At 70.4% G+C, this 56,349-nt stretch carries 55 protein-coding genes and 1 pseudogene (1 of these 56 only partly in view); 34 read left to right on the top strand and 22 right to left on the bottom strand.

Going from position 1 to position 56,349, the window contains the following annotated elements; genetic code table 11:
- The 4 genes from B0I32_RS50070 to B0I32_RS50055 all read left to right on the top strand — a co-directional run.
- Positions 1-377: the 3' portion of a DinB family protein gene (locus tag B0I32_RS50070; RefSeq protein ID WP_106251866.1), read on the top strand. The gene continues 112 nt to the left of window position 1, outside the view; only the last 377 of its 489 coding nucleotides appear in the window; its start codon lies off the left edge, out of view; it ends in the stop codon at positions 375-377.
- A gap of 329 nt (positions 378-706) precedes the next feature.
- Positions 707-1,546: an alpha/beta fold hydrolase gene (locus B0I32_RS50065; RefSeq protein WP_181308673.1), complete on the top strand. Its 840-nt coding sequence runs from the start codon at positions 707-709 to the stop codon at positions 1,544-1,546.
- Between the two features lie 89 nt (positions 1,547-1,635).
- Entirely contained in the window at positions 1,636-2,283 is a 648-nt protein-coding gene (locus B0I32_RS50060; RefSeq protein WP_106251863.1) for a PadR family transcriptional regulator, read from the top strand.
- Between the two features lie 140 nt (positions 2,284-2,423).
- Positions 2,424-3,284: an alpha/beta fold hydrolase gene (locus tag B0I32_RS50055; RefSeq protein WP_181308672.1), complete on the top strand. Its 861-nt coding sequence runs from the start codon at positions 2,424-2,426 to the stop codon at positions 3,282-3,284.
- 4 nt (positions 3,285-3,288) lie between these two features.
- On the opposite strand, the gene B0I32_RS50050 is transcribed toward B0I32_RS50055, so the two are convergent.
- The 5 genes from B0I32_RS50050 to B0I32_RS50025 all read right to left on the bottom strand — a co-directional run bounded on the left by B0I32_RS50050 (position 3,289) and on the right by B0I32_RS50025 (position 8,932).
- Positions 3,289-4,890: a penicillin-binding transpeptidase domain-containing protein gene (locus B0I32_RS50050; protein WP_106251859.1), complete on the bottom strand. Its 1,602-nt coding sequence runs from the start codon at positions 4,888-4,890 to the stop codon at positions 3,289-3,291.
- 49 nt (positions 4,891-4,939) lie between these two features.
- Positions 4,940-5,599, bottom strand: coding sequence for a lysophospholipid acyltransferase family protein (locus tag B0I32_RS50045; protein ID WP_245956645.1), 660 nt, complete (start codon positions 5,597-5,599; stop codon positions 4,940-4,942).
- 277 nt (positions 5,600-5,876) lie between these two features.
- Entirely contained in the window at positions 5,877-6,473 is a 597-nt protein-coding gene (locus tag B0I32_RS50040; protein ID WP_106251857.1) for an NUDIX hydrolase, read from the bottom strand.
- 50 nt (positions 6,474-6,523) lie between these two features.
- Positions 6,524-6,856, bottom strand: a complete 333-nt coding sequence (locus B0I32_RS59265; protein ID WP_219912430.1) for a hypothetical protein — start codon at positions 6,854-6,856, stop codon at positions 6,524-6,526.
- 84 nt (positions 6,857-6,940) lie between these two features.
- The gene (locus B0I32_RS50025; RefSeq protein ID WP_106251853.1) at positions 6,941-8,932 is read right to left on the bottom strand and encodes a HelD family protein; all 1,992 of its coding nucleotides are present in this window, start codon (positions 8,930-8,932) and stop codon (positions 6,941-6,943) included.
- A gap of 66 nt (positions 8,933-8,998) precedes the next feature.
- On the opposite strand from B0I32_RS50025, the gene B0I32_RS61220 reads away from it, so the two are divergent.
- Together B0I32_RS61220 and B0I32_RS50015 are read left to right on the top strand one after the other, a co-directional pair.
- The gene (locus tag B0I32_RS61220; RefSeq protein WP_106251852.1) at positions 8,999-9,601 is read left to right on the top strand and encodes a TetR family transcriptional regulator; all 603 of its coding nucleotides are present in this window, start codon (positions 8,999-9,001) and stop codon (positions 9,599-9,601) included.
- Positions 9,602-9,892: 291 nt separating this feature from the next.
- A complete protein-coding gene (locus tag B0I32_RS50015) occupies positions 9,893-11,515 on the top strand; it encodes a SulP family inorganic anion transporter (RefSeq protein ID WP_106251947.1) in 1,623 nt (540 codons plus the stop codon).
- Positions 11,516-11,602: 87 nt separating this feature from the next.
- Here B0I32_RS50015 and B0I32_RS50010 read toward each other — a convergent pair whose 3' ends face one another.
- Positions 11,603-13,258: an acetolactate synthase large subunit gene (locus B0I32_RS50010; protein WP_106251850.1), complete on the bottom strand. Its 1,656-nt coding sequence runs from the start codon at positions 13,256-13,258 to the stop codon at positions 11,603-11,605.
- 709 nt (positions 13,259-13,967) lie between these two features.
- On the opposite strand from B0I32_RS50010, the gene B0I32_RS61890 reads away from it, so the two are divergent.
- The 3 genes from B0I32_RS61890 (at position 13,968) to B0I32_RS50000 (ending at position 15,526) form a co-directional block, all read left to right on the top strand.
- The gene (locus B0I32_RS61890; protein WP_425438153.1) at positions 13,968-14,621 is read left to right on the top strand and encodes an IS110 family transposase; all 654 of its coding nucleotides are present in this window, start codon (positions 13,968-13,970) and stop codon (positions 14,619-14,621) included.
- Between the two features lie 14 nt (positions 14,622-14,635).
- Positions 14,636-14,926 (top strand): transposase, encoded by a 291-nt coding sequence (locus tag B0I32_RS61885; RefSeq protein WP_425438152.1) that lies wholly within the window; start codon positions 14,636-14,638, stop codon positions 14,924-14,926.
- A gap of 144 nt (positions 14,927-15,070) precedes the next feature.
- Entirely contained in the window at positions 15,071-15,526 is a 456-nt protein-coding gene (locus tag B0I32_RS50000; RefSeq protein ID WP_106251849.1) for a DUF4383 domain-containing protein, read from the top strand.
- Here B0I32_RS50000 and B0I32_RS49995 read toward each other — a convergent pair.
- Positions 15,523-15,837 carry a transposase gene (locus B0I32_RS49995; protein WP_245956643.1) on the bottom strand — a complete coding sequence of 105 codons (315 nt, stop codon included), beginning with the start codon at positions 15,835-15,837 and terminating at the stop codon, positions 15,523-15,525. The two genes, B0I32_RS50000 and B0I32_RS49995, sit on opposite strands and share 4 nt — an antisense overlap.
- Here B0I32_RS49995 and B0I32_RS49990 point away from each other — a divergent pair.
- Positions 15,827-16,216, top strand: coding sequence for a glycoside hydrolase family 15 protein (locus B0I32_RS49990; protein ID WP_219912429.1), 390 nt, complete (start codon positions 15,827-15,829; stop codon positions 16,214-16,216). The two genes, B0I32_RS49995 and B0I32_RS49990, sit on opposite strands and share 11 nt — an antisense overlap.
- On the top strand, positions 16,213-16,899 hold the full coding sequence (locus tag B0I32_RS49985; RefSeq protein WP_106251847.1) for a hypothetical protein: 687 nt from the start codon (positions 16,213-16,215) through the stop codon (positions 16,897-16,899). The genes B0I32_RS49990 and B0I32_RS49985 overlap by 4 nt, the downstream gene beginning before the upstream one ends.
- Before the next feature lie 54 nt (positions 16,900-16,953).
- On the opposite strand, the gene B0I32_RS49980 is transcribed toward B0I32_RS49985, so the two are convergent.
- Complete coding sequence (locus tag B0I32_RS49980; RefSeq protein WP_245956642.1) at positions 16,954-17,631, bottom strand: GbsR/MarR family transcriptional regulator; 678 nt, start codon at positions 17,629-17,631, stop codon at positions 16,954-16,956.
- 146 nt (positions 17,632-17,777) lie between these two features.
- Here B0I32_RS49980 and B0I32_RS49975 point away from each other — a divergent pair, with 146 nt between their 5' ends.
- The 4 genes from B0I32_RS49975 to B0I32_RS49960 are packed head-to-tail and all read left to right on the top strand — an operon-like array spanning position 17,778 to position 21,671.
- Entirely contained in the window at positions 17,778-18,986 is a 1,209-nt protein-coding gene (locus tag B0I32_RS49975) for a cytochrome P450 (RefSeq protein WP_106251843.1), read from the top strand.
- A 5-nt stretch (positions 18,987-18,991) separates the two neighbouring features.
- Positions 18,992-19,918, top strand: a complete 927-nt coding sequence (locus tag B0I32_RS49970; RefSeq protein ID WP_106251946.1) for an ATP-binding cassette domain-containing protein — start codon at positions 18,992-18,994, stop codon at positions 19,916-19,918.
- Complete coding sequence (locus B0I32_RS49965) at positions 19,915-20,673, top strand: ABC transporter permease (RefSeq protein ID WP_106251841.1); 759 nt, start codon at positions 19,915-19,917, stop codon at positions 20,671-20,673. The genes B0I32_RS49970 and B0I32_RS49965 overlap by 4 nt, the downstream gene beginning before the upstream one ends.
- An 8-nt stretch (positions 20,674-20,681) precedes the next feature.
- On the top strand, positions 20,682-21,671 hold the full coding sequence (locus B0I32_RS49960) for a hypothetical protein (protein WP_106251839.1): 990 nt from the start codon (positions 20,682-20,684) through the stop codon (positions 21,669-21,671).
- Between the two features lie 102 nt (positions 21,672-21,773).
- Here B0I32_RS49960 and B0I32_RS49955 read toward each other — a convergent pair whose 3' ends face one another.
- The 3 genes from B0I32_RS49955 to B0I32_RS49945 form a co-directional block, all read right to left on the bottom strand.
- Positions 21,774-22,352: a recombinase family protein gene (locus B0I32_RS49955; RefSeq protein ID WP_281262672.1), complete on the bottom strand. Its 579-nt coding sequence runs from the start codon at positions 22,350-22,352 to the stop codon at positions 21,774-21,776.
- A gap of 234 nt (positions 22,353-22,586) precedes the next feature.
- Complete coding sequence (locus B0I32_RS49950; protein ID WP_106251837.1) at positions 22,587-23,087, bottom strand: phosphatase domain-containing protein; 501 nt, start codon at positions 23,085-23,087, stop codon at positions 22,587-22,589.
- 42 nt (positions 23,088-23,129) lie between these two features.
- Positions 23,130-23,711, bottom strand: a complete 582-nt coding sequence (locus tag B0I32_RS49945; protein ID WP_106251835.1) for a CGNR zinc finger domain-containing protein — start codon at positions 23,709-23,711, stop codon at positions 23,130-23,132.
- A 167-nt stretch (positions 23,712-23,878) separates the two neighbouring features.
- Here B0I32_RS49945 and B0I32_RS49940 point away from each other — a divergent pair, with 167 nt between their 5' ends.
- Both B0I32_RS49940 and B0I32_RS49935 read left to right on the top strand, forming a co-directional pair.
- Positions 23,879-26,287, top strand: a complete 2,409-nt coding sequence (locus tag B0I32_RS49940) for a M28 family peptidase (protein WP_106251833.1) — start codon at positions 23,879-23,881, stop codon at positions 26,285-26,287.
- 142 nt (positions 26,288-26,429) lie between these two features.
- Positions 26,430-27,011 carry an HD domain-containing protein gene (locus tag B0I32_RS49935; protein ID WP_106251832.1) on the top strand — a complete coding sequence of 194 codons (582 nt, stop codon included), beginning with the start codon at positions 26,430-26,432 and terminating at the stop codon, positions 27,009-27,011.
- Between the two features lie 18 nt (positions 27,012-27,029).
- Here B0I32_RS49935 and B0I32_RS49930 read toward each other — a convergent pair whose 3' ends face one another.
- The gene (locus tag B0I32_RS49930; RefSeq protein ID WP_106251830.1) at positions 27,030-27,947 is read right to left on the bottom strand and encodes an NADP-dependent oxidoreductase; all 918 of its coding nucleotides are present in this window, start codon (positions 27,945-27,947) and stop codon (positions 27,030-27,032) included.
- Positions 27,948-27,986: 39 nt separating this feature from the next.
- Positions 27,987-28,349, bottom strand: coding sequence for a DUF1622 domain-containing protein (locus B0I32_RS49925; RefSeq protein WP_106251829.1), 363 nt, complete (start codon positions 28,347-28,349; stop codon positions 27,987-27,989).
- A 205-nt stretch (positions 28,350-28,554) separates the two neighbouring features.
- Between B0I32_RS49925 and B0I32_RS49920 the strand changes: the two genes are divergently transcribed.
- The 6 genes from B0I32_RS49920 (at position 28,555) to B0I32_RS61215 (ending at position 39,139) form a co-directional block, all read left to right on the top strand.
- Complete coding sequence (locus tag B0I32_RS49920; RefSeq protein WP_106251827.1) at positions 28,555-31,482, top strand: ATP-binding protein; 2,928 nt, start codon at positions 28,555-28,557, stop codon at positions 31,480-31,482.
- Positions 31,483-31,553: 71 nt separating this feature from the next.
- Positions 31,554-31,733 carry a hypothetical protein gene (locus B0I32_RS49915; protein WP_146178612.1) on the top strand — a complete coding sequence of 60 codons (180 nt, stop codon included), beginning with the start codon at positions 31,554-31,556 and terminating at the stop codon, positions 31,731-31,733.
- Between the two features lie 52 nt (positions 31,734-31,785).
- The gene (locus B0I32_RS49910) at positions 31,786-34,176 is read left to right on the top strand and encodes a hypothetical protein (RefSeq protein WP_106251824.1); all 2,391 of its coding nucleotides are present in this window, start codon (positions 31,786-31,788) and stop codon (positions 34,174-34,176) included.
- A 14-nt stretch (positions 34,177-34,190) separates the two neighbouring features.
- A complete protein-coding gene (locus B0I32_RS49905) occupies positions 34,191-35,393 on the top strand; it encodes a S8/S53 family peptidase (protein ID WP_106251822.1) in 1,203 nt (400 codons plus the stop codon).
- Between the two features lie 40 nt (positions 35,394-35,433).
- Entirely contained in the window at positions 35,434-36,633 is a 1,200-nt protein-coding gene (locus tag B0I32_RS49900; protein ID WP_146178611.1) for a beta propeller repeat protein, read from the top strand.
- 1 nt (position 36,634) lies between these two features.
- Positions 36,635-39,139 carry a S8 family serine peptidase gene (locus B0I32_RS61215; RefSeq protein WP_106251819.1) on the top strand — a complete coding sequence of 835 codons (2,505 nt, stop codon included), beginning with the start codon at positions 36,635-36,637 and terminating at the stop codon, positions 39,137-39,139.
- A gap of 63 nt (positions 39,140-39,202) precedes the next feature.
- On the opposite strand, the gene B0I32_RS49890 is transcribed toward B0I32_RS61215, so the two are convergent.
- Together B0I32_RS49890 and B0I32_RS49885 are read right to left on the bottom strand one after the other, a co-directional pair.
- Entirely contained in the window at positions 39,203-39,640 is a 438-nt protein-coding gene (locus tag B0I32_RS49890; RefSeq protein WP_106251817.1) for a hypothetical protein, read from the bottom strand.
- An 82-nt stretch (positions 39,641-39,722) separates the two neighbouring features.
- The gene (locus B0I32_RS49885) at positions 39,723-40,268 is read right to left on the bottom strand and encodes a dihydrofolate reductase family protein (RefSeq protein ID WP_106251815.1); all 546 of its coding nucleotides are present in this window, start codon (positions 40,266-40,268) and stop codon (positions 39,723-39,725) included.
- A 397-nt stretch (positions 40,269-40,665) separates the two neighbouring features.
- Between B0I32_RS49885 and B0I32_RS57025 the strand changes: the two genes are divergently transcribed.
- The 3 genes from B0I32_RS57025 (at position 40,666) to B0I32_RS49875 (ending at position 43,334) form a co-directional block, all read left to right on the top strand.
- Positions 40,666-40,959, top strand: coding sequence for a hypothetical protein (locus tag B0I32_RS57025; protein WP_146178610.1), 294 nt, complete (start codon positions 40,666-40,668; stop codon positions 40,957-40,959).
- A gap of 80 nt (positions 40,960-41,039) precedes the next feature.
- Positions 41,040-41,453 carry a hypothetical protein gene (locus B0I32_RS49880; protein WP_146178609.1) on the top strand — a complete coding sequence of 138 codons (414 nt, stop codon included), beginning with the start codon at positions 41,040-41,042 and terminating at the stop codon, positions 41,451-41,453.
- A 237-nt stretch (positions 41,454-41,690) separates the two neighbouring features.
- A complete protein-coding gene (locus B0I32_RS49875) occupies positions 41,691-43,334 on the top strand; it encodes an aminotransferase class V-fold PLP-dependent enzyme (protein WP_219912428.1) in 1,644 nt (547 codons plus the stop codon).
- A 225-nt stretch (positions 43,335-43,559) separates the two neighbouring features.
- Here B0I32_RS49875 and B0I32_RS49870 read toward each other — a convergent pair whose 3' ends face one another.
- Both B0I32_RS49870 and B0I32_RS49865 read right to left on the bottom strand, forming a co-directional pair.
- Positions 43,560-43,943: a hypothetical protein gene (locus B0I32_RS49870; RefSeq protein ID WP_146178608.1), complete on the bottom strand. Its 384-nt coding sequence runs from the start codon at positions 43,941-43,943 to the stop codon at positions 43,560-43,562.
- A 538-nt stretch (positions 43,944-44,481) separates the two neighbouring features.
- On the bottom strand, positions 44,482-45,054 hold the full coding sequence (locus B0I32_RS49865; protein ID WP_342751847.1) for a flavodoxin family protein: 573 nt from the start codon (positions 45,052-45,054) through the stop codon (positions 44,482-44,484).
- A 417-nt stretch (positions 45,055-45,471) separates the two neighbouring features.
- Here B0I32_RS49865 and B0I32_RS49860 point away from each other — a divergent pair, with 417 nt between their 5' ends.
- The 4 genes from B0I32_RS49860 (at position 45,472) to B0I32_RS49845 (ending at position 49,091) form a co-directional block, all read left to right on the top strand.
- Positions 45,472-46,047: a hypothetical protein gene (locus tag B0I32_RS49860; protein WP_106251808.1), complete on the top strand. Its 576-nt coding sequence runs from the start codon at positions 45,472-45,474 to the stop codon at positions 46,045-46,047.
- An 11-nt stretch (positions 46,048-46,058) separates the two neighbouring features.
- Positions 46,059-46,781 (top strand): vWA domain-containing protein, encoded by a 723-nt coding sequence (locus B0I32_RS49855; protein WP_106251807.1) that lies wholly within the window; start codon positions 46,059-46,061, stop codon positions 46,779-46,781.
- 184 nt (positions 46,782-46,965) lie between these two features.
- Positions 46,966-47,910 carry a protein phosphatase 2C domain-containing protein gene (locus B0I32_RS49850; RefSeq protein WP_181308670.1) on the top strand — a complete coding sequence of 315 codons (945 nt, stop codon included), beginning with the start codon at positions 46,966-46,968 and terminating at the stop codon, positions 47,908-47,910.
- Entirely contained in the window at positions 47,910-49,091 is a 1,182-nt protein-coding gene (locus tag B0I32_RS49845) for a hypothetical protein (RefSeq protein ID WP_106251804.1), read from the top strand. Before B0I32_RS49850 ends, B0I32_RS49845 begins: the two co-directional genes overlap by 1 nt.
- Here B0I32_RS49845 and B0I32_RS49840 read toward each other — a convergent pair.
- From B0I32_RS49840 to B0I32_RS49825, 4 genes are all read right to left on the bottom strand, one after another.
- Entirely contained in the window at positions 49,063-49,620 is a 558-nt protein-coding gene (locus tag B0I32_RS49840; RefSeq protein WP_106251802.1) for a hypothetical protein, read from the bottom strand. The genes B0I32_RS49845 and B0I32_RS49840 overlap by 29 nt on opposite strands.
- A gap of 75 nt (positions 49,621-49,695) precedes the next feature.
- Entirely contained in the window at positions 49,696-50,058 is a 363-nt protein-coding gene (locus B0I32_RS49835; RefSeq protein ID WP_106251801.1) for a hypothetical protein, read from the bottom strand.
- Complete coding sequence (locus tag B0I32_RS49830; RefSeq protein ID WP_181308668.1) at positions 50,055-51,041, bottom strand: PP2C family serine/threonine-protein phosphatase; 987 nt, start codon at positions 51,039-51,041, stop codon at positions 50,055-50,057. The genes B0I32_RS49835 and B0I32_RS49830 overlap by 4 nt, the downstream gene beginning before the upstream one ends.
- Before the next feature lie 22 nt (positions 51,042-51,063).
- Positions 51,064-51,765: a vWA domain-containing protein gene (locus B0I32_RS49825; RefSeq protein WP_106251797.1), complete on the bottom strand. Its 702-nt coding sequence runs from the start codon at positions 51,763-51,765 to the stop codon at positions 51,064-51,066.
- Positions 51,766-51,946: 181 nt separating this feature from the next.
- Here B0I32_RS49825 and B0I32_RS49820 point away from each other — a divergent pair, with 181 nt between their 5' ends.
- The 4 genes and pseudogenes from B0I32_RS49820 to B0I32_RS57015 all read left to right on the top strand — a co-directional run bounded on the left by B0I32_RS49820 (position 51,947) and on the right by B0I32_RS57015 (position 54,687).
- On the top strand, positions 51,947-53,263 hold the full coding sequence (locus B0I32_RS49820) for a protein kinase domain-containing protein (protein ID WP_219912427.1): 1,317 nt from the start codon (positions 51,947-51,949) through the stop codon (positions 53,261-53,263).
- 23 nt (positions 53,264-53,286) lie between these two features.
- The gene (locus B0I32_RS57020; RefSeq protein WP_146178607.1) at positions 53,287-53,541 is read left to right on the top strand and encodes a hypothetical protein; all 255 of its coding nucleotides are present in this window, start codon (positions 53,287-53,289) and stop codon (positions 53,539-53,541) included.
- A gap of 21 nt (positions 53,542-53,562) precedes the next feature.
- Positions 53,563-54,423, top strand: a pseudogene (locus tag B0I32_RS49815) (IS5 family transposase).
- A 15-nt stretch (positions 54,424-54,438) separates the two neighbouring features.
- On the top strand, positions 54,439-54,687 hold the full coding sequence (locus tag B0I32_RS57015; RefSeq protein ID WP_146178606.1) for a hypothetical protein: 249 nt from the start codon (positions 54,439-54,441) through the stop codon (positions 54,685-54,687).
- Between the two features lie 33 nt (positions 54,688-54,720).
- Here B0I32_RS57015 and B0I32_RS49810 read toward each other — a convergent pair whose 3' ends face one another.
- Positions 54,721-56,049, bottom strand: coding sequence for an IS256 family transposase (locus B0I32_RS49810; protein WP_106251793.1), 1,329 nt, complete (start codon positions 56,047-56,049; stop codon positions 54,721-54,723).
- Positions 56,050-56,349 lie beyond the last annotated feature (300 nt).

The following is a 56,349-nucleotide window of genomic DNA, read 5'->3' as shown; positions in this document are numbered from 1 at the left end:
AGGTCGACGGTGCTCCGGAACCCCAGGTCCGCACGCCCGCCGTCCCGTCCGGCACGAACCTGCTCGGCCTGCTCAACCACCTCACCTTCGTCGAACGCGCCACGTTCCTCGGGGAGGAGGTCGACGGCTGGCAGGCCACGTTCCACGCCGCCCCGGCGGACAGCGTCGCCGACGTCGTCGGCCGCTACCGGGAGACGGTCGAGCGCGCGAACGACGTCCTCGACGGCTGCACCGACCTCGGCGCCCCGCTGCCCCGGCCGGGCCGTCCGGCACCCAGCGTCCGCTGGGCGCTCACCCACCTGATCGAGGAGACCGGCCGCCACGCCGGCCACGCGGACATCCTGCGCGAACTGATCGACGGCACCACCGGCCGCTGACCGAACACAGGGCCGTCTCCAGGGGAATTCGGCAGCATGGCGCCGCTTTCTCCGAGCGCCACCCATGAGGCCGGACCGCTGACCGGCCTGTCGCCGGTGGGTGCGTGAATGTCCTGGCGAACGCCGCAGGAAGAGTGCTGAACAGCGAGACTTTCCTGGTCGTCGCTTTCGGCACGCTTCCCGAGGACACCCATGACCTCCCGTCCATCTGGCTGGGCCTCTCGCTCCTGGCCGCTCATGCCGTACGCCGAGCGCGTGCAGGCGCACCGGTTGCCTGACCGTTGCTCGCGCATGGGACAGAGAGGGAAATGTCAGGACAGGGGGTTCTGATGGACGTGAAACACCAGCGAGCCGAGACCAACGGCGTCCGGCTCCACTACGTCACCGCCGGTGAGGGGCCGACAGTCCTGTGCCTGCACGGCTGGCCGGAGACGCACCGCGAGTATCTGATCCTCATGGAGCGGCTGGGCCACAAGTACCGTTTCATCGCCCCGGACCTGCGCGGATTCGCCGACAGCGACAAGCCGTTCAGCGGCTACGACCCCATGACGATCGCGGCCGACCTGCTAGGCCTGGCCGACGCCGAGCAGGCCCAGCGGTTCCACATCCTGAGTCACGACCTCGGCGGGCCGGCCTCCGTCGCCCTCGCCTACCTGGCGGCCGATCGCGCGCTGTCGCTGTCGGCGATCGAGACGCCGTTCTTCGGCCTCGACTACCCGGGCTACGTCGATCCCCGCGTGGCGTACTGGCACCTCGTCATGCACATGAACATGGACGTCACCCGCTTCCTCGTCGAGGGCCGCGAGGAGCAGTACCTGCGGCACTTCTTCCGCGACTTCGCCTACGACCCGACCGCGATGCCGGAGTCGGAGATCCAGGCGTACGTGACGCAACTGCGCCAGCCCGGCAATCTGCGCGCGAGCCTCAACTTGTACGGCTCCATCCCGGAGGCGGCCGAGCAGACGAGGCGGCTGACGGCGGACCGGCTCACCGTGCCGATGATGGCCTGGGGCGGCCGGTCGTCGTTCGGCGCCCACTGCGTCGACAGCGCCAAGGCCATCGCGGCGAACGCGCACGGCGGCGTCATCGAGGAGTGCGGTCACTGGGTGTTCCAGGAGCGGACCGACTTCATCTGCGCCGAACTCGACCGGTTCTGGTCCAGCGCCTGAGGCAAAGGGGCTTCGGTAACACCTTGCCGGACGAATACTCGCCGCCGTATACTCGCAGACGAGTATACGAAAATGATGGAGAGTGCGGCATGACCAAGCGGCGTCCGGTGAGCAACCTGCTGGCCCTGGCCGTGCTCACCGTCGCCGTCCAACGCCCGATGCACCCGTACGAGATGGCCTCCATCCTGCGTTCCCGTGGCAAGGACCAGGACATGCCCATCAAATGGGGCACCCTCTACACCGTCATCCGCAACCTCGACAAACACGGCCTGCTGGAGGCGGTGGAGAGCGGCCGGCAGGGCGCCCGCCCCGAGCGGACCGTCTACCGCGTCACAGAGGCGGGCCGCAGGGAGGCCGAGGACTGGACCCGCGAGCTGCTGTCCACCCCCCGGCGGGAGCCGTCCTCGTTCGAGGCGGGCCTGTCGGTGATGGGCGGCCTGACCCCCGACGAGGTGACGCCGCTGCTGCGGCGGCGGCTCGCGGCGCTGGAGGAGCGGATCGAGGCCGACCGGCGGGCGCTGGAGGAGCAGCGCGGCGAGCTGCCCAGGCTCTTCCTCATCGAGTCCGAGTACGCGCTGGCGATGCTGGAGGCGCAGGCCGGCTGGGTGCGTTCGCTGCTGGCGGAGCTGGCCGGCGGCACCTTCCCCGACCTGGACGCCTGGCGCGCCTTCCACCGCACCGGCCAGACGCCGCCCGTCCTCGAAGAACTGGCGGAAAGGGGCGCTACCGAGCAGTGAAAAGCCCGGCGGCGGTGCTGCAACACCACCGCCGGGAGACCTCGCGAACCGAAGAACCCGCGAAGCGGAGCCCCGGCCACGAGATGGCGGATCCCACGATAGCCGGGCTCGCTTCCCTCACCGAAACACTGGGAGCCCTCATGACCACGACCACCACCGGCACCGTCACGTCAGCCGACGGCACCGAGATCGGCTACCACGAGGTCGGGCGCGGCCCCGGCCTGGTGATCCTGCACGGCGCCATGCAGGCGGGACACAGCCAGATCGAGCTGGCCCAGGCCCTCGCCGACGCCTTCACCTGCTACCTGCCCGACCGCCGCGGACGGGGCCGCAGCGGTCCGGCCGGCCCCGGCTACGGCCTGCGGCGCGAGATCGAGGACCTGGAGGCACTGCTCGACGCCACGGGCGCGGCGTACGTCGCCGGCGTCAGTTCGGGCGCGATCATCACCCTGCGCACCCTGCTCGAACGCCCGGACGTCCGCAAGGCCGTCGTCTTCGAGCCACCGCTGTTCGAAGAGGCCGACGCCTTCCCCTCAGACTGCCTGCCGCGCCTGGACCGCGAGCTGGCCGCGGGCCGGACCGCGGCCGCGCTCGTCACCGGCATGAAGGCCGCCCGGCTGGGACCGCCGATCTTCAACGCCCTGCCGCGCCCGCTGCTCGAACTGCTCACGGGCCTGATGCTCAGGAGCCAGAAGGAGACCGGGGACGAGCCCTCGTTCGGCCGGCTGGCGCCGACGCTGCGCCAGGACCTGGAGCTGGCGGCGCGGGCCGCGGGAGACCTGGAGCTGTACCGTCCGATACAGGCCGAGGTGCTGCTGCTCGGCGGCACCAGAAGCCCCGCCTACCTGCGTACGGCGCTCGCCGGGCTGGAGCGGGTCCTGCCGCGCGCCCGCCACGTGCTCATGGACGGCCTCGACCACAGCGCCACCTCCAACGCCGCCCAGCGCGGCCGCCCCGAGCGGGTGGCCGCCGAGATCCGGCGCTTCCTCCATAACGCCTGAAATTTCACAGATGCTTGAGGAACGTCGCCGCCACGGGGGCGGCGACGGCCCCGCCGCCGCCCCCGCCCTCGACGACCACGGCGAACGCGACGTCCCCCTTGAACCCCATGAACCAGGCGTGCGACTCCAGCTTCTCGCCGGTGCCGTACTCGGCCGTCCCGGTCTTGCCGTGGGTGCCCGCGGGCAGGCCCGCCGACCTGGCGGTGCCCTTGGTCACCACGGCCGACATCATCGTGTGCAGCCCGGACTTCACCCGGCCGGGCAGCTCGCGTTCGTCGGCCTTCTGCTTGATCGAGGGCACCAGCGTCGGCGGACGCCAGGTGCCGTCGGCGATGGCCGCGGCGACGGAGGCCATCGTCAGCGGGCTGGCCGTGATCCTGGCCTGACCGAACGACTCGGCGGCCAGCTCGGCGCCCGACGTGGCCTTGGGGAAGCTGGGCTTGGCGGCGGGCACGCCGATGTTGAGCGGCTGGTTGAAGCCGACGTCCTCGGCCGCCTGGAGCAGTTTGTCGGCGCCCAGCTTCTGCTCGGCCAGCGGCGCGAAGGTCGTGTTGCACGAGTGGGCGAAGGAGTCGAGGAACGACAGGCTGCCGAACTCCTCCTTGTCGGAGTTGCGGATCTTGAGCCCGCCGACGGTGGCGTACATGGGGCAGGTCACCTTGTCCTCGGGCGACATCCCGGCCGCCAGCAGCCCGATCGCGGTGACCGCCTTGAACGTCGAGCCCGGCGGGTAGCGGCCGTCGAGCGCCCGGTTGAACCCGCCCACGTTGTTGACCACGGTCAGGATCCCGCCGGTCGAAGCCTTGATCGCGACCAGCGAGGCGGGCTTCTTGACGGTCTTGATCGCGGTCACGGCGGCGGCCTGCGCCTTGGGGTCGAGCGTGGTCTCGACCGGCTCGCCGTCGGCGCCCTCGATGGTCTTCAGCGTCTTGTCGCCGAGCCGGATCTCGGTCGCGGGCCGGCCGGCCAGCCGCTTCTGGAAGGTCTCCTGCAGCCCGCCGCGCCCCACCGCCTGCCCGACCTTGTAGGCCGAGCCCAGCTTGGCCACGTCCTTCTTGGTGGCCTTGTCGAGGTAGCCGACGAGCTGCTGGACCGACCCGCCGACCGCGCCGGTGTCGATGCGCTCGCCGGAGGCGTCGGTGATCTCGGCGCGGCCGGGCCAGCTGGTCTTGAGCGAGAACGCCGCTCCCTGCGTCATCGACGGGTGCAGTGTCGCAGGCTTCCAGTCGACCTTCCAGGTGCGGTCGGCCACCACCAGGCCGATCTCGCCCTCGTAGGTCCACTCGCCGAGGTTCTTCAGGTTGAGCGTGGCGGTGTAGGGGACGGTGGCGCGGCCGTCGCCCTCGGCGACCCGGCCCAGCTTGATCGCGGCCGACTCGACCGCGAGTGCGCTGCGCTGCTGGTCGTAGGCGTCCAGTTGCTGCGGCGTGGCCAGCTCGCGGGTCATGGCGCTCTTGTCGCCGGCCTGCCAGGCCGCGGCGAAGCGCTGCGCGGTCTCGGCCGGGGTGCCCCTGGTGTGCAGCACGTAGTAGGCCCCGCCGGCCGCGGCCCCCACCGCGAGCACGGTGGCGCCGGAAACGATCGCGATGGTACGGCCCCGTGCCACTGATCAGCCTCCCGTTTCCCGACGCCGGGTGTCCGTGCCCGGCGTCGCGCTATGACATGCCATTGGACGCCTTGTAACTGGCCGCGTAGGTCGGCACGTATTCCTGCCCCGACAGCCGCTGGATGGCCGCCATGATCTCGTCGGTCACCCGCCGCCGGTCGCGTGCCTTGGTGTGGTCGCCCTCGAACCGCATCGGCTCCCCGATCGTGATGCCGATGGAGGCGGGCCTGGGCACCTTCGCGCCCACGGGCAGCACCTTCTCGGTGCCGCGCAGCGCCACCGGCAGCACCGGCGCGCCGGTCTTCAGCGCCAGCCAGGCCACCCCGATCTTGCCGCGGTAGAGGCGGCCGTCGGGGGAGCGGGTGCCCTCGGGATGGATGCCGAACAGCTCGCCCCGCTCCAGCAGCGCGGCGGCGTCGTCGAGCATGGCCTGCGCGGCGTGCGCGCTCTCGCGGTCGATCGGCAGGCTGCCGCCCAGCCGCATGAAGAAGCTGGAGACGGGGTTGCCGGAGAAGTACTCGTTCTTCGCCGTGAACGTCACGTGGCGGGGCAGCAGCGCGGGCAGCAGGAACGAGTCGAGGATCGAGAGGTGGTTGACGGCCAGGATCGCGGGGCCGGTCCGCGGCACGTGCGCCGCGCCGGAGATGTGCGGCCGGCACATCGCGTTGGCGAGCGGCGCGGAGGCGAACTTGACCACTTCGTACAGCAACGAGCTCTCCTGATCATCGGGCGGGCGGCCACCCCACAATAAAGCAGGCGTCCCGCCGGTGCGGCGGGACGCCTGGGAAAGCTTTTAGGCCGATGTGGCGGTCGCCTCCTCGGCGAGGTGCACAACACGGCTCCAGCCGAACGGTATTCCGTGAAGGCGGTAATTTGCGGCCCGGGGGACACAGACCACATCGGCAATCTTGAGTTAAGCACACCGTCCGGCACGATAGGTAATCGCGGCTTCCGCTTTGAGCGTGGTTTCGACAGGTCGCGGGCCCTCAGGTCCTGGTCCAGTGCGGCTGGGCCACGTCGAAGACCCGTTGCTCGCGCCCCCGCAACGCCACCTCGGCGAACTGCCACAGGATGGCCCCCGTCGGCGCGTGGATCACGATGGAGGGCCCCAGCGGCATTTGCAGCAGCTCGCCCTTCCAGCGCGGCACCCCAGGCGCCAGGAAGCGTTCGACCGGCACCGCGTGCACCGAGGCCACCTCGCGCGGATCGGGCACCGGCTGCTGCCGGCCGCCGAACGCCACCACCGGCGTGATCACGAATCCCGAGTCGGTGACGAAGTCGTCGAGCAGCCCGGCCACCTCGACCCCGGTGACGCCGGTCTCCTCGGCCAGCTCGCGCAGCGCCGCCGCCTCGGGCCGCTCGCCGTCGTCGGCCCGCCCGCCCGGCAGCGCCCACTGCCCGGGATTGCGGCCGCGCGCGGCCCGCCTGATCACGATGACGTACGGGCCGCCCCCGGCGTCCTCCAGCACGCACACGGTGACGCCGGCCCGGCGCACGCCCCCGGCCGGCGGGACCTGCCGGCGGTCGAAGGCGGACAGACGGGCGGTGACCTGCTCGCGCAGCGCGTCGATGGGCGAAAGCACCCCTCAAGGATCGCACGCGGACCCGGCCGCGACTCCGGCCCCGCCGTACGTCAGCGTGGGACCAGCAGGATGCTGAGCATCGTGCCGGCGAGCATGGCCGCGCCCGCGGCGATGGCCGCCCAGCGCCCCAGGGGCTCGCCGCGAGTGTGGCCGACGATGCCCAGCACCACGCCCGCCAGGCCGAACAGCACCGGGATGTACAGGACGGCCACCACGGCGCAGACGAACCCGATGATCGACAGGACCTGGTCGCTCACCCGCGGCCGGCGCGCGGGAGACGGTGGGGGAGGCGGTGGGGGAGGCGGTGGGGGAGGCTGGGGCGGCGCGCCGGACTCGTCCGCGGGCGGGTCGTCGCCTGGGAGCGGGTCCTGCGGAGAGGTCACGGGCGGCTCCTTCCTGACGGTGAACCACATCACACACCGAACGGCAGGCCCTGTCGAGCCACGCGTTTCCGGCATCTGCCCATTTCAGGCGGCTGCCGCGGGCAGGCTGAGCTGCGGCGGCAGCGGGCGGGCGTGCACGACGTCGAGGCGGGAGACGGCCCGGGTGAGGGCCACGTACAGGCGGTTCAGGCCGCGCCGCTCCGCCTCGGCGATGGCGGCCGGCTCGGCCACGACGACGTGGTCGTACTCCAGGCCCTTGCACAGCGAGGCGGGCACGACGCTGAGCCGGCCGCTCACGTCCAGGCCGTCGTTCCACAGCGCGGACGTGAGCGCCTCCACCTCGGCGTCGGCCGCGATCACCCCGACCGAGCCCTCGAACGTCAGCGCGTCGCGCACCGCCGCGACCACACCCTCGCCCAGCCCGGCGACGCCCGTCACGCGCAGCCGGCCGTCCGTCCGGTACGAGCGCGTCGCCGGCACCTCCGCCTCCAGCGCCGCCAGCAGCGTGTTGGCCAGCTCCACCACCACCGCCGGCACCCGGAAACCGGTCGTGAGGGCGATCACCGCGCCGTCCGGCTTGCCGAGCAGCTCCATCCGCGGCGCCCACGAGGTGGCGGCCCACGGCGTGGTGCCCTGCGCCAGGTCGCCCAGCACGGTCAGCGAGCCGTGCTCGCTGCGCCTGGCCACGGCCCGGCACTCCATCGGCGACAGGTCCTGGGCCTCGTCCACGATGACGTGACCGTAGCCGCGCGGGCGCTCGATCAGGCCGGCGAGCTCGTCCAGCAGCACCAGGTCGGCCGCCGTCCACCGGGCGCTCCTCACACTGCGGGGCGGCCTGGCCCACGTGATCGCCGCGCGCTCGGCCTCGCTCAGCACGCCGCGCGCCGGGTCGGGGGCGTCGCCGGACGGGCCGCGCAGCACCTCGTACAGGACCTCCTGCGGCTTGACGGTGGGCCAGACGCCGTCCAGCCACGCGGTGACGCCGCGGCCGATGCGGCGCAGCCAGGCGGCGTTCGCCGTCGCGCCGCGGGACTCGGCCTGCCGGCGCACGGCCGCCACCACGCGGGCCCTGACCCGTTCGCGGCCCACGCCGTACGGGAGGGACTCGCGCCGGGTGTCGTCCACGATGCGGCGCAGCTCGTCCTCGGGCACGCGCCACCGGTAGGAGCCGTCGGCGACCGCGACCGGCCCGACCGGCTTGCCGACGCGGCCGTACAGGGCCCGGCGCAGCACCAGGGCCATGCGCGCGTCGTGCTTGACCAAGGCCGCCTCCTCCTCGTCGGCGGCCGTGACGGGGACCGTCCCGAGCAGCCGTTCCAGCGTGGTCTGCTCGACGTCCACCTCCCCGAGCGCGGGCAGGACGGCGGAGATGTAGCCGAGGAAGGCCCGGTTCGGGCCCAGCACCAGCACGCCGTCACGGCCGAGGCGGCGGCGGTGGGCGTAGAGCAGGTAGGCGGCCCGGTGCAGGCCGACGGCGGTCTTGCCGGTGCCGGGCGCGCCCTGGACGCAGATCGAGGCGTCCAGGTCCGCGCGTACGAGATCGTCCTGCTCGGGCTGGATGGTGGCGACGATGTCGCGCATCGGGCCGACGCGGGGCCGCTCGATCTCGGCGGCGAGGATCGTGCCCCCGCCCTCCTCACCGCGCGCGAGCCGTTCGTCCTCGAAGCTCGTCAAGGTGCCGTCCGACCAGCCGAAACGGCGGCGTACGGCGACACCGAGGGGGTCGCGGGCACTGGCCCGGTAGAACGCCCGCGCGACCGGCGCGCGCCAGTCGATCACCTCGGGCGGGCCGCCGTGCGCGCCGGTGATGTGCCGCCTGCCGATGTGGTACGCGCGCCCGTTGTGCTCGGCCGAGTCCGGCCCGAAGTCGAGCCGGCCGAAGAACGGCGGGCCGCCGGGCTCCTCGCTCAGCTCCGTGGCCAGGCTCTTGAGGTGGCGTCCCAGGCGTTCGGCGCTGTAGCGGTCGCCGGCCACGGTCTCACCGACGATCACGTTGTCCCGCGCGCCGTCCAGCATCCTGCGCAGGCCGGTCCTGCAGCGTTCGACGTGCTCGCGCTCCTCGTCGAGCGTTCCCATCACACCTCCAGAAACGTTAACCGGGTTAAGAGATTGACCAGGTTAACACTTTGGTAGAGTGCGTCCATGACGGGACTGCGGGAGCTGCAGCGGCGGCGTGTGCACGAGGCCATCTCGGCGGCGGCCATCCGGCTGTTCCTGGAGCGCGGCTTCGACGCGGTCCCCGTGACGGAGATCGCGGCGGCGGCGGGGGTCTCGAAGCCGACGCTGTTCAAGTACTTCCCGTCCAAGGAGGACCTGGTCCTGCACCGCATCGCCGACCACCTGGGGGAGTCGGCCCGGGTGGTGCGCGAGCGGGAGCCCGGCCGGAGTCCGCTGGAGGCGCTGCGCCGCCACTTCCTCGACCGGCTGGCCGCGCACGACCCCGTCACGGGGCTCAACGACCATCCGGAGGTGGTGGCGTACCACCGCCTGGTGTTCTCCACCGCGCCGAGCCTGCTGGCGCGGCTGCACCAGCACATGGCCCGCGACGAGGAGGCCCTGGCGGAAGCGTTGGCGGCGACTCATGACGACCTGACGGCCGCGCTGCTGGCCGGCCAGGTGATGGCCACGCAGCGGGTGCTGGCCCGCCGCAACTGGTCGATGCTCGCCGAGGGGCGCCCGATGGCCGAGGTGGAGCGGGAGGCGGTCCGCGCGGCCGGCCGGGCCTTCGCGATGTTGTCCGCCTGACCTTCGCGCGGCAGGCGTTTCACGTCTGGCGAACACCCGTGCCCGCCGAGTTTAACCAGGTGAGAGCGGGTGTAGTTGATACGCTGACGACCTCTTCACTAATTGCAAAAGTATGCAATTGGGGACAACGTGGGGTTGTCTTGACCCAAAAGGAGTGATCATGGGCGAACCTTTCATGCGTGCATGCAGTCACAGGATCGGCTCGAACGGTGACACAACGTGACCGCGGTGATCGCCGCGGGCTGGGGCCGCGTCCGCAACGTGCTGCCCGAACGCGCCGCGCTGGCCGCCATGCGCGAGCGTCCCCGCAACGACCTGCTGGCCGGGCTCACGGTGGCGATCGTCGCGCTGCCGCTGGCGCTCGGCTTCGGCATCTCCTCCGGCCTCGGCGCCAGCTCCGGCCTGGCCACCGCCGTGGTCGCCGGCTCGCTCGCCGCGCTGTTCGGCGGCTCGGCCCTGCAGGTGTCGGGCACCAGCGGCGCGATGACCGTCGTGCTCATGCCGATCATGAGCGCCCACGGGGCCGTCGGCGTCCTGACCGTCGGCCTGCTCGCCGGCCTGCTCCTCGTCGCCCTGGCCCTGGCGCGGGCCGGCCGCTACATGGCCCTGGTGCCCGCGCCCGTCGTCGCGGGCTTCACCGTCGGCATGGCCGGCGTCATCGGGCTGCAGCAGCTCCCGCACGCGCTCGGCGTCCCCGCCCACGACAGCGACAAGATCGCCGTCGTGGCCTGGCACGCCGTCATGGACTTCCTGTCCAGGCCGCACTGGTGGGCCATGTCCACCACGCTGACGGTCGCGGCGGTGCTGCTGGTGGTGGCGAGCGTACGGCCCGCCTGGCCGCTCTCGCTCGTCGTCGTGGCCGCCGTCACCCTCGTCGTGGAGCTGGCCGGGCTGCCGCTGGCCAGGATCGGCCACCTGCCCGCCGGGCTGCCCGCGCCGTCGCTGGCCTTCCTCGATCTCCAGGTGCTGTCGTCCCTGCTCGCCCCGGCCGTCGCCGTGGCCGCGCTGGCGGCGCTGGAGTCGCTGCTGTCGGCCGCCGTGGCCGACAACATGACCGGACGCCACCGGCACGACCCCGACAGGGAGCTGTTCGGCCAGGGCGTCGCCAACCTCGTCACCCCGATGTTCGGCGGCATGCCCGGCACCGGCGCCATCGTGCGCACCGCCGTCAACGTGCGCTCAGGCGCCCACTCCCGGCTCGCGGCACTGTCCCACGCCCTGATCCTGGGCGCCATCGTCTACCTGGCCGCCGGCCTCGTCGCCAAGATCCCGCTCGCCGCGCTGGCCGGCGTGCTGCTGGCCACGTCCGTGCGGATGGTGGAGAAGGACGCCGTACGCGCCATGTTCCGCAGCACCCGCGGCGACGGCCTGGTGCTCGTCCTGACCGCCGTCGCCACCCTCACCCTCGACACCGTCCTGGCCGTCATCCTCGGCCTGGTGGTGGCCGGAGCGCTGGCGTTGCGGGCGATCGCCCGCAACCTGCGCCTCCATCACGAGCCGCTGCGCCACGACCTGCAGCCGCAGCACACCGAGGACGAGCACGCGCTGCTCGCCGAGCACATCGTCACCTACCGGCTCGACGGGCCGCTGTTCTTCGCCGCCGCCCACCGGTTCCTGCGGGAGCTGTCGGACGTGACCGACGTGTCCGTCGTGGTGCTGCGGCTGCGCCGCGTCACCACCATCGACGCCAGCGGCGCCCGGGCCCTGGGTGACGCCATCACCCGGCTGGAGAAACGCGGGATCCTGGTGTACGTCTCCGGCATCCCCGACGACGGCCACCAGCCGCTGGAGGCGCTCGGCGTGATCGCCCGGCTGGTGCAGGCCGGACAGGTGTTCGCCACCACCGGCGCGGCCATCGAGGCCGCCCGCGAACGGCTGCACACCTCCGGCATCGTGCCCCGCCTGGCCGGCTGACCGGCTGACCGGCTCGCGCGGCGCGGCCGACCGCGCCGCGTGGGCCCCCGAGGTGCGGCCGACCGCGCCCGCGCGGGCCCCCGAGGCTCAGAAGGGGCCGGTGAGTTCGCCCAGCTTGTCGGTCAGCTCCAGATTCGCCGAATAGTCGACCGGCACCGCGATCACCGACACCACGTCATCGTCCAGCGCCTTGCGCAATGTCGGCAGCAGCTCGTCCGCGCTCGTGACCCGGTACCCCCGGGCCCCGAAGCTCTCGGCGTACTTGACGAAGTCGGGGTTGCCGAAGGCCACGTGGGAGTCGCGGCCGAGCTCCAGATCCATCTTCCACTCGATCAGCCCGTACGCGCCGTCCACCCACACCAGCACCACGAACGGGATCCGCTCCCGCACCGCCGTCTCCAGCTCCTGCGAGTTCATCAGGAACGCCCCGTCACCCGTCGCGGCCAGCACCTTGCGCCCGGGGAAGGCCAGCTTGGCGGCCAGCGCGCCCGGCACGGAGAACCCCATGGACGACAGCCCGTTGGAGACCAGCATCGTGTTGGGCTCGTAGGTGGGATACATGCGGGCCATCCACATCTTCACCGCGCCCGTGTCGGCCAGCACGATGTCCTCGCGCCCCATGGCCTCCCGGATGTCGGTCACCACCCGGCGCGGCGACAGCGGGAACCCGCCCTCCTCGCGCCCCTGCTCCAGCTCCTCCCGCAGCATGCGGCGGATCCGCTCTCCGGTGCCGTCCATCTCGAAGCGCCGGTCCACGGCTCCCGCCAGCGCGTCCAGCGAGCGCGAGATGTCCCCCTGCACGCCGACGGCGACCGGGTAGTGGTCGTCCACCTCGGCGGGGAACTGGTGCACATGGACGATCTTCTTGTCCCGCTTCGGGTTGATCTTGACCGGGTCGAACTCCTGCAGCTCGTACCCGACGGTGATGAGCACGTCGGCCTCGTCGAAGCCGAAGTTCACATAGTCGTGCCGCATGAACCCGACCGCGCCCAGCGCGTGCGAGTGATCGTCGGGAAACACGCCCTTGCCGTTGAACGTGGTCGCCACCGGCAGCCCCAGCCGCTCGGAGAAACGCACCAGCGCCTCGGACGCGCCCGCCCGGCTCGCGCCGTGCCCGGCCAGCACGATCGGCCGGCGGGCTCCGGCCAGCACCTCGGCCGCCCGCGCGACCTGCGAGGGCGACGGATCCTGCGGCCGGACCACGTTCACCGGCAGCGGATGCAACCCCTCCGGCAGCGGCGCCGACTCCACGTCCTCGGGAATGGCCAGGTAGACCGCGCCGGGCCGCTCGGTCTGAGCGGTCTTGAACGCCTTACGGATCAGCTCCGGCAACGCCTGCGCCGACGGCGCCAGCTCCGACCACTTCGTGATCGGCCGGAACAGCGACACCAGATCCACCACCTGGTGCGACTCCTTGTAGATCCGGTCGAGCCCGACCTGGGCCGTGATCGCCACGACCGGGGTGCTGTTGGTGGTGGCGTCGGCCACGCCCAGCTGCAGATTGATCGCACCGGGCCCGAGCGTGGCCGACGCCACCCCCGCCTTGCCGGTCAGCCGGCCGTACATCTCGGCCATGAACGCCGCGCCCTGCTCGTGACGTACGAGGACGTAGCGGATGGGGGAGTCGGTGAGCGCGTCGACGAAGTGGATATTCTCCTCGCCCGGGATGCCGAAGACGTACTCGACGCCTTCCGCCTCCAGAGCCTGCACGATGAGCCGGGCCGCACGGGCCTGCGCTGACATGCGAAACGCCTTCTTCCATGAACGACTGTTTCCCTGCAACCGCCGTGAGGCTGCCGTTCATTCCATAGTGCCACTGAGCTGCGGAAACCCTGTCGGCAGGCGTTGGCGCCCATGTGCTGACGTCGGCTCTCGAACGGCCCACAGACGGCCCACGGATGGTCCGTGGAGGGGGTCTCCCCTCCTGCGAGGGGTTGTCGCATCAGATGCACGAAGGCATTGGAGGCACAGCAGAACGCCCCAGTGTGGCCGCTCTGCGGCCCTTCCTTGATGAGGAGGTTAGCAACCTGTCGACGACGCGTGAATACTGGATCAGGCACACTTTCCGTGATCGGGCGAGCTCGTCACTTCAGGGGCTCTGGGCTCTGTCAAGATTCCCGGGCCGTTGAGCAACGTGTCATATGCCGCCATACCACGAGGATCCTTGCCTGACAGTGATGGTGGAGGTGAGCGCTTTCCGGCAAGGTCTGACCCATCGCCTGACTGACCTTGTGGTCCTCAACGGGATCTGTCGGCCCTGGCCGGGAGGCGCTCATGTGCACTCACCGGACGCGGCACCTGTGACTTCATAGGAGCCTGGCCAGAGGCCCCCCACTGTCTTGTCCGCGCTGCCCGGCTGGTGTGTGCCGCCCTGCCCTTCGGTCAAGACGACAGGATGATGATGACCTCCATTACACCTGACAACACACCAGTCAGCGAAGTCGCCGGCGGCGTGGACACCCACCAGGACACCCACACCGCAGCGGTCATCGACCCGGTCGGCCGGGTGCTCGGCACCGAGCAGTTCCCCGCCACCCCTGCCGGATATGCCGCCCTGCTGGCCTGGATGTGCATCTTCGGCCAGCCGATCCGGGTCGGGGTGGAAGGCACCGGCGCCTACGGAGCCGGGCTCACCCGGCTGCTGCAGGCCGAGCGCATCGCTGTGATCGAGATCGACCGGCCCTACCGCAAGGCCCGCCGCTTCCAGGGCAAGTCCGACCCGATCGACGCCATCGCCGCCGCCAAGGCCGCCCTGGCCGGCGACCGCACCGGCACCCCGAAACAGCGCGACGGCCGCATCGAAGCGCTCCGCACCCTGCGCATCGCCCGCCGCTCAGCCGTCGACCAGCGCGCCGACACCCAACGCCAGATCAAAACCCTGATCGTCACCGCCCCCGACACGCTACGCCTGCGCGGCCTGACGAGCACGAAACTCATCGCCACCTGCGCCGCCCTGACCCCCGACCGCGACCATGCCGCCGGCCCGCTCACCGCCACCCAGATCGCGCTGCGCTCCCTGGCCCTGCGCCACCAGCAGCTGACCGCCGAGATCGCCGACCTCGACGAACTCCTGCACACCCTGGTCACAGCGATCAACCCCGGCTGAGTGCCGCCCACGGCGTGGGCACCGACACCGCCGGGCAACTCCTGGTCACCGCCGGCGAAAACCACGACCGCATCCCCAGCGAAGCCGCCTTCGCCATGCTCCGCGGCGTCGCGCCGATCCCCGCCTCCTCCGCCAAGACCACCCGCCACCGCCTCAACCGCGGCGGCGACCGGCAAGCCAACGCCGCCCTCTACCGCGTCGTGCTATGCCGCCTGCGCTGGGACCCCCGCACCCGCGCCTACATGGAACGAGGCACCCAAGACGGCCTGACCAAGAAAGAGATCATCCGCTACGTCGCCCGCTAACTCAACGGGCTCATCACCACGACGGACGACCAAGAACGTCACGCTTGACATCCATAGGAGCATCCTCCTGTAGGTCACCGTGCGTGAGGGCCGCTCTGAGGGGTAGGCGCAGATGACTATTACCAGTACGACAAGGGAGGCGCCATGAGCGGCGTTCTTTCCTCCGCCACCAAGACTCCCGTTCAGCTGGCGGCGCTCATCGTCGGCGCCGTGTTCCTGCTGATCGGCATTCTCGGGTTCATCCCCGGCATCACCACCAATTACGGTCAGCTGCAGTTCGCCGGCCACGAGTCGGGCGCCATGCTGCTGGGCCTGTTCCAAGTGTCGGTCCTGCACAACATCGTCCACCTAGTGTTCGGGGTCGCCGGCGTCCTACTGGCCAGGACATGGGCGGGGGCACGCGGGTTCCTGCTCATCGGCGGCATCATCTACCTGGTGCTCTGGCTCTACGGGCTGTTCGTCCCGCACGGCGGCGGGGCCAACTTCGTCCCGTTCAACACGGCCGACAACTGGCTGCACCTGGTGCTGGGGGTCGTGATGATCGCGCTCGGGGCGATGGCGACGCGTGCGCGGCTCCAGCACCGCCTGGACACTCACTAGTGTTCTGCGCCTGCAGTTCGTCGGCAATATCGGGCGAGGGATTCGAGGATCTCTTCGGCGGTCTTCTTCCACACGGATGGCCGCGGGTCATTGTTCCACTGAGCGATCCAGTTCCGGATGTCCTTCTCCGGGGACTGGACGCTCTTGTGCACCCCGCGCCGGATCAGCTGGCCGGTCAGGAAGCCGAACCACCGCTCGACCTGGTTGATCCACGAGGAGCCGGTCGAAGTGAAGCGCATGTGGAAGCGGGGATGCCGGGCCAGCCACGCCTTGATCGCCGGCGTCTTGTGCGTGCCGTAGTTGGCGATCATCTCCCACGGCGCGCTCAGCCCTTGGCCTTGGATCAGTGAGCAGCTGAGCGATTGCACGATACGTGGCGTCGCGGACCGGGCTGGCCGACTCGGCTACCTGCACGATCGCTCACCTGACGGACTGCCCGGTGATGAGGGAGCTTTTCTGCTGTGCAGCTTCTGGCTGGTTGACAACCTCATTTCGCAAGGGCGGCTCGGACCGGCCGAGGACCTGTACACGTCACTGGGCGCCCACGCCAGCCCGCTCGGACTGCTGCCGGAGCAGATCGATCCATCGACGGGCACATTCATGGGCAACTTCCCCCAGGCGTTCAGCAATATCGGGATCATCGTCAGCGGCGTCAACCTGGCACGAGCGAAAGCGGGCACCACGGTATGATCAACCGGCTCATCGTCCTCGGCGCCACCGGCGACCTCAACGCCCGCTACCTGCTACCGGCCCTCGCCGCTCTGCGCGCGGGCGGACACCTCGCTGATCGATTCGAACCCATCTGCGCCGACCGGCGGAACTGGACCGAGGAGGAGTTCCGTCGCTGGGCGTCCGCCCAACTCGATCAGCATGCCGCGACGGAGCCTGCCGAGGTCAAGAAAGCGATCATCGACTCCGCCCGATACCGGCAGGTGGACGCCACCGAGGCCGCCGACATCGCCTCGCTCGTCGCCGGTGACGGGCCCGTCGCCGTCTACCTCGCCCTCCCACCGGCGATCTTTTCCGGTGCGGTCGCCGCCCTCGGCGCCGCGAATCTGCCGTCCGGTAGCCGGATCGTGCTGGAGAAGCCGTTCGGCGAAGACCTCGACAGCGCGGTGGAGCTGAACCGTCTGCTGACGGGGGTCATGTCCGAGCAGGAGGTGTTCCGCGTCGACCACTTCCTGGCCATGACGACCGTCCAGAACGTGCTCGGCAGCCGCCTGGCCAACCGCGTCCTGGAGCCCATCTGGAACAGCTCCCATATCGCCGAAGTCGAGATCGTTTCGCACGGAGTTTTGTTCCGTGGTGCCGCTGGCGTGACGCTGCGTGCTGGAGTTTCGTTGCGGGGTCGAACAGGGCCTCGTGGGCGTTGAGGGGGAGATCGAACCACAGCACGTGGAATCCGGGGCGCAATCCCAGCGGCCTGATCATGGCGGGAGGTCGCGCCAACGTTCGGCCGACGCCAGAGCGTCCAGGCTGATCCGCTCCAGGAACGCACCGCCTCTGGCCAGGCGGCGTCCCACGGGCGTGTCGAGCCCGAGCGCCTGCCCTGCCGCCTTCGTGATCTCCGCCGCCGCGAGCGTCTGCCGGGCGCTGATCATGGTCGAGTGGTACCAGGCGTCGTCGTCGACCACGTAGATGTCGCGGCGCCGCTGGGGATCACGTTCGCGCCTGATCAGCCCCTGCCGGGTCAGGTAGCCCACGGCCATGGAGATCGAGGCGGGACTGACGTTCAGCCGGCGCGACAGCTCGGCCGCGGTGAGCCGGCCGTCCTCGCTCAGCCACAGGCCGATGAGCACGCGCGCCACCATTTTCGGCAGGCCCATCCCGACCGCCATCTCGACGGCTCCCTCTGCCACTTCCAAGGCCGTGCGGTCCTGAGGTTCGGGGGAACGTGCCGGGATGCCGCGCCGTGCCCGCCGCGCTGCCGCCTGGTGCGCCCGCTCGGGGCGGTAGTCGCCGGGGCCGCCGTTGCGGCCGACCTCACGGCTGATGGTCGAAGTCGGCCGGCCCAGCCGCCTGGCGATCTCGGCGTACGAACGTCCTTCGGCAAGGCCGACCGCGATGCGCTGGCGGTCCTGCCGGGTCAACCTTCCTTCTAGCATGGTCCCAGTATTGCGTTCGGCTCCACACAATGCAACGAATCATTGCATTCAGCTGCACCGTCAACGCATCAATACATTTGCTTTGACCTGCACTTACACATATCGATTGATTGACGAAAATTCTGAAAGCAACGTAGCTTTTAAGCATGTCGAACGCGAACTATCGCGTGGAGCCGGTCATTTTGTCCCTGGACCGCGCACCCGCCTTCCCCTTCGATCCCGCGCCTTCGCTCACCACCCTGCGCGCGGAGCAGCCCATCGCTCGCCTGGCCGCGCCCGAGGGCGCGCCCGGCGTCTGGATGATCACCGGATACCATCTGGTCCGCCAGATCCTCGCCGACCCGCGCTTCAGCTCCCGCTACGAAATCCACTACCACCCCCTGGCCGGCGGCCACCTGCCGCCCGCCCCCGTCGGCGACCTGACCGGCATGGACGCACCCCAGCACACCCGCTTCCGCAAGCTGCTTGCCGGCAAGTTCACCGTCCGCAGGATGAACCTGCTCACCGAGCGGGTCACCGAGATCACCCGTGAGCGGCTCGACGTGATGGAGCGGCAGGGGCCGCCCGCCGACCTCGTCGAGGTCTTCACGCAGCCGGTGCCGGCGCTGATGATCTGCGAGCTGCTCGGCGTGCCGTACGAGGACCGCGACCGGTTCCAGAGCTCCACCCGAGCCCTGTCGGACGGCGGGACCGCCGAGGCGCAGTACGCCGCCTTCGCCGAGCTCGGCACCTACCTGCGGGAGCTCGCGCTCGCCAAGCGGGCCAAGCCGACCGACGACCTGCTCAGCGACCTGGCCACCGGCGGCGACCTGACCGACGAGGAGCTCGGCGGCGTGGCCGCGTTCCTGCTCGGCGCCGGGCTCGACACCACCGCCAACATGCTCGCGCTCGGCACCTTCGCCCTGCTGCGCAACCCGGCCCAGCTCGCCGCCCTGCGCGGCGACCCCGGCCTGGCCGTCGGCGCCGTGGAGGAGCTGCTGCGTTACCTGTCCGTCGCCGCCACCGGTATGCGCGGCGTGCTGGAGGACGTGGAGCTCGGCGGCAGGCAGCTCAAGGCGGGCGACACGGTCATCATCGCGATCAACGCCGCCAACCGGGACCCGACCAGGTTCCCCGACCCCGACGTGCTCGATCTGCGCCGCCCGGCCACCGGGCATCTGGCCTTCGGCCACGGCGTCCATCAGTGCCTCGGCCAGCAACTCGCCCGCATCGAGATGCGCGTCGCGTTTCCGGCACTGCTCATCCGCTTCCCGGCGCTGCGGCTCGCCGTACCGGCCGAAGAGCTGTCGCTGCGTACCGACCCCACGCAGGTGTACGGCGTGCACAGCCTGCCCGTCACCTGGGATCGGGGGTGAACGCGATGCGCCCCTTCGTCTCGGTGACGGGTCTGCGCAAGTCCTACGGCGCCCACCGCGTCCTGGACGGCATCGACCTCACCATCGCGCAGGGCACCGTCTTCTCCCTGCTCGGCCCCAACGGCGCGGGCAAGACCACCACGGTGCAGATCCTGTCCACCCTGATCAAGGCCAACGCGGGCGAGATCCGGGTGGCCGGGCACGACCTGGCCAAGGAACCCGACAAGGTGCGTGCCGCGATCGGCGTCACCGGCCAGTTCTCTGCGGTCGACAGCTTCCTCACCGGCGAGGAGAACCTGCGGCTCATGGCCGACCTGCTCCACCTCGGCCGCGCCAAGGGCCGCACGCGCGCCCGCGAACTGCTGGAGCGCTTCGACCTCACCGACGCCGCGCGCAAGCCCGCGGCCACCTACTCGGGCGGCATGCGCCGCCGGCTCGACCTCGCCATGACCGTGGTCGGCACGCCCCGGCTGATCTTCCTCGACGAACCGACCACGGGCCTGGACCCGCGCAGCCGCCGCACCATGTGGCAGATCGTCCGCGACCTCGTTCGCCAAGACGGCGTGACCATCTTCCTGACCACCCAGTACCTGGAGGAGGCCGACGAACTCGCCGACCGCATCGCGCTGCTCAGCCAGGGCCGGCTGGTGGCCGAGGGCTCCCCCGGGGAGCTCAAGCGCATGGTCCCCGGCGGCCATGTCGTCGTACGCTTCGCCGACCCCGACGGGTATCGCAGGGCGGCCTCTCACCTGAGGGTCACCTCGCGCGACGAGGAGTCCCTCACGGTGCAGATCCCCGGCACCGGCGTCAGCACGCTGCGCGAACTCCTGGAACGGCTCGACGGACAGGCCATCGACGTCGCTGAACTGTCGGTGCACACACCCGACCTGGACGACGTCTTCCTCGCCCTGACCGAGGAGTCCTCCCGATGAGAGCGATCACCGACTCTGCGACGATGCTGCGGCGCCAGATCAGGCACATGTGGCGTTACCCCACACTGATCCTCACCTACTCGGGCGTCCCGGTGGTGCTCCTGCTGCTGTTCGTCTACGTCCTCGGCGGCATCATGGGCACCGGGATCGGCGGCGACCGCGCCGTCTACGCCGCTTACATCACCCCCGGTATCATGATCATGACGGTCGCGAGCGCCGCGCAGGGGACAGCGATCTCGGTGGCCGTGGACATGACCGAGGGCATCGTCGCCAGGTTCAAGACCATGGACATCGCCCGCGTCTCCGTCCTCACCGGGCACGTGCTCGGCGCGCTGGTCCAGAACTTCATCGCGATCGCGGCGGTGACGCTGACGGCCCTGCTGATCGGCTTCCGCCCCGCCGCCTCCGCGCTGGACTGGCTCGGCGTGGTCGGCGTGCTGGCGATGTTCACCTTCGCCATCACCTGGCTGTCGGCCGCGCTGGGCATGGTCACCAAGAACGTGGCCACGGCCAGCAACCTGCCGATGCCGCTGATGCTGCTGCCGTTCCTGGGCAGCGGCGTGGTCCCGCCGGAGTCGATGCCGGGCCCGCTGCGCTGGTTCGCCGAACACCAGCCGTTCACACCGGTCATCGAAACCCTGCGCGCATTACTGGCCGGGCAGCCCGCGGGATCCAGCTTCGCGGCGGCGGCACTGTGGAGCGCGGCCATCGCGCTGGGCGGATACCTGTGGGCACGCAGGCTCTACAACCGATGAGGACAGACGTGTTCAAACGCATTCTTCCAGCACTTGGCCTGCTGGTTCTCGCGCCGCTGATCGGCGAGTACCTGCTCGGCAATATCGCCATCGACGCCCTACCGATGATCATCGGGGTGATTCCGCTGTACGGCGGTGGCGCGCTGCTGATCCGCGAGGTGGCCCGTCGGTGGCGGCTGGGGTGGCCGGGGATCATCCTGCTCGGGCTCGCCTACGCCGTGATCGAGGAGGGCCTGCTCACCCGGTCGCTGTTCGATCCCGACTATGCCGGCCTGCGGTTGCTCGGCTACGGGTTCATCCCGGCGCTGGGCATCGGCGCCTACTGGACCGTGTTCGTCCTGGCCATCCATGGGGTGTGGAGCATCACGGTGCCGATCTCGATGGTCGAGGCGGGCTCACGCCGTCCGGACACCCCCTGGCTCGACAAGGCCGGCCTCATCGGGTCAGCCGTCCTGTTCCTGCTGGGCGGCGCGGTGCCCATCGCCCTAGCCAGTCCGGCTGCCCTCTACCCGTTGTCGGCCGCTCAGATCACCTGGACGCTGATCACGGCCGTCTCCCTGATCATCGCCGCGTTCCTGTCCGCTCGATTCCGCCGCCCCCTCCTCCCGGCCACGCCGGCCAGCCCGTCGACCGTCTTCGCGATCACCATCGTGGCCGGGCTGGCGTTCTGGCTCCCCACTTTGCTCGCCATGGTGGGGATCAAGCTGGAGTCCGTCGTGCCCGCGTGGATCACGGTCGGCTTCTACCTCGCGCTCTACGCCACGATGACGCTGCTCGTCCTGCGCTGGTCCCGGCGCATGGGGTGGGGCCCCTGGCACAGGTTCGCCCTGGGCGCTGCCGGCCTGGTCACCTACGCCTGGCACGGCTTCCCGCAGCCGCCGAGTTTCCCAGCGCCCGCGCATGTGGACCTCATCGGCAACGCGGTCTTCGCGCTGGCCGCCCTCGGGCTGCTCGCCTTTGTGGTGGTACGGCTCCGCCGCACCGCTCCGCCAACTTGATCTTTAGCGTTGGCGCATGGGAAATCGCTCCAGATTCTTAAGGGCAAGCTCGGCTTGGCCTTGCCATCGTAGGAGGTGACCGGGGGCCGCACAGTGCTCCTCCTACGCCGAGACCGCCTTGTCGGAATTGAGGTGGCGATAGATCGTGGCGCGGCTGACGCCAAGCCGGTCGGCGATCTGCTGGACGGTGTAGCGGCGCTCGCCGTGATCGCCCTTCATCTCGTACAGCGCGCGGGCCATCTCCACCCCGTGGGCGTCCAGGACCGCCGGCCGCCCCCCGACGCGGCCGCGTGCTCGGGCCGAGGCCAGTCCTTCGAGGGTGCCCTCGACGATGAGTTCGCGGAGGAACTCGTCGAAGGCGCCGAACATGTGAAACTGCAGGCGTCCACCCGGTGTGGAAGTGTCGATGCCCTGCTTGAGCACCAAGAGATCGACCTCGCGCTCGCGGAGCTGCGCCGCCAAGTCCAACAGGTGGCGCAGCGAACGAGCGGCGCGCGACAGACGGGCGATGACGAAGGTGTCGCCAGGCCTGAGGTAGTCCAGCGCCTTGTCGAGCTCAGGGCGTCGATCGACCTTCCCCGATGCCTTGTCGACGAAGATTCGGTCGCAACCGGCCTCTGTGAGGGCGTCGCGCTGGCTGTCGGGGTTCTGGTCGCGGGTGGACACCCTGCCGTAGCCCAATGCCGTGTAGATAGCGATCTTGCTGGTAGCGTCGCTCGGTGATCTTGTCGGGTGATGCGGGCGGCCCGAGCACCGCGACGCTCGCGGGCACGCGAACACGCTCCCGGCCGGAATCAACTCCCTGCACACGACCCACACCCCAGGCCCTGCCGGAGCCCTCCGACGGCCCATCATCACCCGAGTCTGAACCCCGATCCCACTCTAGAAAAGACCACCAAGATCTTCAGGACACTCCTAGTCGCGGGAGCCCGAGCCGAGGGGCGGTGGGAAGCGAAGCACCCAGCGGCGCTGCCATGGGGTTTCGACGGCCCGGCGGTGGTGGTGCTCGCGGGTCCAGGCGACAGCGTCGGCCGGGTCGAGACCGGCCAGTATGGACAGACAGGCCACGACGGTGCCGGTGCGGCCGACGCCGCCCCCGCAGGCGACCTCCGCCGCGGCTCCCGCCCGCGCTCGCTCGTACAGCGCGCGGATCTGTCGCATGGCCGCGTCGCGGTCGCGGGGCAGCAGGAAGTCGGGCCACTGAATCCAGGAGTGCGGCCACCGCAGCTCGTCCTCGTGGCGGCGGCGGAGCCCGTCGGAGCCCAGGTAAAGGCCGAAATCGGGCCTGGGCCCCTCCGGCAGCGGATGGCGAAGGCCGCGGCCGCGGATCCAGGTGCCGTCGGGGAGCCGGAAGGCGCCTACGAGCGGCGGCCCGCCCAGCGGACGGGCGGCCGTACTGTCCATGGGGTCGTTCATGGGGATTCTCCTCGTGTCTTGCGTAAGGCGGGGTGGTGCCCTTCAGCCGGCGGCGCTGCCAAGTCGCCGCCGTTCGCGGTGGTTCGCGACATTGATCCGGTTGCCGCACACGTCGGGCGTGCAGTAGATGCGACGCCCCCCGCGGCTGATGTCGACGAACACCCCGCGGCAGCCCGGGGCGGCGCAGGCGCGGAACCGGTCGTGCCCGAGCGCCCGGACGGCGCCGAGCAATCCGATGCCGATGAGCGTGGCCAGCTCCTCGGCCAGCGGCGCGCCCGGCCTGGTCGGTACGTACCACTGCCATCGCCGGCTCGTATCGTGCTCCAGCACCGGCCGGAGCCCCGCCCGCCCGGCCAGTACGGCGCCGCCCGCGACGGCCTGGTCCTCCGTCTCGGTCTCCACGACGCCACGGACCTCCCGGCGCAGCAGGTGAACTTCGCGGACGTCGTCGTCGCTCGGCAGGCGCCCGTCCGCCACGGCGTCGAGCCGCAGCCCGTGCCCCGCGAGGAAGTCCGTCAACGCGTCCGGGGTCGGCAGAGCCTCGCCGTGCACAGTCGGGGAGGTGTTGGCCAGATCGCCGGCCAGAGTCGCCCCGACCGCGTAGTCGGTGATGGAGATCCGCACGCTTCACCTAGTTCCGGTAACCGAATAAATGGAACTATAACCCTTACATAAAATCCGTAGGGGCGGGAATGAGGCGCACGGCCGCTCAGAGGTGCGGAAAACCCCAGGTCCGGACGGGCGGGTGCCTCATTCCGCCGGGGTAGCGGCCCGGCCTACCGTGCCTGGTCATGATCGGAAAGTTGTTCGATGTGCCACGCCGGCTGCTGGCCGGTTCAGCAGCCCTGCTCGCCCTGGCCGCGGTGATCATGTTCACGGCCATGACGGACAGCACCATGCAACCCCTCCCGGCCACCGCCCCGGACGACCAGTTCAGCGCCGGGCGCGCGCTGGCTCACCTGAAGGAGTTCGCCGCCGTGCCACGGCCCATCGGCAGCCCGGCCGGCGACCAGGCCCGGGACTACCTGGCCGGGCAACTGCGCGCGGCAGGGCTCCAGGTCGAGATCCAGCGCTCGGTCGGTGCCCGTTCCGCGGCGGGGCTGGCGACGTTCGGCCAGGTCGACAACATCGTGGGCCGACTGCCGGGAACGGGCTCGACCGGCACCGTGCTCATCGCCGCGCACTACGACTCCGCGGCCATGGGACCGGGCGCCTCCGACGACGGCGCGGCAGTGGCCGCGATGCTGGAGACCGTCCGGGCGCTGCGCGGCGGTCCCGGCCCGCGTAACGACATCGTGCTGCTCATGTCGGACGGCGAGGAGGACGGCGTGCTCGGCGCCGAGGCCTTCGTCCGCGAACACCCCCTGGGCAAGGCCGGCGGCGTGCTGCTGAACTGGGAGGCCCGCGGGGTCAGCGGCCCCTCGCTGTTGTTCGAGACCTCCGCGAACAACGCCCGCCTGGTCGAGACCTTCGCGGGCGCCGTCCCCGCCCCGCGTGGCCACTCCGCCATGGTGGAGCTGTATCGGCTGCTGCCCAACAACACCGACTTCACCCCGCTGGCCAAGGCCGGCTTCACCGGCATGAACTTCGCCTACATCCAGCGCCCCTCGCTGTACCACACCGCGGGCGACTCCATCGCCAACCTCCACCCGGGGAGCCTGCAACACCACGGCAGCAACATGCTGGCGCTGGCGCGCACCTTCGGAGACACGGACCTGCGGACGCTGGCCTCCGATCACGACGTCACCTACTTCCGCGCGCTCGGCACCATGATCACCTACCCCGCAGGGCTCGTCTGGCCGCTGGCGGCGCTGGCCGCCGTCGCGGTGGCGGGCCTGGCGCTGCTGGCCCGCGTCAAGCGGTTGCTGAGCCTGCCCCGGCTGATCGCGGCGACGGTCTCGGCCGTGGTGCCGTTGGCGGCGTCGGCCGGGCTGGCGCAAGGGCTGTGGGAACTGCTGGTGTCCTGGCGGCCCGCCTACGACCTGATGGGCGGGCTGCTGCACCGGCCGCAGCCGTATCAGACGGCGATCGCGGTCCTATGCGCGCTGGCGGTCCTCGGCTGGTACCTGCTGCTGCGCCGCAGGCTGGGCCCGGCGGCGCTGACGGTCGGGGCGCTGACCTGGTTCGCCGGGCTGGGCCTGCTATGCGCCCAGGTCGCTCCAGGGACGTCCTTCCTGTTCGCCCTGCCGGCGCTGCTGGGCGCGGTCGGGTGGCTGGCCGTGGTCCTGCTCCGCACACCTGCCTGGGCACGGACGGTCGTGGCGATGCTGGGCCCGGTCACGGCCGCGATGCTGCTGCCGTCCCTGGCCGGGGACGTCTTCGACGGGATGGGGCTGGCGCTCGGCGGAGTGAGCGCGCTGGTGCTGGCCTTGTTCGGGCTGGTCGTCGTGCCGGTCGCGGAGTCGTTCCTGCCCGATCTGGCCGCCCGGCCGAAGCGAGCCACCGCCCTCGCGGTGCCCCTGACGGCCCTTCTCCTCACGGCAGGGCTGGTCGCGGCCGGGTTCGTGGTGGACGATTTCGACGCCGACCGGCCGCGGCGCACGCATCTGGCGTACGTCATGAACGCCGGCACCCGTACCGCCCACTGGGTCAGCGCCGACGCGGACCCGGCCCCGTGGACCAAGCGGTACGTGTCCGGCCATGACACCTCCGCGCTGCCCCCCGGGTACGCACGCGGCACGCTGTGGACCGGGCAGGCGCCGGCGATCGCCGCCGAGAGCCCGCGAGCCGACGTCCTCACCTACCGCGGGGACACCCTGAAACTGCGCGTGACCGCCGGGAAGGGCACGCGCTCGGTGACGCTACGGCTCGACCAGCCGATCACGCACGCCACCGCATCGGCCGGCCGGTTCGGGTCGGCGAGCGTGCCCGTCACCGGCACACGAGTCGGCACCTGGCCCACGGAGGTCCGCTTCCGCGGCATCCCCGCCTCGGGAGCCCTGATCACCATGCGCGTACCGGAGAAGGACCGGCTCCGCCTCACGGTGATCGCCGAGACCGACGGGCTCACCGCGGTACCGGGCTTCGTTCCTAGACCTCCTGATCTGGTCGCCGCCACCAGGGAGGACGGCGATCTCACCGCGGTCACGCGCAGCTACACCCTGACCAGGGACTCCCGGCGGGAGAAGACCGCGCTGGCCAAGCAGCCGGCTGGCCGCCGAACCTTCGAAGGACTGGAGCGTCGGCATTCATCAGTCTGATGACCGATCTTCTGGTCCTTGCTGCCCCAGCTGGACCGAGCTGCTGAACGAACTGGCTGGTTCTCTCGACGAATTACCCATGACGGTCACGACACGTGCCCAAGATCGAGGTTCGAGACGGCGTGTACGAGAGACTGAGCTCATGGTTCCGGAGACTCCCGCTGCCGCGGCGGCGCTGTCGGTGGTCAGGCGTTTCTGCTCACCCGCGCTGCTCAACCACTGCATCCGGTCCTACCTTTGGGGAGCGATGTACGGCGCAGTGCACCGCATCGCCTACGACGACGAGTTGTTCTACGTCTCGGCGCTGCTCCACGACATCGGGCTGACGGAGGCGTTCGACAGCCACACAGTGCCGTTCGAGGAGGCGGGAGGCCAGTTCGCCTGGGTCTTCGGTACGGCGGCCGGCTGGCCGGTGGAGCGAGCCGCCAGGGCCGAGGAGATCATCACGTTGCACATGCGCGAGGATGTGTCCGCGGCCGCCGACCCCGAGGCACACCTGCTGCAGGTCGCCACAAGCTGGGAGACCGTCGGGCGGCATGCCGGGCAGTTCCCGGCCGACGCACGCGCCGAGATGCTTGCCCGCTATCCCCGGTTGGGATTCGGCAGGGAGTTCCTGGCATCCTTCGAGGACCAGGCGAGACGTAAGCCGGGCAGCGCCGCCGCCGCCTCTGTGCGCAACGACCTCGCCGCCCGGAGCGCCGCCAACCCGCTCGAAGGGCCTTAGAGGGCGTTCCGTCACTCCCTACGAGCGTACGTGGATGACCGTCTTCCCCTTGCGTCGCTCGGTTGAGGTGAAGGTCGCGACCGCGTCGTCGAGGGACGCGACGGTTCCGATGTTCGTACGCAGCCGCCCGTCCCGGACTCGCCGCACGATCTCACCCAGCTGGGTGCGGTCGGCCTCGACCACGAAATCGATCGCCAGGCCGTCAGCGGGGCGGGCCTCGGCCGGGCCCACGACCGACACCAGCGTCCCGCCGGATCTGAGCAGAGCCGCGGAACTCCTCTGGACGTCGCCGCCGATGACATCGAAGACCAGATCGACGCCCCCGACGTCTTCCAGCGCGTCGTCGCCGAGGTCGACGAACTCGTGCGCGCCGAAGTCGAGCGCCTTCTCACGGTCGGCGGCGCGGCCGGTGCCGATGACGTAGGCGCCGGCCTCACGTGCGAGCTGGGTCACCATCGTCCCGACCGCTCCGGCCGCGCCATGGGCGAGGACGGTCTGGCCGGACTGAAGGTGGCCGTGCTGGAACAGCCCCTGCCACGCGGTCAGACCGGAGATGGGCAGGGACGCGCCTACCGTGAAGTCGACGTCGCCGGGCAGCGGTGCGAGGTTGCGTGCCTCGATCGCCACGTACTCCGCGAGGGTGCCGTCGCGGTGCCAGTCGGCGAGGCCGAACACCCGCTGACCGACCGACAGGCCCGTCGTGCCGTAGCCGAGGGCGGTGACCACTCCGGCCAGCTCGTGGCCGGGGATCGACGGTGTCCTGTCGCGGCCGGCACGATCGGTCCAGGTCGATGGCCACTCCATCTCTGTCGGGACGAAGCCCGACGCATGAATCCGCACGATGACGTCGTTGATCGCCGCCGGCGGCTCAGGCCGCTCCGTCAGCGTCATTCCGGCCGTTCCCGCGGCCTGGTCGGTCACCACAATGGCTTTCATTGAGATCGGCCCCTTACTCATATGAGCTCGTAGCGAAGGTCAGGCGCTCTGCCCGGGGCGCGGGTGCCAGGGCAGGCGGTTCTCCAGCTCCACCTCCAGCGAGAAGCTGAGGAAGGTCCGGACCACGACGATGAGTGCGAGCACGCCGACGCTCGCGAACGTCGGTGCGACGGCCACCGTGCGGATGATGTCCCCGGCGACGAGGAACTCCAGCCCCAGCAGGATCGCCCGGCCGAGCCCCTGCCGGTAGGCGCGGTAGGCGTCATGGAAGCGCGGCCGCCGCCGCGTGTCGAGGCCGAAGCGCGCCGTGGCGGCCAGCGCCCCCAGCGCGATGATGGCGACCCCGGCCAGGTCGACCGCCCGGCCGACCGCTTCGACCAGGTCGGCGAAATCCGCGTCCACGGCAGGACACTTGCCCGGGCACGAACCGGGATACGCCCACGCTGGATCCGCTCTTCGGTGAAGGACCGCGAAGAACCCATTTGTCAGGACCTGCGCAGGCTCATGGCAGGCGCCCTGAGCGCCACCGCGGCGGCGGGGATCATCTACTCGCCGCTCGGCCGGATCAGCGGCAGGGTTCGGACGTGATATATACACCCATAAAGGGATGAACAAAACTCATGTTCGGCGGAGGGCGCCCTCAGACGCGCTCCCGCCGGCGCTCATCGGCCGCGACGACGCCATGGCCGCGATGGTCGCCGCGGTGTCGGAACACGCCCTCGTGCTCGTCGAGGGAGAGTCGGGCATCGGCAAGTCCCGCCTGCTGGACGAGTGCCTGGCCGATCCCGGCTTACGCGGCCGTACCGTGCTGATGGCCGCCTGCCCGCCCCTGCGGGAACCGTTCCCGCTCGGCGCGGTGGTGGACGGACTGCGCGCCTTCCATGAGCGCCTGGGAGAGCTGGCGCTCAGCCCGCTCGCCGGTGCGCTGCGCACGCTGTTCCCCGAGTGGGCGTCGTGGCTGCCGCCGGCGCTGGAGGCGCTGCCCGATCCGCAGGAGACCCGCCACCGGCTCTTCCGCGCGCTCGGCGAGCTGATCGACGCGCTCGGAGTGGACGTGCTGGTGGTCGAGGACGCGCACTGGGCGGACGCGGCCACGCTCGACTGGCTGCTCACCCTCACCACCTCGCGTGGCGCCGCGCGCTCGATCGTGGTCACCTACCGGCCGCTGGAGGTCGGCGAGGGCTCGCCGCTGCTCCGCCTGACCTCGCGCCCGCCCAGGAACATGTCCTGGGAACGCATCGCGCTGGAACCGCTGGACGTGCCGCAGACCGGCGCCCTGGTGAAGTCGATGTTCGCGACCGCCGACGTGTCCGACCACTTCGCGGCCTTCCTGCACGAGCACACCGGCGGCATCCCGCTCGCGCTGGAGGAGACCGTACGCCTGCTGCGCGCCCGGCGCGACATCTTCCGGTCCGAGAGCGGCTGGCGCCGCCGTATCACCGAGGAGTTGCGCGTGCCGCCCACCGTGCGCGACTCCGTCCTCGAACGCGTGACCCGGCTCGACCCGCCCACCCGCGCCGTGCTGGAGGCCGCCGCCGTACTGGAGGCGCCCGCCGGCGAGGCGCTCATCGCGGCGGTCGCGGACCTCGACGAGGCAGCCGTCCAGGACGGCCTGGCCGGCGCGCTCGCTTCGGGCCTGCTGCGCGAGTCCGGCCGGGGTGCGTTCGGCTTCAATCATGTGCTGGCCTCGCGCGCGGTAGCCGAGGCGATCCCGATCCCGTCGCGCCGCCGGCTGCACCACCGCGCGGCCCTGGCCCTGCGCGAGGGCGAGCACCCTCCCGTCGTACGGCTGTGCCACCACTTCCGCGAGTCCGGCGACGTCGAGGAGTGGTGCCGCTACGCCGAGGCGGCGGCCGAACTCGCCATGGAGGCGGGGGACGGCCACACCACGGTCGTCATGATGCTGGACCTGCTGACCGCCGCCGACCATCCGGTGGAACGCCTGGTCCGCCTGGCCGGGCGGCTCGGCGCGGCCGTCTCCGTCACCGCCGAGCCGTTGCTGGGGCTGGGGGAGCGGGTGCGCGCCGCGCTGGAGGAGACGCTCGCGCGTCCCGGGCTGCCGGCCGGGGCCAGGGGAGAGCTCGGGCTGAGACTGGGGCGGCTCCGCTTCCACCTCGGCGAGTTCGAGGCCGCGATGGCCGGCCTGGAGGCCGCCATGCCGGACCTGGCGGACCGGCCCGACCTCGCCGTCCAGGCCATGCTCCTGCTGGCCAATCCGATGATCCGCGCCTGGCCGCGTGCCCGCCACCTGGAGTGGGCCGGCCGGGCGGAGCAGCTCTTCCCGCTGGTCGGCCTGCCGGTCGAGCGGGCCGCGTTCCTGTCCCACCACGCCGCGGCGCTGCTCTGTCTCGGCGAGGAGGACGGCTGGCGCGTGGCGCGCGCCCTTCCCGCCGACGGGGACAGCCGCCTGGAGCGCCAGGAGATCGCCCGGGGGCGGCTGATGGCCGGTCAGTTCTGTACGTTATGGGGCCGGCACGACGACGCCCGCGCCTATCTGGACTCCGCCGCGGCGCTGGTGGAACGGGTGGGCTACCGCCGGATCGAGGACGTGCTGAGGCTGGCGCGGGCGCACCTGGCCTGGCACGCCGGGCACTGGGACGGCCTGGACGACGTGGCGGCCGAGCTGGCCGGCTCGGAGACGGCCGACGAGGCGACCCGCCTGGAGGCCCGCATGCTCCTCGGCTGCCTGGACCTGGCGCGCGGCGTACCGCAGCGGGCCGAGCAGCGGCTGCGCGACGTCCTCGCCGCCAGCCTGGCGCGCGGGCACGCGGACCCGTTCATCTTCCCCGACGTGGCGCTGGCCCGGATCCTGCTCGCGCGCGGCGAGCCGGAGGCCGCGCTGGAGATCACCGAACCGCTGCTGGAGATGATCGCCCGCAAGGACGTGTGGCTGTGGGCCACGGAGCTGCTGCCGGTCCATCTGGACGCGCTGCCGGCGGTCGGGCGGACGGAGGAGCGGGCCGGCCTGGCGGCGGCCTTCGCCGCCGGGATGGCGGGGCGGGACGCTCCGGCCGTCGCCGCGGCGGTCGTGACCTGCCAGGCCATGGTCGCCGCCGACCCGGGAGAGGCGGCGGGCCTGTTCGCCCGGGCCGCGGCGATGTGGGCGGCACTGCCCCGCCCCTACGATGCGCTGCTCGCCGCCGAGCGCCAGGGCCGCCGCCTGCTCGACGCGGGCGAGCGCGAGCGGGCGCTGAAGGTGCTGGAGGAGAGCCAGCGGGAACTGGCCGCGCTGGGCGCGCGCTGGGACGCCGACCGGGTCGCCCACCTGCTGCGCGAGCAAGGGGTCGAGGTGGCCAGGCCGTGGCGCGGCGGGCGTAAGGGGTACGGCGACCGCCTGTCCCCGCGCGAGGTGGAGATCGTCCGTCTGGCGGCGCTCGGATGGACCAACAAGCGCATCGCGGAGAGCCTGACGCTGTCGCCGCGTACGGTGGAGCGCCACCTCAGCGCGGCCATGCGCAAGCTGTCGGTCACCACGCGCACCGCCCTGGTCACCACGGCCGCCGCCGACGGGCTGCTGGACGAGACACCGACATAGATGGCATTTACGCATTAATTGGGTGATTTCCCGACTCGCGACGTCGGCGGGTCCGCCTGATCATGATCTTCATGCCTAACGATCAACCGGACGTCGAGCCGGACCTCAAGCCGGATGCAGCGCCCGACAAGGGGCCCGACAAGGGGCCCGACGAGGCGCCCGACGAGGGGCCCGACGTCGAGCCGGATGCCGTTTCCGATGAGGGCCTCCTGAGCGAGGCGGCGCCCGACGGCGCACACGAGCCGCTGTGAACCAGCACGTCGTGCGCCTGCCGTACAGGCGCGGTCAGAAAGCGGGACAGACATGACAATCCACCACCGGTTAGGTTCCGCACGCCTCCTGGTCACGGCCGGCCTGGCGCTGACGCTGGCGGCGGGAGCCGTACCCGCCGCGGCCGCCCCGCCACTGGACCGCGCCCCCCACGCCACCGAACCCGCCACCACAGCGCCTGAGGCGAGCACCTCGACGGTGACCCTGCTGACCGGTGACCGCTTCCAGGTCGACATCGACGAGCGCGGCGGCCAGCAGGTCAGCAGGCTCCCCAGCGGCGGCCCGGCCGGAGGCACGTTCTCCCAGTTCACCCTCGGCGGCGACACCTACGTCGTGCCGTCAGAAGCGGTGCCCTACCTCGGCAAGACCATCGACCTGCGCCTGTTCAACGTCGGCTACCTGGTGCGGGCCAAGCTGGACGACGAGGGCAGCGCCACCCTCCCGGTCACCGTACGGGCCGGCCGTGCCCAGGCCGAGGCCCTGCCCGCCACCAGCGTCACCGCAGCCGCCGGCAGCGCGGCCACCGCGACGGTGACCAAGAAGGAGGCCCCGGCGCTCGGCAGGCTGCTGGCCGAGACCTGGCGCGCCGCGAAGGGCGACGCCGTCGGCACCCTGCCCGGAATCGAGCGGATCGAGCTGGCCGCCCCCGAGAGCGCTCCCGAGCCGCCGCCCTCGCCGCTGGCCACCGACAAGCCCACGGCCAAGGCGACGGGCGGGGAGCTGAGCTACCACATGCTGACCGTGGACTCCATCGCCAGGGACGGCACGCCCGGCACGATGATCGGAGCCGTCCAGAACGTCGGCGACGGAGCCCTGGCCACCTTCGCCTTCGCCTACCCGGGTGAGGGCAAGAAGTCGTTCATGGTGCCGGAAGGCACCTACAGCATCATGGCCAGCGTGCTCACCGCCCCGGCCACCGACCTCACGTCGGAGACGGCCCTGGTGATCGAGCCCGAGGTGCGGGTCGGCGCCGACACCAGCGTGGTGCTGGACGCCAGGAAGGCGGTCCGCTACCGGCCGGAGCTGGCCTCGCCGCCGCGGGCGCCGCTGATCCGCTCCGAATCCCTGTCGTTCGTCCGCACCAGCGCCGCGGGGGACGAGACGGGCATCGGCCCCTCGGGACTGCTCGCGGGCTTCATCTGGAAGACCTACTCCGACCCGGTCACCGGCAACCCCGACCTCTACGTCACCCCCACCAAGCGCGTCAAGAAGGGCGACTTCAAGTTCACGGGCTTCACGCTGCTGGCCGAGAACGCCGACTCGGGGCCCGAGATGGGCGCGACGTACAAGCTCGTGTTCGCCTACGGCGACGCCGTCCCGCGCAAACTGACGCCGGTCGTCAGGAAGTCGGAGCTGGCCACGGTGCGCTCCACGCTCTACAACACGGCCTCCGACGCCGCCTCGCCAGGACCGGTGACCAGGGGGTCCTTCGTGTTCCTGCCGTGGGGGTGGTCCGACGTGAACCACGGCTACCTGCCGGCCGCCGGTGACCGCGTCGACTACGTCTACAGCACCAGGCCAGGCGAGACGTACTGGCAGCACGTCATGGCCGCCGACACCAACGAGGTCATCCTCGGCGAGCGCCGCAAGCTGCGCCCCGGCCAGGAGATCAGGGAAGTGTGGAACCTCGGCCCCCGGACGCCGTCGGCGGCCGCCACCTACGTGCAGGAGACCCTGCTCGGCATCGGCGGCCCGAGCAGCAAGGTGGACGAACCGCTGCTGCAGGTGTGCCTGGCGTGCCGGCAGGGCTCGCTGGGCTCGGTCTACCTGAACGGCTTCGCCGACTCGGCGCCGCTGCACTCGACGTCGGAGGCGTACGCCGCGTCGCGGACCACGTTCTACCGGGACGGCGAGCTCGCCTTCGACCTGGGCGCCGGCGGCTACCGCCCCTACCGGCCCATGCCGCTGTCGCTGCCGCTGGCGCCGCGCCCGGCCGGCTACCGCCTGGTGTGGGACTTCGCCGCCCAGGGCAATCCCCAGTCGCCGAGCCGTACCGAGTGGACCTTCCGCAGCGGCCCGCGTGACGCCGCCGCCAGGCTGCCCCGTACCGTGCGGTGCGCCGACACCACGCGCCCATGCTCCTTCCTGCCGCTGCTGTTCGTGCACTGGAACCTGTCGCTCGACCTCGACTCCCGGGCCAGGGCCGGGCGGCGGTTCGACGTCGCGTTCCGGGTCTCGCGCCAGGAGCACCAGGCCCGGCCCACCGGCGTGCGGGCCACGGTCGAGGTGTCGTACGACGACGGCCAGACCTGGTCGGCTCCGAAGACCGCCACCGCCGGCCGCGACGGCACGTTCACCGCGCCGATCACGCATCCGGAGTACTCCGAGCCGGCCCGCTGGGTGTCGCTGCGGGTCAAGGCGCGGGCCGGTGACGGCAGCACCGTCACCCAGACCAACATCCGTGCCTACCGGCTCGCCGGCTGACCGGGAGACCTGACATGCGCACCCATCGATGGACGACGCTCGGGGGCGTGGCGGCGATGCTGCTCACCACGATCGCCCCGCTGACCCTCCTCACCACATCCGCCGCAGCCACCGCCGCGCCGCCCGCCACGAGCGCGGCCTGCCCCCGCGACGCCGAGGACACCGGGCCGGCGACGTGCCTCCTGCGCGCCGGCACGGGAGGCGGCGACCAGCCGCTGCCGCGTGTCACCGCCGGCCGCGGCCCGCTGACCGCCGGGGACCTCCAGGAGGCCTACCGGCTGCCCGCGGACTGGCTGGGCGGCGGCCAGAGCGTGGCCGTCGTCACCCCGTACGACAACCCCGCTGCCGGGGACGAACTGGCCGAGTACCGCGAGGCGAACGGCATGCCCCCGTGCGACGCCGACTTCCCGTGCTTCAAGAAGATCAACCAGCGGGGCGGCGACACACCGCCCGCCCCGAGTCCGGCCTGGGCGGTGCACAGCAGCGTCGGGCTGCAACTCGCCGCGGCGGCCTGCCCGAACTGCAAGCTCCTGCTGGTGCAGGCCGACGACCCTTCGCTGGCCAGCATGGCGGCGGCCGTGGACCAGGCCGCCGCACAGGGCGCCACCGCCGTCGTGCCCATGTGGGGCGTGACCGAGTACGACGGCCAGAACGCCCTGGCCGCTCACTTCGACCACGCGCCGACCACCGTCGTCGCCCCCTCCGGCCAGGGCTTCAACAACGGCGGCCGCCAGATCCTCCCCACCGCCTACCCGTCGGTGATCGCCGTCGGCGGCACCCAGCTCTACCGGGACCCCGCCACCACGCGCGGCTGGAACGAGTCCGTCTGGCGCGACACCGCCTCCGGCTGCTCGATGTACGTGACGCGTCCGGCCTGGCAGCCGGCCGGAGCGTGCGGCAGCCGGCGCACCGTGGCCGACGTCGCGGCGGTGGGCTCCGCCGACACCCCGGTCCAGGTCTACAGCACCAGCCTGGGCGGCTGGGGCACCGCCGCGGGCACCCCCGTAGCGGCGGCGTTCATCGCCGGCGTGTACGGCCTGGCCGGCACCGACTCGGTCACCCCGGCGGGCAAGCGGCTCTACGCCTCCGCCCAGTACCTGAACGACATCACCGCCGGAAGCAACGGCGCCTGCGGCGGCGGCAAGATCTGCACCGCCGCGCGCGGCTACGACGGGCCCAGTGGCATGGGCACCCCCAACGGCACCGGCGCCTTCTAGGAGGACCCTGATGCGAACACCACGATCTCCCCGCCGGCGCTTGCGCAGTGTCACTGTCAGGGCCACAGTGGCGGCCGGCCTGACCGCCCTGCTGAGCACCGCCGCCACCTCCGCAACGCAGGCTCCGGCCAGCGCCGGGACGGACTGCGTACCGGCCTGGACGATGCTCGACGCGCCCGCGAGCGAGGGCGTCGTCGACGTCGACGTGATCTCGCGTGACGACGTGCGTTTCTCGGAACAGCTCGAGGAGGGCGCCAGGTCGCTGCGCTGGAACGGCCGCGAGCTGGTCGAGAACGGCCCCCAGATCCCGGTGCCCGCGCGTACCGGGAGCCTCTTCCAGGTGGGCGCCGGCTCGTTCACCGCCGGCGGCGGCTGGTCGCTGGTCAGCCTGCACGGTTCCTTCCAGCCGGACGGGACGGGCGTGCTGGCCCGCCTCGACCGCGACCGCTGGACGCTCACCCCGGCGGGCGCGTCGCAGAGCCCGGAGGCCGGACCGTCCTGGCTGGCGGACGTCGCCACGGTGAACTCCTCCCAGGCATGGGCGGTGGGCCGCGTCGACGGGCCGGCCGGCGGCGCGCTCATCCAGCGCTGGGACGGCACGGAATGGACGAGCGTCGACCACCCCGCCGCCCGCCGCGCCGCCGCCGCCCTGACCTCGGTGAAGGCGGTGCCGGGCGGCGGCGTCTGGGCCGCCGGCTTCCAGAAGAACGAGCAGACGGGCTCGTACCAGCCGATGGTCCTGCACCACGACGGGACGGCCTGGGCCGACGTCGCGCTGCCGGACCCCGGCGCGGAAGGGATGCTGTACGCGCTCGACGCCTCCGGCCCCGACGACGTCTGGGTCTCCGGCATCTCCGGCAGCCAGAGCAGCCCGAGGCCGCTCCTGCTCCACTGGGACGGCCGGAGCTGGACCACCGTGCCCACGCCCGAGCCGGGCCCCTACGGCGGCGACATCTTCAAGCTGTACGCCCCCGCCCCCGGCCGGCTGTGGGCCCTCACCAACGACAGCAGCATGGGCGTCTTCCACGTGCAGCACTGGGACGGCTCCTCCTGGCAGGAGGCCAAGCCCCAGGGCGAGCAGCCGGAGGCGTTCGGCTTCATCTTCCACGACGTGGACGGCAGCGGCCCCGACGACGTGTGGGTGACCGGCACCTCCACCCGGACCGAGCCCTCCGACATCGGCTACCCGCAGCTGCTGCCGCGCCGCCTGATCGCCCACCTGAGCTGCGGGAGAAAGTGACATGAGAAACCCCCGTAAGTCATCCGCGCTGGCGTGCGCCCTGACCCTGCTGGCCACCGCCCTGTCGGGCGCCGTCCCCGCACACGCCGCGGCGGACGACCCCGTGATCGCGCCGGAGGTGCTGGCCAGTTTCGACGCGCGCGCCACCACGGACTTCTGGGTGCGCATGTCGGGCAAGGCCGACCTCGCCCCCGCCAAGAAGATCGCCGGCCGTACCGCCCGCGGCCGGGACGTGGTCGAACGGCTGCACGCCAGAGCCGACCGCGACCAGGAGCCGCTGCGCAAGCTGCTCAAGGCGGAGAAAGTGAAGTCCACGGCGTTCTGGGTCACCAACGCCGTCTACGTCAAGAACGCCTCCAAGGCGCTGGCCAAGAAGATCGCGAAGTTACCCGGGGTCGAGGAGATCCGCGCGCCCGTCACGTACACCATCCCCGAGCCGGTCCGGAGCACGCCCGCAGGGGCCGCCGCCGCGACGGGCCTCACCTGGGGCGTGTCCAACATCAACGCCGACGACGTGTGGGCGGGGACCGGTCGCCGCGGCGAGGACATCGTCATCGCCAACATCGACTCCGGCGTCCAGTACGACCACCCCGCCCTGGTCAAGAGCTACCGGGGCAGCAACGCGGACGGCACCTTCACCCACGATTACCACTGGTACGACCCGCTGCGCGAGTGCCCGAGCGACGCGCCGTGCGACAACAACTCCCACGGCACCCACACCATGGGCACCATGGCCGGCGACGACGGTCAGGGCAACCAGATCGGCGTCGCCCCGGGCGTGCGCTGGATCGCCGCCAAGGGCTGCACCACCGACCAATGCTCGGAGGAGGCCCTCGTCGCGTCCTCGCAGTGGATGCTCGCGCCCACCGATTCCAGCGGCGCCAACCCTGACGCGTCCAAGCGCCCGCACATCGTCAACAACTCGTGGGGCGCGAGCCTGACCACCCAGCCGTTCATGGAGGACATCCAGCTCGCCTGGGCGGCCTCCGGCATCATGGGCATCTGGTCCAACGGTAACGACGGCCCCGGCTGCCAGACGTCAGGATCGCCCGGCGGGCGCGTCATCAACTACTCGGTCGGCGCGTACGACGTCGACAACAAGATCGCGAGCTTCTCCAGCCGCGGTCCCGGCCAGGACGGCGAGATCAAGCCGAACATCTCCGCACCGGGCGTGAACGTCCGCTCCTCGGTGCCCGGCGGCGCCTACGCGTTCTACAACGGCACCTCGATGGCGGCGCCGCACGTCGCGGGAGCGGTCGCGCTGCTGTGGTCGGCCCGCCCCGAGTACGTACGCGACACCGCGGCCACCCGCCTGCTGCTCGACCTGTCGGCCATCGACACCGACGACACCAGCTGCGGCGGCACCGCGGCCGACAACGCCGTCTACGGCGAAGGCCGCCTCGACGCCCTGGCCCTGGTCGAGGCCGGAACGCGCGGCACCGCCAGGCTGTCGGGCACCGTCACGGACGCGACCACCGGCCGGCCGGTCGAGGGCGCCACCGTCACTCTTACCGGCCCGCTGACCCGCACCTCCACTCTCGGTGCCGACGGCGACTACCGCTACACCCTCGTCGCGGGGGAGTACCAGCTCAAGGCCGAGGCGTTCGGCTACCGGACCACGACGAAAACCGCCACCCTGGCCAGGGACGACACCCTCACCCTGGACGTCGCCCTGCCCCAGACCGAGCGGATCGACCTGACCGGCACCGTCTCCGACGCCTCCGGCCTCGGCCGCGGGCTCGCCGCGCGGATCACCGCCGACGACGGCAAGGGCCACACCTGGAACGCCGAGTCCGACCCCGGCACCGGCGCCTACACCCTGTCCCTGCTCCCTTCGATGACCTACACCCTCACCACCCGCGCCACCGAGCCCGGCTATGACCCGTCCGTCCAGCAGGTCACCATGGGTGAGACGGGCCGGCGACTCGACCTCGGCCTGACCGTCTCCCTGTCCTGCGTCGCCCGCGGCTACGAGGTGATCCGCGACGGCAGCACCGAGCCGTTCGACGCCGCCACGGCGCCCAAGGGCTGGACGGTCACCAACGTCGACCCCCGCATCCCCAAGTATGCCCACCAGCCCGGCTGGGTCTTCACCGACGCCGGCGGACGGGGCAACCACACCGGCGGCGCGGGCGGGTTCGCCATCGTCGACTCCCTGCACTCCGGCAAGGGCCACCTCCAGGACACCTACCTGACCAGCCCCTCCTACGACCTGACCGACCGGGCCTCGGCGACCCTGGAGTTCGCCCACGACCTGAAGCCGGCGGTCAACTCCACGACCGGCGTCGACCTCAGCGTGGACGGGGGCCGTACCTGGAAGACCGTGTGGTCGGCCAAGGGCTTCCCCGGCGCTCCGGGACCGGCCGTCCACGTCGTTCCGCTGCCGGACGCGGCCGGACAGGCCGACGTGCGGATTCGCCTCCACTACCGGGGCCAGTTGTCCGGCTGGTGGGCCGTCGACGACCTGTTCGTCGGCGACCGCACCTGCCGGCCCGCGGCGCCCTGACCCCACCCCCGCGCGCCGCTGCCCCCGGGACGGAACCGCCCGGGGGCAGCGGCTTGGTGGATCTCAGGCGCTCTGTTGGATGGACAGCTCGGTACGGGCCTCATAGCAGTGGCATGGTTCCTTCTGTTCGAGCGGCCGATATTCGGGAAAGGTCGCCTGTCCGCGTCCCACGACCCTGCCGGCGCCGTCGCGGATCACCGCGTCGATCGTCTGGCGTGAACGGTCGGTGGCATCTCCTGACAGCGGGACGAACACGACCGGAACGGGTGCGGCCAGCGCCGGCGTGGCGCGCATGACCGGCAGCTCGCCCTTCTCGCAGGCGCCGCGCGGGTCGCACGCTTCGTACGTGCGTCCCTGCACCGCGACCGTTCCCTCCATCAGGAGCCGCACGCCGCTCCCTCCGCACGGCCCGCACCGCACCTGGGCCGAGCAGGCCGCCAGCAGCGCGGCGGCTCCGGCGATCAGCAGGGCGGTGAGAGGTGAGGGCGGCGCGTACGGCATGTCGGCTCCGGAGGCAGGCTGGGCCGGGCGCGGCAAGAGCCGCGTGATCAAACCCGTGTCGTCAAGGATGAGGGTGCAGATGTCAGGCGGGTCGATATCGCAGGTCCACGGCCTGTGCGGGGTCCCCGTCGTGAATCCGGGCCCACCGGACCGGCTCGATACCGGGGCAGTCGAACAGCCGGACTCCGGCGCCGAGCATGACCGGCGCCAGATGCACACGGAACTCGTCGATCAGACCGCGCTCGACACATTGCCGGGCGATGTCCTGGCCGTGTATCTCGAGATCCTTGCCCTTCGCCGCGGCCAGCCCGATCGCGACCGCCTCGGCCACGTCGCAGGTGAGAAACGTGACGCCGGGGTCCGGGATCGCGTCCTCAGGATGGTGGGTCAGCACGAACACCGGGCCACTCCACGCGCCGCCGTACGGCTGCCTACTAGCCTGGCCGGGATGCCGCTCAGCGAGCGCGTCGTAGCCATGACGACCCCCCAGGACGGCACCCAGGGTCGCGATCGACTCATGATGGGTGTCGGGGCCGACCCTCACCCCGGACATCCAGTCCATCGAGTGTCCAGGGCCGGCCGCGAACCCGTCCAGCGACATCATCAGATGCCAGCGCACTTTGCCCATGGGAGGCTCCGTTCGTCTCGGTGTGCTGGTGCTGACCACCCGGCAGGCCGATACTCATCGGTGAGCGACCGGTTCAGCGCCACAGACGGTCGACGGCGGCGCCAAGGCGGCGGTCGATCCAGTGTGTCGCAGACCCGGCGAACGTATGTGGTCACCGCACTGGCGCTCCAGAAATCACGAGGGATACAAGTCGAAGCCCTGGAAGCCTTTCGACACGCCGGGAAATCCGGAGTGGTTCCCACCCGACAGCGGCCAGAATTCCGGCGATGCTGTCGCCGGATAATGCGATTTTTCCGGTTGCCGAACTATCGGATTTGCCGGAAGACCGCCCGGATGACGAGGGAGCGCCCGCTGTTCACCCGTTAGCTGACCACGGTCCTGCTTGCGGTCACTGCCTGTGGCGCCCCTCCATCATCATCACCGCAGGCTCAACCCGCCGCAGACGACCGCCCCGCCCAGAAGGCTCGTCTCCCTCAAACCGGAGAAAGACGCGAACTCCGGCGAGTCCGTCGTCGCCCACGGCGACCTGATCGCGATCAGCACACCGAACGAGCAGCCCGGGCGGAGCCGGCTACCTCGCCGAGAAGGGCTCGGTCAGCCGGCGAATCACGCAGGAGACCGCGGCGTGCCCGGCACCTCGGAACCCGGCGATCACTTCGGCGAGCACCTGGCCCTCGGCCCCTTGGTGTGACAGCCGCGAACCTCACCGGAGTACGGCTTCCGCCACCCCAGGACAAGAACGGCGAACCCTGCCGCAGCTTCGGCGAGAGCATGGCATACGTCCCTCATGCCGGACTGGCCGCCCTCTCGGCGGATTGCGGCCTGCTCCAGTTCTACGACCTCGGCCTCGACCCCACCCGCACAGTCGCGGCCCCGGCCCCGTCATGGGCGGGCGCCCTGAGCGCCTCAGGCGACGGACAGGTGGCCGCCCTGTGGAACGACGACAACGACCCGCCCCTGCTCCTGCCGTCCCCCAAGGACCCGGCCAAGGACCGCCGTATCTCCGGCGGCTACCTCAGGGACGCGATCCGAGGGGGGATCACGTTCAGCGGAACCCGGCTCGTGGTCGGCCTGGACTGGACCGCGGACCTGGCCATCATCGACCCCGCCACCGAAAGAGCCGAGCTCGAAGGCCGCCACCGGCCGGCTCTCCGTCGGGGCCGTCGCAGGCTGAGAGACGGATGAGCGTCGATGACGCTCCGATCACTGGCCGTTGACGGAAACCGGTAGCGACGCGACGCCGACCAGGTCGACCGGGACGAGTCGTTCGATGCCGTCGAGGACCCGGCTGAAGCCAGGCCCGAGGCGCCTAGGTCCGAGGCGCCTAGGTCCGAGGCGCTGCCCGCCGAACTCGCCCAAGCCGACGATGCTTCACCGCCCAGCGATCGCTCACCGGCTCCGCGCCGCGACAAGACTGGAGGGATGATGACACAACCCGCGGTGCCGACCTCACCGCTGCTGGAGCGCGTCCGCGCCGCCGTCATCGGCGACGACGAGGTGCTGGACGGCCCGTACGGCCCCCGCCGCATCGTCTACGCCGACTACACCGCCTCCGGAAGATCGCTGACCTTCATCGAGGACTTCATCCGCGACCACGTCCTGCCCCGGTACGCCAACACCCACACCGAGAGCTCGGGCACCGGCCTGCAGACCAGCCGCTTACGCGAGGAGGCCCGCCAGGCCGTGCACGAGGGCGTCGGCGCCGGACCGGACGACGTGGTGATCTTCTGCGGTTCGGGAGCTACCGCAGCGGTCAGCAAGCTGATCGGCATCCTGGAGCTGCGCACCCCCGGCCGGTACGAAGAGCGCCCGGTCGTGTTCGTCGGCCCGTACGAGCATCACTCGAACGAGCTGCCCTGGCGCGAGTCGATCGCCGAAACCGTCGCGATCGGGGAGGACCCGTCCGGCCACATCGACTGCGCGGACCTGCGCCGCCGGCTCGTCCAGTACGCCGACCGGCCGCTGCTCATCGGCAGTTTCTCGGCCGCCTCCAACGTCACCGGCATCCTGACCGACACCGACCGCGTCACCGGGCTGCTGCACGAGCACGGCGCGCTGTCGTTCTGGGACTACGCCGCGGCCGCGCCGTACGTGCCGATCCGCATGGCGGCCGGCGCGGGCGGTCACAAGGACGCGCTCTTCCTGTCGCCGCACAAGTTCGTCGGTGGCCCGCAGACGCCCGGTGTCCTGGTGGTGCGCCGGGAACTGATCCGCAACCGGGTGCCGACCGTCCCGGGCGGCGGCACGGTGCTGTTCGTGAGTCCGGCCGGGCACAGCTATCTCGACGACCCGGTCGCCAGGGAGGAGGGCGGCACGCCGGCGATCGTGGAGTCGATCCGCGCCGGGCTGGTGTTCCGGCTGAAGCAGGCGGTCGGCACCGACCTCATCCAGGCTCGCGAGGAACGGTTCTGGCAGCGTGCCCTGCGGCGCTGGGGGCGTAACCAGGACATCGAGATCCTCGGCGATGTGCGGGCCCGCCGCCTGCCCATCGTCTCGATCAGGCTCCGCACGTCCGGCGGGCTGTACCTGCACCACAACTACGTGGTGGCACTGCTGAACGACCTGTTCGGCATCCAGGCGCGCGGCGGCTGCTCCTGCGCCGGCCCGTACGGTCACCGCCTGCTCGACATCGACGCCGCCCACTCGCACGCCTACGAGCAGGAAGCCGAGGCGGGTTGCCAGGGCATCAAACCCGGCTGGGTGCGCGTCAACTTCAACTACTTCATCTCCGGTACGGTCTGCGACTACCTCATCGACGCCGTGGACCTCATCGCCCGCTACGGCCACCGGCTGCTGCCCGACTACCGCTTCGACGCCGCCACCGGGCTGTGGCGGCACCACGACGGCCCCACCGAGCCACCCCTGCATCTGAACGACCTGCGCTTCGACAGCCCCAGACCACCCACGGCCCACACGCCGGCCGGCGAGGACGCCCTGCCGAGCCAGCTGGAGCAGGCCCGCGCCGTCCTGGAGTCCCGCCGGAACGAGGTCGACCTGGCCCCGCCGGACCTGCCGGACGACTTCGAACGCCTGCGCTGGTTCCCACTGCCCCGGGCCTCAGCGTGATGTGTGGGCCTGTCCCCAGCGGCGGAACAGGCCGGGCGGCTCTCCCAGCAGGACTCGGGGAAGCCGCGCCGGCAGTGATCGAGACCGACTGATGCTGATCATGGCGGTGAAGCAGATGCCGGTCAGGATCAACAGAGGGTGCGCCCGCCCGGACCGGCAGAGCGCGCTCGCCAGACCCCTCCAGCACTAAAGGCTCGCTGCCATGCTTGGCCCGCCACCTGAGTGTTAGGGGAGCGCGCGGGCGGGGTCACCACTGGGTGGTGAGCAGTGTTTCCGCTTCGCGCGGTCGTCGGTGGAGCCGGTGAAGTCAGCGCGCAAGCCCAAGGCGTTGCTCAGGGCAGTGAGCGCGTTGAGTTCGGTGATCGGTCCTGCCCTGAGTTGCAGGGCCTGTCTGGCCGTCGTCACCGCCGTGGTGATCTCAGGTAACCAGCCGGTCCGTCTCACCGAGGTGGTCAGCGCCCCGGCCAGGTTGGCCACGAATCCCGCCTTGTCGGCGTCGCTCACCGTCGTCGCGATCGCCTGCCGGAAACACCGCAGCGCCTCGGCCAAATTTAGCTCGTCGCCGAAACGCGCATAACGCCTCTCCAGGTAGGCGCCGAGGGACGACATGCGGGTCGCGCGGGCAGCGGGACCCCCTTCCCAAGGCTACGGCGCGCCGTCCCAAAGCGATCGCCTCCTCGATGTCGCGCCTGTCGCCGCCAAGCTCGAAACGGGACATCAGGGAGTCGCCCAGGGCGGACAACATCAGGGACAGCGACTCCGATCGCCTGACCGTCTCGGCTGGTGACAACAGGGTGCCCGTCTGCCGCTGTCTGCAGCCCAGCAGGATGAGCCGGTTATCGATGTGCCGGGCGCGTGGGGGCTGCAGCCCGGTTCACCCTCACGGGCGTGAGGAGCAGGCCCGCGCGCTGGCCGTGGTGCACGATTCGTGGTTCACCCCACGTCCGTGGGGAGCGCGGTGTCGCCGCTGTTGTCGGCGCTGGCTTCTCCGGTTCACCCCATGTCTGCAGGGAGGACGATCAGCGAGCGTGCTGGCGAGACCTCGCGTCGGCTGAGGTTGCGGTGTAGGCGGCCTGCAGTATCCGGGTGCGCTCGTCCTGGATCTGACCGGCGGTGCCAAGATGAACCGAGGCCGCGCAGGACGCCCTCACCCCGAACTGATCGTCGCGGCCACCGTGGCGCCAAGCTCCCAGCAGGCGGCCAGATCATCCTTCTCCGGCGTCCCCAGCACCGTCACAGGCTGGTGAACTCGCTCCCACCCTAGCTCCGCGGCGATCGACTCCACACCCCCCGCCGTGTCACTGTTCCTATGGACGTACAGCGCGTACGACAGCCGCCGCGTCTCCTCCAAACAGGGATAGTAGATCGTGTCGAAGAAGTGCTTGAGCGCGCCATTCATGTCCCCGATGTTGACCGGCGTCCCCAGAACGACACCGTCAGCCTCGAACACATCGGCGACGGACGCCCGCGACGCCGCGCACGTCCGCACCTCTACCCCTTCGACCTCGTCGGTGGCAGCACCCTGCCGCACGGCGTCGAACAGCTCGTGCAGCGCGGGCGAGATGGTGCGATGCACGATCAACAGCCGCCGGACGTCATTCGACACGCCGCCGATCCTCTCACGGCGCCCCTGACCCGCCCGCTTGACCCCGTCAACACGGTCAAGTGTCGTATCGAGCGCCACCGGATCCTTCGGTGGATCGACGACGAGCACGACCACGTCGCGGCGAAGATCTCATCTGAATGGCGAAGCGCCAGCTCAGTGTAGGATTCATGGTTCCGCGTCCCGCCACACATTTCCCGTGTCCCGTTGCCAAGATCCCGGCACGCCTTGTGAAGCAATCGGGCTGGCGCCACCGAAATAGGTCGCGATGCCTGGGGACCGAAACCCGCCGAATCCCTTTTCTGGTTATCCCGCCTATAGATTTTCGCCCGCACAGGATGTTATTTGCCATGCATTGTTAGTTATGATTGTCGCGGGGTGGCGTGCGGCGTCGAGTTGCCGCGCGAAGTTGCGGGAGGGACGCCGAGTGGCACCGAATGAGCCGTGCGTGGCTGAATGCGCCGTGCCGGAAAACAGAAGAAAACTCCGACGATCGGCGTACGCAGGGGGCGTGGGCACAAGCAGGAAGGGCCGATGAACCCGCAGAATCCGGCGATCCGCTCCTACGCGCCTTTCATCTGGTTCGGTCTGGCCGCCGTCCTGGCATTCGTCTCCTTCTCTTGTGCCTCCAGTCTGGAGCCGCCGCAGGCGGCCGGGGCGACAACGGTCGTCACGGTCACTCCTTCCGCCGGGCAGGCGGTCCTGACGTCGCCGCCTCCTGCCGACCCGGCCGTCGTGCAATGGCCGTTCTTCCAGCCGGTCGGCGATCCTGCCGACAACCAGGATAAGAAGCGGTTCGACATCCTCAACGCCATGTCGTGTGAGCGCATCCGCAAGATCGGAGAGGAGCGTCCGGACAGCCTGCGCACCCTGTACGCCGGCCTGGCCGACGCCTGCGAGTCGGCGCTGCTGGTAAGGACCGACAGGTGGCAGGGCGCAGAACAGAGCCTGGCGACATACAAGAGCGTCGGCGCCGGCCCGGAGCCGACGTGTGCCGACAAGCAAGCCCTACGAATTCTGGAGAACCTGGTGGACGCCCACCGCCAGGCGGCGAATCAGCCCGTCAAAGTGATGAGGTTGTCCGCCCCGGAACCGCCGGACTGTTATTGAACTAAGGAGCGATGGTGCTGGACGGGGATGGAAGGCAACGGGCGTTTCCGTTTTACGTGGTTTGTGATGTTTCGCAGAGCATGTGGCATCCGGAACACAATATAGGCGTCCGCCAGGTACCGCTGGAACTGCTCGCGGAGGCGGTGCCACAACTCATCGGGAAAATACAACGCAAGCCCGCCGTCGCCGACGCCGCTTTTATGAGCGTCATCGGCTTTCACAGCTCGGTGGAGGAGGTGCTTCCGCTGACGCACTTAAACGACATCGTCGACCTGCGACCCTTCAAACGAGGAGCGCAGACCAATTACGCGGCCGCCTTCCAGTTCCTTTACGAGCGACTACGTGAGGACTGCGGCCGGCTCAGCAGGTCGCACCGGCTCAAACGGCCCGCGATCTTCTTCCTCACCGACGGCATCCCGTTCTACGGCTCGGAAGCACAACCGGAGCACGTATGGCGGGTGGCGCGAGATCGTCTCGTCGCCCTCGACGTCCTGCCGCAGATCATTGCCTTCGGGTTCGGTCAGGCACGTAGGAACGTGCTGTGCAAGGTGGCCACCACGCAGGGGAGCCGCCCTCTGGCCTTCATCGCCAAGGGCGGCATCGACGTGGCGGAGGTGCTGGGCGCGCTCATGAAGACCCTGTTCATCAGCATCAACGCCTCGGTCGAGACGGGCGAGCTGTCCGTCCGCACACCGGACAGCATGAGCTGGGCGTGTCCCGCGGCAGCTGGGTGAAGGCGGGAGGCGGAGGTCGGTGTCCATGATGCAGTTTCTACTCGCCGTCTTGAGCGGTGCGTGCGGGGCGATGGGCATGTACACGTTGAGGGAGGCCCAGCGGCAGGCTCCGCGGTCACCAGTGCCGCAGTACGCCGGCGCGGCACCGCAGTCCTCGGCCACGCGCCCGCCGGGGTGGGACCGCATGGCGCCGGGCCGGGAGGCGGCATCTCCCACGTGCCCACGGCCGGACGCCGCGGCACCGCGCCATGCGGGTGCCGGGCCGCGTTACGCGGGCAACAAGCCGAGCCCGATCGCGGTCCTGCTGCCGGTCCCGCCGCTCCTGGGGCATCCGAGCGTTCAGGCCGAGAGCGGCGGGATCGGCGGGGTCACCGTACGCGCCGCGAGCTGCCGCGGCCGTGAGCATATGGCCGAGGGGGAGTCACGGCAGGACGCCTTCGTGGTCGGCTCCTCCGCGGACGGGAGATGGTTGATTGCGGCCGTCGCCGACGGGGTGGGCACCACGTTCCACGCCGAATGCGCGGCGCAGACCGCGGTGGGCACCGTTGTCCGGGAGGTGGCTCGCCTGCTGAAGGGCAACCCCGCCGGCCCGCGTGATGACGACTGGAGTGCGGCCTTCGGCGCGGCGGCGGACGCGGTCAAGGAGCGGCGCGCGGACCTGTCGGCCTACGCCGGCGACGGCCGCCCGTGCAGCACCACGCTCGTGGCCCTGGTCGCACCCGTGCATCCGGGCTCCGGCGACCCCGTCTACTGTGCCGGCGTCGGTGACTCTCTCGCCTTCCGGCTAGGGGGCCGTACGCGGGAGTGGGAGGCGCTGCTGGTGCCCGACGCGTCGGGCACTGGCGGGATCAGCGACAACGTGACGTGGGCCTTGCCGTCCGGCCTGGATCACCTGCGCACCGCCGTCGTCAGGTGGGAGCGCGACGACGTGCTGTGCCTGGGGACCGACGGCTTCACTCACGCGCTTGGCCATGGCAGCCCGCTGCGGGACGAACTGGCGGCGGAATGGCGGACCCCGCCCGACATCATGACGTTCATCCGTGACGTGGACTACCATCGGGCCACGTTCAACGACGACCGCACGGTGGTGGGGCTGTGGCCGTCCTTCCACGACGGCCGGATGCCGTGATGGGGGAGGGCTCGGCGTACTTGCCGGAGCAGGTGTCACTGTCGGAGCTGGTGCTGCAACCAGGCCTGTCTGGCGTCGGCGGCCAGGCCATGCGCGTGGTCCGGTGCCTGGGGCCCGACGCCGAGGAGTATCTTTACAAGGAGTACACCGAGGAGGTGTGCGAGGGGCTGCGCCCCCAGCCTATGAAGGACCTGGTCTCCTGGCGGCGGCGACTCACCGTCGAGGAGCGGGCGGAGCTGGACCGCCGGTGCGCCTGGCCCATGGCGACCGTGGTGAACGGAGGGAAGATCCGCGGCATCCTGATCACGCCCGCGCCGGCCGACATGTATGAGGACGACCTGGGCGACCCCGAACCTCGCCACCTCGACGTGCTCGCCCGCAAACCCGACGTCGCCTTCCGGGTCGGCGCTCCCTACTACGAGAGCCCGGTGAAGCTCGCGGTCCTGGCCGTCTTCTTCGACACGATGCTGTGGCTGCACAGGCACGGCTACGCGATCGGAGACCTGCACCCGCACAACGCCCTGTTCTCCTTCGATGGGCTGGCCGGAGAGCCGCGGGTGCTGCTGATCGACTGCGACTCGTGTGTCCCGATGTCCGGCATCCCGGCATTTGCGCCGCAGGATCCGGAGATCTGGAAGATGCCCGGCCTTCAGTCCTTTGGCCCGCGCAGTGACCTGTACAAGTTCGGGTGGATGGTCGTGCGTTGTCTCCAGGAGAACCTCGAGAGCGTCTCCCTCCAGCGGCACACGCTGCTCGCCGTCATGCGCGGCTCGACGTACGAGCTGCTGAGCAGCATCTGCGCAGGCCAGGAAGTGCCGGGCGCCGCAGGGACGTTGCGCGGCAAGGCGGCGCTGTGGCGCTCGCTGATCTCCTCCCAAGCTCTCTACGTGCAGAACGACGACCACACGCGCGCATTCTGGCTCCCTCGCGCCGTGACACCCGACTCGCCGACCCGGCTCATGGGGCGGCCGCCCCCGACCGGTGCGCAGCCCTCTGCCTCCTCTCCCGCACCTGTCCCTTACCCCGTCCCGCCCCCCGCCCCCGTTCCGCCGCCGACGCCCTACCCTCACCCCAGATGGCAGCAGCCCGTGCAGCGGAAGTCGTCGTCCTCCGTCCTGCCCGTGGTCGTGCTGGTGGCGCTGGTGCTCGTGGTCATCCTGGTGATCCTGGCGGCGCAGTGAGGCGGCCGAAGTCGCCGGCCTGCAGGTCGCGTGCCGACGCGTCCGGCTCGCCCGCCCCGAACACGTAGACCTGCACCTTGGCTGGCCGGATCACCGCTCCCGACTCCGCGCGCAGACCCGGCATCAGCACGCCGGCGACAGCGCCGTGCCTCGCGGGATCGGCCGTCGGGATGGTGTGGTCGCCGACGTGCAGGCTGGGCACCAGCGGATCGTCCTCCTCCGGCCGGACGATCTCGACGCGCAGGCTCCGGATCGCGCTCAGCAGCCGTCGTCTCAGCTCGGGTGAGTCGACCGAGAAGGCGGCGTTCAGCAGATCGTCGGCGAGCTGGACGACGACGGTGTCTGCCAGGGGCAGCCGGTCGGTGGTGGCGTCGGCCTGGAGCAGGGCTGTGTCGCTGGTGCCGCCGCTGTCCGGCGGGTGGGTGATGGGCGGGTACGAACGCTCACGTGAGCGCAGCAGGTACCAGCAGGCGGTGGAGGCGAGCAGAGTGCCCACGACCGCGCCGATCAGCACTCCGGTCAGCAACACCTCGACGCTCCTCCTTGAGCTCCACCCGGTCGGCAACGCCGGTGCTTTCACCTTGCTGAGCGCGCCTCGTGGCGCTCAGAGGTCGCCGCCGCCCTGCAACTGCGTGATGGTTCCCTCGATCCGGCCGCTCGCGCCGCACCAGGGGCAGTGGAACAGGTAGCTCACCCCGTCCCAGCAGCCGAGCTTTTTGCACGAGTTGCACAGGACGACGCTGCCCGCGCCGCACGTGGGGCAGCCAGGATAGTCGTCGGCCATCTCGAAGGACCCCTCCGCGTGAGTCCGGTCGTAGCCCTCACGCTGAGCCATCCCGGGATTCACGGTGAAGGCCCAGGTTGCCAGCCAGAGCTTCCCGGGGTGCTCCTCCATGCGGATGCCGAAGGCCCGACTGGAATCGCGGGAACAGCGGCTCATCGAGATGATCACGTTCGGAATGGTCACGCGTCCTCCTCGATGCGGCCGCGTTCGGCGTCATCGACGGCCCGATGCGTACCGGTCTGATGCTGCGCACCGATCTGATGCGAGTCGGCCTGATGTGAACCGGCCCGATGTGCGGCGGCCGGGATGCCAGCCGGCCTGCAGAGGATGCCGACCGCGATGTCGTCGCCGCTGCCCCTCTCCGAGATGGTCTGCAGCCACTCGCTTAGGTGGTCGCTCACCGCCTCTAGACCGTCCGCCGCGATGATCTTCATCACGTCCGACGCGAACGACAGAAGGCCGCTGTCGTCGGCGTAGGAGTTCGCGAGGCCGTCCGTCGAGATCAGGACAAGCGGTGCGTGGGTCCCGGCGACATACGAGCGTAGCTCCTGGGCCGCGTCGGCCGAGCAGAGCGAGGTGGTGGCATTGCCGAGAAGGCGCGCGTCGGCCTGCAGCGGCTTGCCAGCGCGCCCCTGGGCGTCGACCACCACGATGTCGCCGTCGCCGATCTGCCAGAAGGTCATGAAGGTTTCGGTGGCGACGGCGGTCAGCAGCGTCGAGCCGTACGCCTGGTAGGGGTCGTCGACGACACGCGCGCGTGCCGCCGATCCCGACCTCTCCTCCAGCAGGTTGAGCTCATGCTCCTGGAACGGGTTGTCGGCGAGGGCTTCCTTGACCCTCTTGCGCCACTGCCGGACCAGCTGCCGACCAGCCTTCTCCTCCAGCAGGCGCTTGGCCGTGGACCAGTCGGCGCCCTTGGCCGCGAAAGCGATCAGCTCCTTGCTCAGCTCCTGCGACACCTCTACCGCCAGCCGTGCTCCCAGCGCGCTGCGGAAGCTGGTGGGACTGCCGTGGCCGTCGGCCACCGAGACCGCGACGGACAATCCCCACTCCATGGACGACCCCGGCGGAATGTCAGGTGTGGACGCGATCGCGTCCTGGTTCTCGCTGCCGGCGCGTACGTGGGAAGCGCCCCTCTGCTTCTTGACCAGCACCTGCCAGGTCACGGGACCGGTATCCCCTGGCGCCTCACCAGACATCGTCGCCGGGGTTCGGCGGGCCAGGCTGTGGCGGCGGCGGAACGGGAACGGGTGGCCTGCCCGGCTGCCCGTCATTGGACGGAGCGACCGGCATCGACGCGCTCTTCAGCACCGCCGTCGACACCCAGCGGATGAACTGGACGAGAGTGTGGGCGTTGTTCGCCTCCAGCGGCTTGATCTCTTGATGGCCGATGAACTTCGACAGCACCGCTAGGTCGGTGTCCTCGCCCATGCCGATCGCCAGCCGGACGGCGCGCTTGCCCCATGGTTCGTTCATGAGGTCCCTGAGGCCGGTCTCGAAGTCGTCGGTGGGATACCCGTCCGACACCAGCACCAGTACGGGAGGCAGTGCACGCGGTTCCATCGGGGGCATGCGCAGCTGCTCGGCCACCAGGGAAAGGGCCTTCCCCATGTCCGTGACCCCGTCGGCCGCGATGTCGGACCAAGAGAACTGCTCGACGGGCGTCGGCTGGGCGACGTGCCACCGCGCTCCAGTGGAAAAGGTGACGACGCGAACCAGCACCTCGGCGTTGGGATTATCGCTCGCGGTGTCTTTCATCGCGGGAAGAGCCTCTTTGATCGCGAAGTTGAGCCTTCCGATCTTCGTGCCCTCCATCGACCACGACGTGTCCAGGATCCAAATAAAGTGGAGAGGACGATTGGAGATCTTTCCCCCCGGTAAGTCGCTCATATCTACCGCATGGTAGGCGGGCCGGCATTGGCTCGCAAGGTCCCGCTTGCACAGATTATTTTGAGTCGGAATGCGGTAGGTACTTGTCGGAAAGCCTGGGGTGCGTATCCTTGAGTTGGGGCGGTAGGTTCCGCCGCTCGGGGGATTCCACAGCCGGAACGCTAGGCGGGGGTCACGTAATTTGGACGGCATTCTCGCGCCCGGGGACAAAGTGCGCGATGACGGTTCGAGCGAGCAGTACGAGATCGAGAATATGCTGGGCTTCGGCGGGCAGGGCGAGGTCTATCGCGCCCGCGTGAGCGGGCGGGCCGTGGCGGTGAAGTGGTATTTCCCCGAGTCCGCGACCGACGAGCAGCGCAGCATCCTCGCCAACCTCATCAAGTCCGGCTCTCCGGACAAGCGGTTCCTGTGGCCTACATCCCTGGTCAGCATGCCGGGAAGGCCCGGCTTCGGGTACGTGATGGGGCTGCGCGACGGCCGCTACGGCAACATCTCCGACCTACTGTCCAGGAAGATGAACACCACCTTCCGTGCGCTCGCGACCGCCGGAGTGCACCTGGCGGACGGGTTCTACCGTCTGCACGCGTTCGGATTGTGCTATCGGGACATATCACACAATAACGTCTTTCTGGATCCCCATTCGGGTGAAGTGCTCATTTGCGACAACGACAACGTCGGACCGAGTGACTCGCCCATCGGGATCGGCGGCACCATGCGCTACATGGCGCCGGAGGTGGTGCTCGGACATACGGCTCCGTCAGCTCACACGGATCTTTTCTCGCTGGCCGTACTGTTGTTCACCATCCTGATGAACCATCATCCGCTGGAAGGCAGACGCGAGGCCGATATCCACTGCTTCGACGAGACGGCGATGCGGAAAATATACGGCAGCGACCCGCTGTTCATCTGGGACCCGGGAGACACCGGCAACCGGCCCGAGCCCGGCTACCAGGACAACGCCATCATCTTCTGGGACATCTATCCCGAATTCTTGAAGATAATTTTCACCGAGGCGTTCACCAAAGGAATGACGTCCACTGGTGAGCGCGTCACCGAAGGACGCTGGCGCCGGGCGATGAGCCGGCTGAGGGACGCCATTTTCTACTGCGTCGGATGCGGCGAACAGAACATCTACGACATGGACCGGATCAGAGCCCACAACGGCGACGCCGGTCGCTGCTGGTCGTGCCACGGCCCGCTGCAGGTGCCGCCGCGCATGCGGATCGGGAAGGGCATCGTGATGCTCAACCACGACGCCCGGCTGTTCCACCACCACATCGACGACTCGAAGGGATACGACTTCTCCGCGTCCATGGCGGAGGTCGTCCAGCACCCCAACCGTCCCATGGTCTGGGGTCTGAAGAACCTCTCCACCGAGCACTGGGCCGCCTTCCCCAAGGACAGCACGCCCCAACAGGTCAACCCCGGCCAGAGTGTCACCCTGACCAGCGGCACCCGCGTCCACATCGGCGGCACCGAGTGCGAGATCCGCGTCTGACCCGCCTTCTGAACTTCGGCCAGATGATCGATCGGCTCGAGGGTGCCGTCCGCGAACGCGTACGCCGTGGTGGTGCCGATGGCGAAGCCGACGGGCAGTCGCACGACCAGCGATCAGTCACCATCTACCGAAGCGTAGTGGGCGATGGCAAGGAGAAGAGCGATCGTGCCGCCGACGGCGCCGCCACCAGTAAGAGCCTGCTGACAAAGGGATTTGGTGGCGGGGCCCGAGTCAGAAGAGTGCCGCGCAGTGGTCATCATTGGGCTGTTGACCCGTGAACAGGAGCGGGCTCCCGGTAGGTGAGGTGGTGTCTAAGCAGCTCAGCGGCCAGGAGCCCGTGGTTGTCTGTTTACACGCCTGTGGCTGTGAATGCCAGCGGTTGCGCCTCACCGGGGTGCGAATGTTGCGGCCGGGAACCGGCATATCCGTCGGATCTGACCGATGCCGAGTGGTCGGTGCTGAAGGGCGAGGCGCGGGGGGTGATGGCCCAGTTGGTCGCGGCCGCAGGCCGGCCGATGGTGCACGACCTGCGAGCGGTGCTGGACGGGATCGGCTATGTGACTCGCTATGGGATCGAGTGGCGGGCCCTGCCGGTCGACTTCCCGCCGCATGAGGCGGTGTATGCGTTCTTCCTGCGCTGGTCGCGGCGTGGTCTGCCGGAACGGCTGGCCGCACGGCTGCGCGTCCTGGCCGGGCGCCGCGAGCTACCGACGGTCGGCTGCGTCGACTCCCAGACCGTCAGGGCGGCTGAGATGGTCGGGGCGGCGGCCTGCGGGTACGACGCGGGCAAGAAGATGAAGGGGCAGAAACGGCACGTTGTGGTGGACACCCTCGGGCTGCTGTTGTGCGTGGTCGTCACCGCTGCGTCGATGCAGGACCGCGACGGCGCGCATCCGGTGCTGGCGCTGCTGCGTGAGAAGTTCTCCACCATCACGCTGGTCTGGGTCGACGGCGGCTACGCCGGACGACTGCAGGTCTGAGCTCGGCAGGTTCTCGGCCTGGCCGTCACGATCGTCAAGCACAGCGACGGCCTGCGCGGCTTTGTGGTGCTGCCCCGCCGGTGGGTGGTGGAAAGAACGTTCGCCTGGTTGGTCCGCTACCGCCGACTGGTGCGGATCTATGAACGCAAGCCCGCTCATCACGAGGCCATGATCTGGTAGGCCACCGTGCACCAGATGACCCGCCGCCTGACGCGCGAACTGGCGGGCCTGCCGCCCCCAAGCCGGTGGAGCGACCCGCCACCGCTACCGGTCCTGTCGAGCCCCGACCGGCGCGGCAAGGTCCTGCAACTCCTGGCCGCTCAGCCGTGGCGAGCCTGGCGGGGAAGTGAGTTGGCCCCCGTCCTCGGGATCGAGAACGTCAACAGCTTCCGCGTCCAACTGTCCCCCTGGTCCCATCAGGGTCGCGTCCTCGGAGCGGTGTAAACAGCTCGACGAGGTAAGTGCCGTGGATGGATCTTAGGCGGCCTCGGTTACGGGTGCCAAGGCCGGATCGTCGGTCTGGTGGAGCTGAGCGGGTGGGTGGAGCAGGGCCCGGCGGAGGTCGTGCAGGATGCGCAGGCCGTTGCTGGTTGTGGTGAAGCCGCGCCGGACGCGGGCGGCGCGATCGAGTACGGCCCATACGAGTGAGACGCAGCTGGTCTCGCCGGGGAAGCGGCCGATGACCTTAACGCGGCGGCGGGTCTCGCCGAAGGTGCGCTCGATGAAGTTGGAGTGCCGCACGCGCTTGTGGTGCTCGGTCGGGAAGCGCAAGTAGGTGGTCAGGCTCTGCCGGTCGGACAGCAGGCACTTGACCGCTGCTGGGTAGCGGGCGGCCCAGGTCTCGGCGAAGGCGTCGATGCGTTGCTGCACCCAGTCCACGAGCTGCTGGCCAGGCATGACGTCGTCGCCCATCTCGGTGAGGTCGAAGATCTGCCAATAGGCGGCCTTCACTTCGGCCTTGTCGCTGGCGCTGCCCTTGGCCAGCACATTGCGGGCGCGAGGAACAAGACACCTTTGGCGCAGCGAGGGCGCGAGGACCTGCTCGGCGGCGCTGATCAGGCCGGGCGCGCCGTCGGAGACGATCAGCAGCGGGGGGCGCAGGCCGCGAGCGACGAGGTCGGTCAGGAAGTCGTGCCAGCCGTCGGTGGATTCGGATCCGGCGACGGCCAGGCCGACGAAGACCGGCCTACCGGCGGTGGTGATGCCCCAGGCGGCCAGGATCGGCTCGGCCCGCTGCCCGTCGTGCATCTTGAAGTGCGAGGCGTCCAGGAACAGGTAGTCCAGCTCCACCGCGGCGAGGTCACGCCGGCACCAGGCGTCGTACTCGGCGACGATGGCCTGGCAGATGGTCGAGACCGTCGACTTGGACAGCGCGGCCTCCGGGCCGAGCGCGTCGGCCAGAGTTCCTTCGACGTCACGCGTCGACAGGCCGCGCACGAAGGAGGCGATCACGAGCGCCTCCAGCGCGTGGGTGCGGGTGATGCCGGTGCCGAACAGGCGGGAGGCGAATTTCTCGGTGGTGCCGCGCAGCTTCGGGCGGGCGATGGTGATCGGTCCTGAGGTGGTCTTGACGGTGGTCGGGCAGTGCCCGTTGCGATAACCGGGCCGCACCGGGCTCTCCTCACCGCCGCTGACGTCAGCGGTGACAGCGGCGGCGCGCTGGTAGAGGGCGCGGCCGAGGAAGGCATCCACCTCGGCTTCGACGGCGGTCTGGATGATCAAGCGGGCGCCGAGCCGGGCGACGTCCTCGATGACCTTGACCAGGTCATGATCGGAGGCGAACAGGGCATCGATCTCGGCGCGAATGGCCTGAACGGGCGGTAATGTGCGTGCTACGAGCGTAGGTCCTTGCGTAGTGCGAACTTTGGACGGTTCAGCACGGCAACCTACGCTCGTTCACATTTACACCGCATCTCGGACGCGACCTCCCATAAGGGCTTCATCAACAAGATCGGACCGGCTCGCTACAGGCCTATGCCCGCAAGCACTAAGCCTTTGTCAGCAGGCTCTTAGAGGGCGTTTGTTTTGAGTAGATTGCGGCTTATATCCTAGTAGGTGCCTCGCCAGGTTGGTGTTATTTCGTCCGTTATGCGCTTGGTCAAGTTG

Origin of the sequence: Nonomuraea fuscirosea, from assembly GCF_003001935.1 — a bacterium.
In the GTDB taxonomy this organism is placed as follows: Bacteria; Actinomycetota; Actinomycetes; order Streptosporangiales; family Streptosporangiaceae; genus Nonomuraea; species Nonomuraea fuscirosea.
This window is presented reverse-complemented; position numbering and strand designations above follow the sequence as displayed.

Excerpts from the sequence above, each read along its gene's own strand:
- B0I32_RS50065 (WP_181308673.1), top strand. The coding sequence starts at position 707 with ATGGACGTGAAACACCAGCGAGCCGAGACCAACGGCGTCCGGCTCCAC.
- B0I32_RS50060 (WP_106251863.1), top strand. The coding sequence starts at position 1,636 with ATGACCAAGCGGCGTCCGGTGAGCAACCTGCTGGCCCTGGCCGTGCTC.
- B0I32_RS50055 (WP_181308672.1), top strand. The coding sequence starts at position 2,424 with ATGACCACGACCACCACCGGCACCGTCACGTCAGCCGACGGCACCGAG.
- B0I32_RS50025 (WP_106251853.1), bottom strand. The coding sequence starts at position 8,932 with ATGGGAACGCTCGACGAGGAGCGCGAGCACGTCGAACGCTGCAGGACC.
- B0I32_RS61220 (WP_106251852.1), top strand. The coding sequence starts at position 8,999 with ATGACGGGACTGCGGGAGCTGCAGCGGCGGCGTGTGCACGAGGCCATC.
- B0I32_RS50015 (WP_106251947.1), top strand. The coding sequence starts at position 9,893 with ATGCGCGAGCGTCCCCGCAACGACCTGCTGGCCGGGCTCACGGTGGCG.
- B0I32_RS50010 (WP_106251850.1), bottom strand. The coding sequence starts at position 13,258 with ATGTCAGCGCAGGCCCGTGCGGCCCGGCTCATCGTGCAGGCTCTGGAG.
- B0I32_RS50000 (WP_106251849.1), top strand. The coding sequence starts at position 15,071 with ATGAGCGGCGTTCTTTCCTCCGCCACCAAGACTCCCGTTCAGCTGGCG.
- B0I32_RS49995 (WP_245956643.1), bottom strand. The coding sequence starts at position 15,837 with ATGATCGCCAACTACGGCACGCACAAGACGCCGGCGATCAAGGCGTGG.
- B0I32_RS49985 (WP_106251847.1), top strand. The coding sequence starts at position 16,213 with ATGATCAACCGGCTCATCGTCCTCGGCGCCACCGGCGACCTCAACGCC.
- B0I32_RS49980 (WP_245956642.1), bottom strand. The coding sequence starts at position 17,631 with ATGCTAGAAGGAAGGTTGACCCGGCAGGACCGCCAGCGCATCGCGGTC.
- B0I32_RS49975 (WP_106251843.1), top strand. The coding sequence starts at position 17,778 with ATGTCGAACGCGAACTATCGCGTGGAGCCGGTCATTTTGTCCCTGGAC.
- B0I32_RS49970 (WP_106251946.1), top strand. The coding sequence starts at position 18,992 with ATGCGCCCCTTCGTCTCGGTGACGGGTCTGCGCAAGTCCTACGGCGCC.
- B0I32_RS49965 (WP_106251841.1), top strand. The coding sequence starts at position 19,915 with ATGAGAGCGATCACCGACTCTGCGACGATGCTGCGGCGCCAGATCAGG.
- B0I32_RS49950 (WP_106251837.1), bottom strand. The coding sequence starts at position 23,087 with ATGAACGACCCCATGGACAGTACGGCCGCCCGTCCGCTGGGCGGGCCG.
- B0I32_RS49940 (WP_106251833.1), top strand. The coding sequence starts at position 23,879 with ATGATCGGAAAGTTGTTCGATGTGCCACGCCGGCTGCTGGCCGGTTCA.
- B0I32_RS49935 (WP_106251832.1), top strand. The coding sequence starts at position 26,430 with ATGGTTCCGGAGACTCCCGCTGCCGCGGCGGCGCTGTCGGTGGTCAGG.
- B0I32_RS49930 (WP_106251830.1), bottom strand. The coding sequence starts at position 27,947 with ATGAAAGCCATTGTGGTGACCGACCAGGCCGCGGGAACGGCCGGAATG.
- B0I32_RS49920 (WP_106251827.1), top strand. The coding sequence starts at position 28,555 with ATGAACAAAACTCATGTTCGGCGGAGGGCGCCCTCAGACGCGCTCCCG.
- B0I32_RS49915 (WP_146178612.1), top strand. The coding sequence starts at position 31,554 with ATGCCTAACGATCAACCGGACGTCGAGCCGGACCTCAAGCCGGATGCA.
- B0I32_RS49910 (WP_106251824.1), top strand. The coding sequence starts at position 31,786 with ATGACAATCCACCACCGGTTAGGTTCCGCACGCCTCCTGGTCACGGCC.
- B0I32_RS49905 (WP_106251822.1), top strand. The coding sequence starts at position 34,191 with ATGCGCACCCATCGATGGACGACGCTCGGGGGCGTGGCGGCGATGCTG.
- B0I32_RS61215 (WP_106251819.1), top strand. The coding sequence starts at position 36,635 with ATGAGAAACCCCCGTAAGTCATCCGCGCTGGCGTGCGCCCTGACCCTG.
- B0I32_RS49890 (WP_106251817.1), bottom strand. The coding sequence starts at position 39,640 with ATGCCGTACGCGCCGCCCTCACCTCTCACCGCCCTGCTGATCGCCGGA.
- B0I32_RS49885 (WP_106251815.1), bottom strand. The coding sequence starts at position 40,268 with ATGGGCAAAGTGCGCTGGCATCTGATGATGTCGCTGGACGGGTTCGCG.
- B0I32_RS49880 (WP_146178609.1), top strand. The coding sequence starts at position 41,040 with ATGGCATACGTCCCTCATGCCGGACTGGCCGCCCTCTCGGCGGATTGC.
- B0I32_RS49875 (WP_219912428.1), top strand. The coding sequence starts at position 41,691 with ATGATGACACAACCCGCGGTGCCGACCTCACCGCTGCTGGAGCGCGTC.
- B0I32_RS49870 (WP_146178608.1), bottom strand. The coding sequence starts at position 43,943 with ATGTCGTCCCTCGGCGCCTACCTGGAGAGGCGTTATGCGCGTTTCGGC.
- B0I32_RS49860 (WP_106251808.1), top strand. The coding sequence starts at position 45,472 with ATGAACCCGCAGAATCCGGCGATCCGCTCCTACGCGCCTTTCATCTGG.
- B0I32_RS49855 (WP_106251807.1), top strand. The coding sequence starts at position 46,059 with ATGGTGCTGGACGGGGATGGAAGGCAACGGGCGTTTCCGTTTTACGTG.
- B0I32_RS49850 (WP_181308670.1), top strand. The coding sequence starts at position 46,966 with ATGGCGCCGGGCCGGGAGGCGGCATCTCCCACGTGCCCACGGCCGGAC.
- B0I32_RS49845 (WP_106251804.1), top strand. The coding sequence starts at position 47,910 with ATGGGGGAGGGCTCGGCGTACTTGCCGGAGCAGGTGTCACTGTCGGAG.
- B0I32_RS49825 (WP_106251797.1), bottom strand. The coding sequence starts at position 51,765 with ATGAGCGACTTACCGGGGGGAAAGATCTCCAATCGTCCTCTCCACTTT.
- B0I32_RS57020 (WP_146178607.1), top strand. The coding sequence starts at position 53,287 with ATGATCGATCGGCTCGAGGGTGCCGTCCGCGAACGCGTACGCCGTGGT.
- B0I32_RS57015 (WP_146178606.1), top strand. The coding sequence starts at position 54,439 with ATGACCCGCCGCCTGACGCGCGAACTGGCGGGCCTGCCGCCCCCAAGC.